Source organism: Vogesella oryzae, from assembly GCF_902829295.1.
Classification (GTDB): Bacteria; Pseudomonadota; Gammaproteobacteria; order Burkholderiales; family Chromobacteriaceae; genus Vogesella; species Vogesella oryzae.
In genome coordinates, this window is the sequence record NZ_CADEPL010000058.1 from 1 (window position 1) to 57,671 (window position 57,671).

The 57,671-nt window shown below is 55.8% G+C and carries 52 protein-coding genes (1 of these 52 running past the window's edge); 11 read left to right on the top strand and 41 right to left on the bottom strand.

All coding sequences use genetic code 11. The annotated features are described in order from the left end of the window. Nucleotides 1-477: TRAP transporter large permease subunit (locus HU218_RS16475; protein ID WP_174876033.1), on the top strand; the 477-nt coding region annotated here is incomplete at its 5' end. Between the two features lie 367 nt (nt 478-844). Here HU218_RS16475 and HU218_RS17105 read toward each other — a convergent pair. The 12 genes from HU218_RS17105 to HU218_RS16535 form a co-directional block, all read right to left on the bottom strand. Continuing rightward, nucleotides 845-2,161 carry a methyl-accepting chemotaxis protein gene (locus HU218_RS17105; protein ID WP_174876034.1) on the bottom strand — a complete coding sequence of 439 codons (1,317 nt, stop codon included), beginning with the start codon at nt 2,159-2,161 and terminating at the stop codon, nt 845-847. A gap of 633 nt (nt 2,162-2,794) precedes the next feature. Next, on the bottom strand, nt 2,795-3,178 hold the full coding sequence (locus tag HU218_RS16485) for a hypothetical protein (protein WP_174876035.1): 384 nt from the start codon (nt 3,176-3,178) through the stop codon (nt 2,795-2,797). A gap of 90 nt (nt 3,179-3,268) precedes the next feature. Beyond that, complete coding sequence (locus HU218_RS16490) at nt 3,269-3,565, bottom strand: hypothetical protein (protein ID WP_174876036.1); 297 nt, start codon at nt 3,563-3,565, stop codon at nt 3,269-3,271. Then, on the bottom strand, nt 3,562-3,825 hold the full coding sequence (locus HU218_RS16495) for a hypothetical protein (RefSeq protein WP_174876037.1): 264 nt from the start codon (nt 3,823-3,825) through the stop codon (nt 3,562-3,564). The genes HU218_RS16490 and HU218_RS16495 overlap by 4 nt, the downstream gene beginning before the upstream one ends. A gap of 131 nt (nt 3,826-3,956) precedes the next feature. Then, entirely contained in the window at nt 3,957-4,283 is a 327-nt protein-coding gene (locus HU218_RS16500; protein ID WP_174876038.1) for a hypothetical protein, read from the bottom strand. A gap of 79 nt (nt 4,284-4,362) precedes the next feature. Next, entirely contained in the window at nt 4,363-6,417 is a 2,055-nt protein-coding gene (locus tag HU218_RS16505; protein ID WP_174876039.1) for an ATP-binding protein, read from the bottom strand. Next, nucleotides 6,414-6,653: a hypothetical protein gene (locus HU218_RS16825; protein WP_217450861.1), complete on the bottom strand. Its 240-nt coding sequence runs from the start codon at nt 6,651-6,653 to the stop codon at nt 6,414-6,416. The genes HU218_RS16505 and HU218_RS16825 overlap by 4 nt, the downstream gene beginning before the upstream one ends. Nucleotides 6,654-6,876: 223 nt before the next feature. Beyond that, nucleotides 6,877-7,803 (bottom strand): hypothetical protein, encoded by a 927-nt coding sequence (locus tag HU218_RS16515; RefSeq protein WP_174876041.1) that lies wholly within the window; start codon nt 7,801-7,803, stop codon nt 6,877-6,879. Between the two features lie 840 nt (nt 7,804-8,643). Next, a complete protein-coding gene (locus HU218_RS16520; RefSeq protein WP_174876042.1) occupies nt 8,644-10,038 on the bottom strand; it encodes an ATP-binding protein in 1,395 nt (464 codons plus the stop codon). A 6-nt stretch (nt 10,039-10,044) separates the two neighbouring features. After that, the gene (locus tag HU218_RS16525) at nt 10,045-12,051 is read right to left on the bottom strand and encodes a hypothetical protein (protein WP_174876043.1); all 2,007 of its coding nucleotides are present in this window, start codon (nt 12,049-12,051) and stop codon (nt 10,045-10,047) included. Next, the gene (locus tag HU218_RS16530; RefSeq protein ID WP_174876044.1) at nt 12,048-13,013 is read right to left on the bottom strand and encodes a PDDEXK family nuclease; all 966 of its coding nucleotides are present in this window, start codon (nt 13,011-13,013) and stop codon (nt 12,048-12,050) included. Before HU218_RS16530 ends, HU218_RS16525 begins: the two co-directional genes overlap by 4 nt. A gap of 229 nt (nt 13,014-13,242) precedes the next feature. Beyond that, entirely contained in the window at nt 13,243-13,503 is a 261-nt protein-coding gene (locus HU218_RS16535) for a DNA-binding protein (RefSeq protein ID WP_174876045.1), read from the bottom strand. Between the two features lie 175 nt (nt 13,504-13,678). Between HU218_RS16535 and HU218_RS16540 the strand changes: the two genes are divergently transcribed. Genes HU218_RS16540 through HU218_RS16550 form a run of 3 tightly spaced genes read left to right on the top strand, consistent with a single transcriptional unit; the run spans nt 13,679 to nt 17,100 of the window. Beyond that, nucleotides 13,679-15,433, top strand: a complete 1,755-nt coding sequence (locus tag HU218_RS16540; protein ID WP_174876046.1) for a TnsD family Tn7-like transposition protein — start codon at nt 13,679-13,681, stop codon at nt 15,431-15,433. 41 nt (nt 15,434-15,474) lie between these two features. Further along, on the top strand, nt 15,475-15,834 hold the full coding sequence (locus HU218_RS16545) for a helix-turn-helix domain-containing protein (protein ID WP_217450862.1): 360 nt from the start codon (nt 15,475-15,477) through the stop codon (nt 15,832-15,834). 15 nt (nt 15,835-15,849) lie between these two features. After that, entirely contained in the window at nt 15,850-17,100 is a 1,251-nt protein-coding gene (locus HU218_RS16550; protein WP_174876047.1) for a TniQ family protein, read from the top strand. A 96-nt stretch (nt 17,101-17,196) separates the two neighbouring features. On the opposite strand, the gene HU218_RS16555 is transcribed toward HU218_RS16550, so the two are convergent. The 3 genes from HU218_RS16555 to HU218_RS16565 form a co-directional block, all read right to left on the bottom strand. After that, the gene (locus HU218_RS16555) at nt 17,197-17,982 is read right to left on the bottom strand and encodes a DNA/RNA non-specific endonuclease (protein WP_174876048.1); all 786 of its coding nucleotides are present in this window, start codon (nt 17,980-17,982) and stop codon (nt 17,197-17,199) included. A 139-nt stretch (nt 17,983-18,121) separates the two neighbouring features. Next, complete coding sequence (locus HU218_RS16560; protein ID WP_174876049.1) at nt 18,122-19,387, bottom strand: Y-family DNA polymerase; 1,266 nt, start codon at nt 19,385-19,387, stop codon at nt 18,122-18,124. Then, entirely contained in the window at nt 19,387-19,827 is a 441-nt protein-coding gene (locus HU218_RS16565; RefSeq protein WP_174876050.1) for a LexA family protein, read from the bottom strand. The genes HU218_RS16560 and HU218_RS16565 overlap by 1 nt, the downstream gene beginning before the upstream one ends. Nucleotides 19,828-19,854: 27 nt before the next feature. On the opposite strand from HU218_RS16565, the gene HU218_RS16570 reads away from it, so the two are divergent. The 3 genes from HU218_RS16570 to HU218_RS16580 all read left to right on the top strand — a co-directional run bounded on the left by HU218_RS16570 (nt 19,855) and on the right by HU218_RS16580 (nt 24,119). Next, nucleotides 19,855-20,553 carry an SOS response-associated peptidase gene (locus HU218_RS16570; protein WP_246211374.1) on the top strand — a complete coding sequence of 233 codons (699 nt, stop codon included), beginning with the start codon at nt 19,855-19,857 and terminating at the stop codon, nt 20,551-20,553. Nucleotides 20,554-20,817: 264 nt separating this feature from the next. Further along, entirely contained in the window at nt 20,818-21,537 is a 720-nt protein-coding gene (locus tag HU218_RS16575; protein WP_217450863.1) for a hypothetical protein, read from the top strand. A 431-nt stretch (nt 21,538-21,968) separates the two neighbouring features. Then, nucleotides 21,969-24,119, top strand: coding sequence for an AAA family ATPase (locus HU218_RS16580; RefSeq protein WP_174876052.1), 2,151 nt, complete (start codon nt 21,969-21,971; stop codon nt 24,117-24,119). Nucleotides 24,120-24,608: 489 nt separating this feature from the next. On the opposite strand, the gene HU218_RS16585 is transcribed toward HU218_RS16580, so the two are convergent. The 20 genes from HU218_RS16585 to mnmG all read right to left on the bottom strand — a co-directional run bounded on the left by HU218_RS16585 (nt 24,609) and on the right by mnmG (nt 45,166). Further along, nucleotides 24,609-25,217, bottom strand: a complete 609-nt coding sequence (locus tag HU218_RS16585; protein ID WP_174876053.1) for a hypothetical protein — start codon at nt 25,215-25,217, stop codon at nt 24,609-24,611. Nucleotides 25,218-25,289: 72 nt separating this feature from the next. Beyond that, nucleotides 25,290-26,033 (bottom strand): DUF4145 domain-containing protein, encoded by a 744-nt coding sequence (locus tag HU218_RS16590; protein ID WP_174876054.1) that lies wholly within the window; start codon nt 26,031-26,033, stop codon nt 25,290-25,292. Nucleotides 26,034-26,141: 108 nt separating this feature from the next. Further along, nucleotides 26,142-27,134, bottom strand: a complete 993-nt coding sequence (locus HU218_RS16595; RefSeq protein ID WP_174876055.1) for a hypothetical protein — start codon at nt 27,132-27,134, stop codon at nt 26,142-26,144. Nucleotides 27,135-27,572: 438 nt separating this feature from the next. Then, entirely contained in the window at nt 27,573-29,126 is a 1,554-nt protein-coding gene (locus tag HU218_RS16600) for a hypothetical protein (RefSeq protein ID WP_174876056.1), read from the bottom strand. Nucleotides 29,127-29,592: 466 nt separating this feature from the next. Further along, on the bottom strand, nt 29,593-31,422 hold the full coding sequence (gene glmS / locus HU218_RS16605) for a glutamine--fructose-6-phosphate transaminase (isomerizing) (protein ID WP_174876057.1): 1,830 nt from the start codon (nt 31,420-31,422) through the stop codon (nt 29,593-29,595). Between the two features lie 3 nt (nt 31,423-31,425). After that, nucleotides 31,426-32,214: a DeoR/GlpR family DNA-binding transcription regulator gene (locus tag HU218_RS16610; protein WP_174876058.1), complete on the bottom strand. Its 789-nt coding sequence runs from the start codon at nt 32,212-32,214 to the stop codon at nt 31,426-31,428. A 160-nt stretch (nt 32,215-32,374) separates the two neighbouring features. Next, complete coding sequence (gene glmU, locus HU218_RS16615; protein WP_174876059.1) at nt 32,375-33,736, bottom strand: bifunctional UDP-N-acetylglucosamine diphosphorylase/glucosamine-1-phosphate N-acetyltransferase GlmU; 1,362 nt, start codon at nt 33,734-33,736, stop codon at nt 32,375-32,377. Between the two features lie 117 nt (nt 33,737-33,853). Beyond that, nucleotides 33,854-34,276: a F0F1 ATP synthase subunit epsilon gene (locus tag HU218_RS16620; RefSeq protein ID WP_088966117.1), complete on the bottom strand. Its 423-nt coding sequence runs from the start codon at nt 34,274-34,276 to the stop codon at nt 33,854-33,856. 15 nt (nt 34,277-34,291) lie between these two features. Then, nucleotides 34,292-35,686 carry a F0F1 ATP synthase subunit beta gene (gene atpD, locus HU218_RS16625; protein ID WP_174876060.1) on the bottom strand — a complete coding sequence of 465 codons (1,395 nt, stop codon included), beginning with the start codon at nt 35,684-35,686 and terminating at the stop codon, nt 34,292-34,294. A gap of 41 nt (nt 35,687-35,727) precedes the next feature. Beyond that, nucleotides 35,728-36,594 (bottom strand): F0F1 ATP synthase subunit gamma, encoded by an 867-nt coding sequence (gene atpG, locus HU218_RS16630; RefSeq protein WP_174876061.1) that lies wholly within the window; start codon nt 36,592-36,594, stop codon nt 35,728-35,730. Nucleotides 36,595-36,637: 43 nt separating this feature from the next. Next, nucleotides 36,638-38,179 (bottom strand): F0F1 ATP synthase subunit alpha, encoded by a 1,542-nt coding sequence (gene atpA, locus HU218_RS16635; RefSeq protein ID WP_174876062.1) that lies wholly within the window; start codon nt 38,177-38,179, stop codon nt 36,638-36,640. 8 nt (nt 38,180-38,187) lie between these two features. Next, nucleotides 38,188-38,724: a F0F1 ATP synthase subunit delta gene (locus HU218_RS16640; protein ID WP_174876063.1), complete on the bottom strand. Its 537-nt coding sequence runs from the start codon at nt 38,722-38,724 to the stop codon at nt 38,188-38,190. Nucleotides 38,725-38,731: 7 nt separating this feature from the next. Next, nucleotides 38,732-39,202: a F0F1 ATP synthase subunit B gene (locus tag HU218_RS16645; RefSeq protein WP_174876064.1), complete on the bottom strand. Its 471-nt coding sequence runs from the start codon at nt 39,200-39,202 to the stop codon at nt 38,732-38,734. A gap of 50 nt (nt 39,203-39,252) precedes the next feature. After that, the gene (atpE, locus tag HU218_RS16650; protein WP_174876065.1) at nt 39,253-39,540 is read right to left on the bottom strand and encodes a F0F1 ATP synthase subunit C; all 288 of its coding nucleotides are present in this window, start codon (nt 39,538-39,540) and stop codon (nt 39,253-39,255) included. Between the two features lie 63 nt (nt 39,541-39,603). Next, nucleotides 39,604-40,413: a F0F1 ATP synthase subunit A gene (atpB, locus tag HU218_RS16655; protein WP_174876066.1), complete on the bottom strand. Its 810-nt coding sequence runs from the start codon at nt 40,411-40,413 to the stop codon at nt 39,604-39,606. Then, complete coding sequence (locus HU218_RS16660) at nt 40,403-40,840, bottom strand: ATP synthase subunit I (RefSeq protein WP_246211383.1); 438 nt, start codon at nt 40,838-40,840, stop codon at nt 40,403-40,405. Before HU218_RS16660 ends, atpB begins: the two co-directional genes overlap by 11 nt. A 38-nt stretch (nt 40,841-40,878) precedes the next feature. Then, on the bottom strand, nt 40,879-41,742 hold the full coding sequence (locus HU218_RS16665) for a ParB/RepB/Spo0J family partition protein (protein ID WP_174876068.1): 864 nt from the start codon (nt 41,740-41,742) through the stop codon (nt 40,879-40,881). A 3-nt stretch (nt 41,743-41,745) separates the two neighbouring features. After that, nucleotides 41,746-42,537 carry a ParA family protein gene (locus HU218_RS16670; RefSeq protein WP_174876069.1) on the bottom strand — a complete coding sequence of 264 codons (792 nt, stop codon included), beginning with the start codon at nt 42,535-42,537 and terminating at the stop codon, nt 41,746-41,748. Further along, nucleotides 42,534-43,160 carry a 16S rRNA (guanine(527)-N(7))-methyltransferase RsmG gene (gene rsmG, locus HU218_RS16675; protein ID WP_174876070.1) on the bottom strand — a complete coding sequence of 209 codons (627 nt, stop codon included), beginning with the start codon at nt 43,158-43,160 and terminating at the stop codon, nt 42,534-42,536. Before rsmG ends, HU218_RS16670 begins: the two co-directional genes overlap by 4 nt. 113 nt (nt 43,161-43,273) lie before the next feature. Next, on the bottom strand, nt 43,274-45,166 hold the full coding sequence (gene mnmG / locus HU218_RS16680; protein ID WP_174876071.1) for a tRNA uridine-5-carboxymethylaminomethyl(34) synthesis enzyme MnmG: 1,893 nt from the start codon (nt 45,164-45,166) through the stop codon (nt 43,274-43,276). Nucleotides 45,167-45,365: 199 nt separating this feature from the next. Between mnmG and HU218_RS16685 the strand changes: the two genes are divergently transcribed. From HU218_RS16685 to HU218_RS16695, 3 genes are all read left to right on the top strand, one after another. After that, complete coding sequence (locus HU218_RS16685) at nt 45,366-46,118, top strand: GNAT family N-acetyltransferase (RefSeq protein WP_174876072.1); 753 nt, start codon at nt 45,366-45,368, stop codon at nt 46,116-46,118. Nucleotides 46,119-46,204: 86 nt separating this feature from the next. After that, nucleotides 46,205-46,906 (top strand): tRNA (N6-threonylcarbamoyladenosine(37)-N6)-methyltransferase TrmO, encoded by a 702-nt coding sequence (tsaA, locus tag HU218_RS16690; protein WP_174876073.1) that lies wholly within the window; start codon nt 46,205-46,207, stop codon nt 46,904-46,906. Between the two features lie 65 nt (nt 46,907-46,971). Further along, nucleotides 46,972-47,856: a Tim44 domain-containing protein gene (locus HU218_RS16695; protein ID WP_174876074.1), complete on the top strand. Its 885-nt coding sequence runs from the start codon at nt 46,972-46,974 to the stop codon at nt 47,854-47,856. A gap of 172 nt (nt 47,857-48,028) precedes the next feature. On the opposite strand, the gene HU218_RS16700 is transcribed toward HU218_RS16695, so the two are convergent. Beyond that, on the bottom strand, nt 48,029-49,942 hold the full coding sequence (locus HU218_RS16700) for a bifunctional diguanylate cyclase/phosphodiesterase (protein WP_174876075.1): 1,914 nt from the start codon (nt 49,940-49,942) through the stop codon (nt 48,029-48,031). An 11-nt stretch (nt 49,943-49,953) separates the two neighbouring features. Beyond that, complete coding sequence (locus HU218_RS16705) at nt 49,954-50,616, bottom strand: transglutaminase-like cysteine peptidase (protein ID WP_174876076.1); 663 nt, start codon at nt 50,614-50,616, stop codon at nt 49,954-49,956. A 204-nt stretch (nt 50,617-50,820) separates the two neighbouring features. On the opposite strand from HU218_RS16705, the gene HU218_RS16710 reads away from it, so the two are divergent. Further along, complete coding sequence (locus HU218_RS16710; protein ID WP_217450864.1) at nt 50,821-52,689, top strand: TolC family outer membrane protein; 1,869 nt, start codon at nt 50,821-50,823, stop codon at nt 52,687-52,689. A 132-nt stretch (nt 52,690-52,821) separates the two neighbouring features. On the opposite strand, the gene HU218_RS16715 is transcribed toward HU218_RS16710, so the two are convergent. From HU218_RS16715 to HU218_RS16730, 4 genes are all read right to left on the bottom strand, one after another. After that, nucleotides 52,822-53,580, bottom strand: coding sequence for a TatD family hydrolase (locus HU218_RS16715; protein WP_174876077.1), 759 nt, complete (start codon nt 53,578-53,580; stop codon nt 52,822-52,824). A gap of 182 nt (nt 53,581-53,762) precedes the next feature. Then, nucleotides 53,763-55,022: a putative Na+/H+ antiporter gene (locus HU218_RS16720; RefSeq protein ID WP_246211384.1), complete on the bottom strand. Its 1,260-nt coding sequence runs from the start codon at nt 55,020-55,022 to the stop codon at nt 53,763-53,765. A gap of 143 nt (nt 55,023-55,165) precedes the next feature. Then, the gene (locus tag HU218_RS16725) at nt 55,166-56,677 is read right to left on the bottom strand and encodes a SulP family inorganic anion transporter (protein WP_246211390.1); all 1,512 of its coding nucleotides are present in this window, start codon (nt 56,675-56,677) and stop codon (nt 55,166-55,168) included. A gap of 397 nt (nt 56,678-57,074) precedes the next feature. Further along, nucleotides 57,075-57,671, bottom strand: partial view of a YbdK family carboxylate-amine ligase gene (locus HU218_RS16730; RefSeq protein ID WP_174876078.1) — the 3' portion only. It continues 534 nt past the right edge of the window; 597 of the gene's 1,131 nt are visible here — the last part of the coding sequence; its start codon lies beyond the right edge, outside the window — the gene reads right to left on this strand; it ends in the stop codon at nt 57,075-57,077.

Genomic DNA, 57,671 nt, shown 5'->3' on the forward strand with positions numbered 1-57,671 from the left:
GACTCGGCCAGCATGTCGGCGATGCTGCTGTACATCATCACCAACGCAGTGCTGTTCTCGTTCCTGATGACCAGCGAAGGCATTCCGCAGGCGATGGCCAGCTGGCTGATCGATGCCGGTCTCGGCCCAGTGTCCTTCCTGCTGGCAGTGAACGTGATCCTGCTGCTGGCCGGCAACGTGATGGAGCCGTCGTCGATCGTGCTGATCTTCGCGCCGATCCTGTTCCCGGTGGCGACCGCGCTGGGCATCGACCCGGTGCACTTCGGCATCCTGATCGTGGTGAACATGGAAGTCGGCATGTGCCACCCGCCGGTGGGGCTGAACCTGTACGTGGCCTCCGGCATCACCAAGATGGGCATTACCGAACTGACCGTAGCGGTCTGGCCGTGGCTGCTCACCATGCTGGCCTTCCTGGTACTGGTGACCTATGTACCGGCCATCTCGCTGTGGCTGCCCCGCACGCTGGGCATGATGTAAGCCTTCATGCTGGGCCTGAAAATAGTCATTACCACCCCGTGCCTGGCACGGGGTTTTTATTTATTAATTTCCGGACTGCCAGTAAATCAAGCTCGCATGCTTAAATCTGAATTGCCCACGCTACTCTTGATGCCTGCTGCCGTTATTCAACTCTGAAGCGGAAGCCGAGAGTCATGGCCGCGCGGTCCGCTAAGGCAGAGATAGGCTTATCAATACATTGCTCCCCGACAAGTAGGCACAAACGAAAAGAGACCCAGCAGGGCCTCTTTGATTTGTTCTACCGATCACAAGCAAACAATATTATGCTAATTAAATATTTTATTGTCGCATAACCAACTTAATTCGTTTCGATCTTCAGCCGCAGCAGTTAGCCGACCAAGTTTGAAAACTCGCTAATCGCCGCGACAACGGCAGATGCGCCGCTCTTAATTTGAGAGATGGTTTCGCCTGCCTCGTTGATCTTGTCGACGTTATTCTGAGCCTGGCTACGCAGTAACTCCATATTGTTCACCGCCATAGTGGTGTGATGCTGGATGTCACCGATCATGGTCGTAATCTCGGCGGTGGATTGGGCGGTGCGCTCGGCCAGCTTGCGGACTTCGTCGGCCACCACCGCAAAACCGCGGCCGGTTTCGCCGGCACGGGCGGCTTCAATGGCTGCATTCAACGCCAGCAGGTTAGTCTGGTCGGCAATGTCCTTGATGGTCTGTACGATACTCGAGATGTTCTTGGATTTTTCGCCAAGATGCGCGATATCGTGGCTGGCCGCATCCAGGTTGGCCGCCATATTTTGCATATGCCTTACCGTTTCGCTGATATTGCTCACGCCGGTGTCTGTCCAGCTCATGGTTTGTTGCGAAGAAGTGTAGGCAAAAGTTGCGGCATCACGCTCCTTCTGTACCAGTTCGATTTTGTGCGTGATATCCGAAGCAAACTTGATCACGCTACGCACCCGCCCCTTGTCGTCCATCACGGGGTTGTAGCTTGCCTCCAGCCAGACGGTTCTGCCATCACGGCTCTTGCGCAAAATAGTGCCAGCAAAAAATTCACCGCGCCGAAGCTTCTCCCACAGTTGCTCATACTCAACGCTATTGGCGTACTCCTCGTCGCAGAAAATACGGTGATGCTTACCTTTCAGGTCATTCAGGCCATAGCCCATGACTGTCAGGAAATTCTGGTTGGCCGTCATGATGCTGCCATCTGGGGCAAACTCGATAGTAGCCATGGAGCGGTCGATAGCCTGAAGCACGGCTTTATTGCGCATCGATTCAAGCACCCGCTCCGTGATATCGCTGGCAATCTTGAAAAAACCGGAAACTTTACCGTCCTGGTCTTTGATCGGTACGTAGTTGGCTTCCAGCCAGATGGTTCCCCCGCGGGCATTTAACCGCTCGACCCGCCCCTGGAAATACTCGCCACGCTCCAGCGTTGACCAGAATTGGCGATATTCGGCACTGGCCGCGTATTGCGCGTCGCAGAAAATGGTGTGCGGCTGTCCCTTTACTTCATCCAGCTCGCGATACCCCATTGCAGCCAAAAAATTGCTATTGGCATGAACGACCTTGTGATTCAGATCGAACTCAATCGCGGCAACCGCCTTATTGACTGCAGCGGCATAGCGCTTGAATGTAGCCAAATCTTCCTGCGTCTGGGTGAGTTCAGCTTTTAGTTTCTTATTAAACATGGAGAATCTCCGGAACAGGCTGAAGTAGTTGTTCTAGCATAGCGAGACCAATCTCAAACGAAAAGAGGCCCTAGCGGGCCTCTTTGTTTAGTACTACTGGCAAAAATTGATCATGCCATCGTCGTGACAGACTTCATTACCTCGTGACAGACTTTATTCCCTTAGATCAAGTGATCGGAGATAATAAAGTCTGTCACGACAACATAATGTAAGCCGCTGATTTATAACAATAAAATCAGCCGCCGCGTCAAAATTTTAAGTCTGTCATACCATCCAGTTTTCAAGGGGTTGCGAGCGCACTTGTTGCCATAGTCTGTCACAGCCAGCAATAGCAAGGGTTTCAGTGGGCTAATGGTGACCACCATCTTCACGCCCGTTGTTACGCTAAGATACCGTCTTGGGGAGGATTTATGGTCAGCGGATCGAGTGAGCTACTGAGAGTCATAACTCGCCAGGCGATCAAAAGGATAGTTGGGATGTTGCTGTTCCATTGCACTAAAGATGCCAGTACTGCGCTGAGTACCACGCGTAACGCGTTGATCCACTCTTGGGTAGCTATTCAATGCTCACACCCTATATTTGCTAAACCCCGCTTACACTGGGTTTGAGACATGCGGAACAGCTGAAAGGTTACTAAGCTGGCGTACGCCCGATGTTGGATACTTTTCGCCAAGTTTCCTCTGCTACTTCCGGAGAGGTACGAACAATGTCGGTTTGCTCACTGCGTACAGCGATGAAGAGATCCTTCTGTTCGCTTGCAGGTGGCATGTTCTCATAGAGGCTCGCGAGCTTGGAAATTAAGTAACAAGACTCGGCATCAAACATACCATTCCTGATGTTATCTGCGACCCTTACTGCTCGGTTGAGGTCTGACTTCAGCCATAAGCCGATATCGACTCCTTGGGGTGCAAAGTGTTCGACTTCATCAGAGGAGGTTCCAGCCGGTAAATTATCGAGATCGATGACTGCATTATTTACAGTGTCTTTTAACAGTACGCAAAAATAAGCCTTTGCCATATTTTCACCAGAAATGAAGTGTGCGACGGGAAAATACCTAGTCTCAAGTAAACCAGCAAGACAAGGTACCATTGGATATGGGCGCTCAATTTATGCTTTAACAGCCTTAATTGAGGAAAAAAATGACTCTGCGGCAGTCCAAACTACGGCCAATGCGCCGAGAACAATCGCAACCCGCTGATCTGCGAGCATTCCTAGCGTGGTATCGTCAGCGGTTAATGCGATAAATCCGAGGTGAAAGCCTACTACAGCACCAGTCCATGCTAAAAGGACAACCGCAACTTGGTTGAGTGCGGGGACCTTCTTGCATGCTAAGTAGCTGTACAAAAAGAACAGTGCGCCTGCTGCTGTACCAATATATAAGCCAATCAAGTTGGGGTTGTTCACTTCTTCGACCCCTTGTTAGAACTGCCGCCCAGAAGTGCACCGATGATGCCCCCGAGAAGTGCACCACCGACACCAGGAACAATCATGTTTCCAACGACGACACCGCCGACAGTAGCTGCAAGCACTTGGGCGTTTTTGTCGCCGGTAGTTTGTGACGTTTGCTTATTGGATGTAACTTGAGGTTGGATCAAAACTCGTTTACTAGGAGTTTTTTTTACCGGGCCCGATGTTACTTTCTTGGGGGACTGTCTCTTATTCATCTTGATCCGTATTGGAACTATTTCGGTGTGTTCTTTGGGCTTAACGTTTGACGTAGGAGGCAGCCATAGCAGCAAAGCCGCGAAGGGAACCCGCAAGTTCATCTTGTCGACTGCCACTCCCAACGGATTGGTTAGGCCAAGTCACTTTCGGATGCAGAAATAATATTTTCAATACCTGCATCGGTTAAAGCCTTTGAAAGCTTCTTTAGAAGCTCGTTGGCACTAGCTTGGTCATGCGCCCAATCATGAGGAAGTACGTTCGAGGTTGAAACTACGTTCGGTGCAATTATGTGCAAGGCAACTTTTTCATTACCATTGGATAGACAATGTTCGTACCCACCAGCGATTCCCAGCGGCATCAACTCCCAGCCCGGAACTTGGGAAAGACTATTCAGAAGGATCTCTTCCTCCTTCCCATAGATCAATACTGATCTCATTTGCATTTGGTTTTTATCCATTTTTAATCCCTTTGATGGTTTGTCTAACTGCCTCGCGATACGCGTGTCTAAATCCCGCTCACCATAATTATCTCATCACCTATGATGCCAAGGCGCGAATAACCTTGCCTTCCCATTGGATCAGCTTGTAATCGAGGCCAGCGGTCGCCTCCTTGAAAACCGACTCATTCTCATCGAATGACGCTGCAACTATGGACTGCAGGCCTGATTGCCCACTGAGAAGCTGCAGCAACGCATGCTGACTGATTGATCGCATTGAATGTTGACCAGGCTCGTCCATGAGCAAAAGTCCTGGGTGATGCCCCTCGAAGCCTCTCGTCGATGACGTTTGATAAAGCGCCAGTAGGTAACTCCAGATGAGGCGCACAAAGTCGCTAGCGCTCGAGTCTGCAGTGAGACTAGTCTGAACCTTTGTGCGAATCTCGCGCAGTTCCAGCTCCTCCAAAATCGGGGTCAGACTGTCAAGGCTGATACGGATGTCCTTGATGTCGGCACTCTCATACCCAAATGAACTAGCATTGCTTCTAAAGTTCTTCTCGAATAATGAGATTCTGGACAGGTCTGCTTGGCTGTAGACGTCTCTCGGCAGGGCTCGCCGATCAGCTTGGTTGGCCGCCAGTCGATCCGCGACCTCACCGAACGTCTCCATAAGAGCAGTTGCCTGAACGTTGAAGGCTTGCAGGTTAGATAACTCCAGCTCGATCTGAATTTGTCGACGAACAATGGCACGAGACTCTACCGCGCCGTTGCTCACGTCTCCTCGGAGAGAATTGCGGTAGTCATGGGTCTTAGCTAGACGGGCGGCCACTTCCGTCAGCGCGATTTCTGACTGATGAATTTCCTCAAGAGCCCCGTTGATCTGGTTCTGCAGCATCCTGCGCTGGCTGTCGAGGTACTCAATATTTGTATTCAGGTCCATCTGAGGGCCTGAAACGATCCCAAGTAGCAGGGTGTCGTCGACTTCCTGATGACAGGTGGGGCAATGATCCACGGCTACCGTCAACTCCATCTGGGCGCCAAGGTTGCGGAGTTTCAAGGCCGTCTTGTTGCGCTCGAGATCCTCGCTAGTTTCAGCAAGAAGTACACGTAGATCTTCAAGGGCCGCCTTCTGCAACGTCAGGTTCGTCGTGGCGCGCTCGTGCAGCACACTGAGGCGCTGCAGTTCGGATGATGCTGCCTCAAGTTCCTGAATAGCCTCGGCACCTGTGGCTTTGCCATAAGCTTCCGCCTTCTCTCCAAGTAAGGAGTGCTCTGCGCGCAGCAGGCTGACCTGATCCGCGAGCGACGTCTTCAAATTCCCGTCGGATTTCACTAGCAGTACTGTTGTTGGGTCGAAGGTTGAGGTCGGTGTAGTGGAGAGGCCCTCGATAACTATCCCGTTTGCTGTCGCCGCTTGCCGAAGAGTGTCATAGGCCTTCCGCCAGTCCGAGTCGATGAGCACAGCTTCAGCATCGAGCTTCGCGCGCTTAGCTTGACGTTCAAACACACTCAGCCCAAGCAGGAACTCGGTGACCCGGATACGGACGTCGCGAATTCCGAAGAACGGAGCGTTGGCGATGTAATCGGTCCAACCGCGCTTTTGCTCAACTGCGAGCGCCGCAAATATCGTTTGGAGGTACAGCTTGGCCATACCGCCGGAGGTCGTCGGAACCTGCGGCAGTTGGTATCCAATGAATCCCTCGAGAAACTGGAAGAACCCCTCCTGTTTCTGGGCGCTGCCAGGATCAAACAGGAAAGTTGGCTTTGGCGTTCCCAACTCGACACCGGCGGTCAAGTGGGCACCATCGAACACCTCCACCAGTTTGGGCTGACGAACAGAATCTCGAATTGCCCGCCGAAGCGTGACGCTCTGGGCTCTCGAGTTTTCGAGCTCGATGAAAACCTCAGAGGTGTCGACCATGATCTTGGTCTCGCCTTGAACGAAGAATTCCTTAACGGCATAGGGCAATACCTTCTCGCCCTTACCGCCGATGAGTTCCTCCATCCCAAGGCCATACATGAGGCAGTTAAATAGCGTGCTCTTGCCGCTGGAGTTGCTGCCGCGAATGACGGTCAAGCCACGGCTGAACTCGTACTGGAAGCCGAACTCCCCTTGGGACGTCTCAATCCTCAACTTGATGCCACGCAATTTCATGCTGACTCCCATCCCTTCGCCACTTGGTCGACCATAGCCTCAGTTATGTCCTTGCCAACATGTATCAGCAATTTGCGCTCTTTCGCGAAGGCATCCTGATCCCTCAGTACCTCGGCGATAAATGCCTTGCCCTTGCCAGACAGCTGGTACCCAGTCGAAGTTGGCTTTACCAAGTTCTCTGCAACAGCGAATCGAATAGCGATTGCAAGAGCAGGATCGAAGCCCCACGCGTTCATGTTCAGAACCTTGGACTTCGCTGCCTCCACTAACTTCTGGATGCGATCTGTCCGCTTCAGCGCCCAGTTAAAGAGATGGAGCCGTGGAAGGCTAGACTTCCCTCCGCGGGATGACATTTGCAGGACCAAGAGCAATTGCGTGATTTTATAGAGTGGCCTGTGCTCAACTAGAACCGGAGACGGGCGCCTTTCGAAAAGCAACCGGCGAGGCTCGCTAACTGCTTCAGCCATAGTCGACCTCACATACAGCAATCCACCTTGAGACCATCAGGCGGGCGATTTGTGATGCGCCGGTTTCGTCAATTGACGGCGCGAGCTCTCTAGCGATTCGTTCAGCGAGGCCATCCCGAATTTTCTCAGTTAACTCCTGAGGGGTGCCCTCCCAGGTTGAGCACGTCTCAACAACGTGCGCCTCGTACCCGTTAATGAGTCGCACAAGTCTTGAATGGACAGTGGGCGCCGTGTCGTTGATCCGCCTGAAGTGCGCATCGTGGTCAAGGAACTCCCGAAGTGTAGCTTGGTACAAACGCGCCACCCGCTCTTCCAACTTTCCCATCGGCACGCGGTTCTCGAGTCGAGCCCTCGTCTTGCGCATGACATTCTGCTGGTAGGTATCTGCACTACTCCCCAACACCGGTAAAGTTGTCGGCAGACCTCCAAAATCGAGAGCCTTGCCCACTGCAAGCTGCATTTCCTGAATCTCGGCAGCGTAGTGATCAGCGTCATGAACCAGGACTTGAAAATCCGTGTCAAGGATTGACAGGTTCCACCCTCGAACCTCCGCTTCTTTCGCCTGAGCATGCTTAACTAGGTCGTTGTGGGCAATAGTTGGAGTTACCAAGTACCAGCGACGTAGCTTTGTACTGCCCAAAATCTTCTTAAGATCAGCTTCATTGGTTTGAAGCTTCTTCAGATCAGTCGTAATCTTGTCGCGCTGCTTCTCGTATAGCTCCTTGGCCGGGTAGAGCTTGTCAGGACAGTAGCATTGGAATCCACAGCCAGTGGTCTTCGTGAACCCTTCCAGGCCGTAGTCACCTGGCGTGGCTGGGATGTGCGTATATCCGTCGACTGTGAACTTCCGCTTGAAAACCAGCTGACAGAGTTGCTCCCAGCTGTTGCCGTCGAAAGGGCCGTAAGAAGTTTGAAACACGGAGATGTCCTCGCTAGCGCCTACCGGTCATCCCTAGTGGTAACGACAGCGCTCGATATGTTCAGCCGAAGCGGTATGAGCATCGCTCGGCGAACACAAATGCTAGTGATCAAACCAATGCCCAAAAAAACTTCCTTATTGCCTGCTGTACCGATGCTATGCAGCTTGGCGCCTAGTGTTTAGGCTGACAGCATTATTTAATATGGATTGTTGCTTGTAAAGGTATAGCCATCCTGCGAGAGACGTAGTCTCCAGATTTGGCAGAACACCAGGTCAGCGTATATGACATAACCTTCTGGATTGCCTGACACGGTCTGACGCATCGGCCAATGCGAGGTATAGCAGGCAATTCTCCGGCCCCGAAACCAGAAGTGCGAAGATGTTTTCCAGAGTCGACTGTGCGAATCCGTTAGATCGGTTCTGCCCTTCAAAACGATTAGCTGCAGCATGGCATGTAGCCACCTGTACAACGTAAACACTTGCCACATGCCGTCATTGGAGGCCTGTAGGCATGTCACCGATGGGCACTACAGTTGCCGACTCAAGCTTTGACGCACAGCAGACCAAGCGCCATTCATTGCCCCGATCAACGGAGCAAAATACAACCGGGGTGCCTCGCTTGCCGCCTTCCAGAATTCATGAAAAAACATACGCATGATTGCTCCTTTAAGTATGGAATCATCGTCTACCACACTCTTTAACCGGCCTGTGTGGCCCACCGCATTACTTTGCCAATGTTGGGAACAGACTTGGATCACCTCTTTTCAAACTATATCCTGCTGCCCACCACGCCCACTTCAAATGGTCATCACTATTGAAGAACCTACTTTGTGACTCCTTTCAGTCTTCATGGCCATAGTATTTCCGTCCGCCTTCCTGTAGGGCTTCAAGAGTCAGCGGCGGCGACTTTTTACGCTTTTCCCCAGACGGTTTTCGCCCGCTCCCTTTGGCCCCTTTCACTGTCCCGCCTGCAGCAACGTAAGAACGTTTTTCTGCTGGAGTAAGAGCAGCAGCAGTTGCTTGATCAGTAATCCTCTCGACATACCGCCCTTTCTGCTCCTCCAACCTGATCTGCGTTTCTTCTACATCCATTTCAAATGGAAAAATAAGGTCTTTGCGTTTACTGGGGCGTCCCAACTGGATACTGATCAGTTCTTCGACATCAACACGGTGCTCGCAGTATTCGCCAGAACAATAGGCCCATTCGATATCGTGCATAGTGGCCGTGTACCGGCTCTGCTGGCGGGCATGCCGGTAGGCAATCCGGAAAAGGTCCAGCAGCTTTCTTCGTAACCCGAAGGTATAGCAATGAAGAGGTTCGGCGTCATTTCTCGGGTCAAAAGCCAGCGCGCCACCTGAAACCACTAAGCATTCCTCCAGATACGCCTTCCACGCCCGAAAATCTTCAGGAGCAGCAAGCATCTCTGGCAACAAAGGAATATGCCGCGAGAGCAAACGATCTCTATCTTGCTGCCCCCTCTGTTTCAAGCGATGCACCATGTCATAGTTGGACGCAAAAACCAGAGGCGGCCCAAGGAACGTCATCCCCATTAATGTCGCAGTCGCTGCAGTATTAGCCGCCGTACTTTGAGTAAGAAACTGAAGCTCATCAAGAATTACTGCGGCGATGCCATCACGAGTTGCCAATCGCTGCGCCAAAGAGAGTGCACTCGTGACTGAACTCACTTTTTTGGGCTGCGGCAGTGCTACTTGGTCAACGCCTACGATGCCCCCTTCTTCCAGGGTGAATACCTCACAGCTATCAATAAATGCCTTTAAGATTTGAGCATCACGACAACCGCGATTGACTTTGTAATAATATAAAGTCCGAATTGGAAGCATGTGACCGCCGCCAGCATCAATCTGGCCAGCCTCGACAAACAAATGGCTTATGGCTCTCAGCAGAGCACTTTTCCCAACTCCAGCAGGGCCGGTAAGGCAAATCGCTGGCAATGGCTCGACTATAGGATTATAAAGTCGGCGCTTGAATGCCTTCTCATCCGAATATACTCGATTGGAAAATACACTCGCTTCGGCGAGAATTCTCCTGATTGCTCTTAGATTTCTCGGTGTAAGAAGAAAAATTTCATTGAGCGTACTCCACAATAGATTTTCAGCCTCATATGTAGGATACGCACCTAAGTTTCGCAGCGGTGACGGAGTGAATCGAGTACGGGCCTCGATCACTTCGTCACTTAGCTCCATAAACCTTGTTGCCCATGGAGTCATTGCCATACAAACCTACCTAGGCATCATGGTTTTTTTACTTATGCCTGCTGCAGCCTTACGACCGTGTGAACGGTTCTTTTTACCCACTCTCCAACGGCCAGCAGTTGGTTCTTTGCCGGTAGCGATTACACATGCCTTTCTGTAATTCATCGTCACTGCCACATTAAAATCTGCCTGAATGGACTTCACCTGCTTAAGCGCAGATTTTTCGGATTTTAAATCTTCCAAACTAACATACAATTGACGATCATCATCACGAATCGGCAAAAGCGCCTGAACTTCGACTAACCGGTTATCAACCTCTATCCAGGCGAATCTCACGCAAAGATTCATGGCATAGCCACTGACCTTTAGCGTCTGACCTTTTGGTATTCGGTCCCGGAAACCTAGTTCACACAACTCGGCAGAGTCAAATCGACGATGTTCCAGCTTGATAAAGTCTCGGGTAACCGTGAATTTGACTGGCGTAAGAAATGCCCGAATGGCCTCTTCTACACTAATCTCATTACCACTGGTTCTGGCTCGCCGATCTAAATAGGCCCATATTGCTGTTGGATTAGGTGCGACCCCAGACCGTATCATATCTGGCGTCATACGCTCGCTCGCATCGCTACTCCAGTTATCCTTGATGGTACGGAGTATCTCTCGCTTTGCAACTTCAACAGGATTGAGAGCACTTTGATAGGTAATAGGAGCACCTTCCCTGTGCATAGTTCTGGGATGTGATGACTCAACGGTAGCTTTACTTTTCGGTTGAAATGACCCGACCATCTCAATAAATGGAATCTGGTCTTCCCTTACTACCAAGTCGTCACTTGCTCCTGGCCCCCGGTCGAAAATCGGCTGAGCAGGCAAACCTCGGCAAGGCCATTCCTCATCGCTAATCTCCACGCCAAATAGCCGACCAAAGTATGACTTTGGTACCGCCGCACAAAAAAGCCCCATTTTATACGCGGATAGAACTTCTGCTCCCGGCGCAAAACCGACGCCAACTCGACAGTTAGTTGCTTGATCCGTAAACGTTACTCGGCAAAAACGGTCGCCAAACGGTTGTCCATCGAAGTCCACCAGCTGCTCATCCAGATAATCGCCATCCGCCTCTACCTTTTCGAAAATGTTGGTGACACCCTCGCTAAAACGCCCTACATCCGGCGTCATTTTATTACGTACGAGAGCTGCCCCATATCGGGTCTCTCGCAACATATCCGGCCTAAATAATTTTCTAACCCAATAGCGGAACTGATTAATAGTCGGATATGGTTTACCATCCGGCGAAACAATACGCAAACTTGTCCCTTTACCTTGTACCGTACACCCAAACTCAGTTTCCAAAGTCCGGCTATAAACGTCTCTTTCCGTCTTGCCAAGGCCGGCGTGCCTGGTATAGCCATCCCCAATTTTCTTTGCTACGACTTTATCAATTTTACACTTGCCGCGACGAACCGCCCGAGCAGGGCGCCCTGATGAATAATTTTTGCCAAGTCGTGGGGTTCGATCATAATTTCCTATTCGGCAATAGCTTGGATAAAGAGCAGCAAGATTCCTACCAAATACCAAATAACATGAAAACCAGAAGCGGACCCGGGTAGCATGCTGAGCGGGAGCATTATTTCGCACCCAGTCAGCAATATATTTAACCGGATCAGGAGATGCAAAGACTTCCTTTTCCCTTGCAACCAACGGTTGAATAATGCATCTTCTCTCTTCAGCTCGCTCAAGATTAGAGCGCTTCGCCCCAGTTCTTTCAATCTCGAACGTGTGTATATTCAAGCCATTAATGCGATCAAGCCAGGCTGGCATTTCATCTCGCGACGTCAATATCTGACCATTAAGCAACCCTTGCTCAAAGTCCTCCCGTTGAAAAAAATGATAATCTGCTCGTCGCGTATCTTTCGCAGTAACAAACTCAACACAGATAACCCTGTCTTCCAGTGAAGAATTATCGAGCAGGTACAGTGTTTGCTCATTGGAAATCGAGCCTAATCCTTCTGGAAATTCAAGTCGAGTACCAACGTTCATTTTCCGCTCCTTGAAAAATATTGTGCATATTTGACATGCCACTCCTCTTTCGCAGATTGCAAAGGAGTATCAAACATGACCGAGCGGAATAAATTAATCTGCAACTGGCGATGCCAAACAGCCTGATAAAAAACGATCAGGCAGTCTTGCCGCGAGCAGTCAAATCGGAGCATGAGCTTTTCAAGTAGATCGAGGGGTGAGTAGTTAGTATCAATGATCTTGCAGTAGCAGCTAATCATCGCGTTCTGAGAGGCCAAATTTAGCTTGGTTGGTCGAGACAGCCATGCCGCACACATTCTGAGATTGGCCACGAGCACCTCATCGAAGGTGACGCCAGTGACCCGGTGTGTCGGGATTCCCGCCTGGGCATAGCACTCCGATTCGATACGTAATCGCGCCTCCGCCTTTTGTTGGCTTGCCAAGCTTTTCCTTCGAACGGGTCTCCGATTCTGCCTTTCGAGGAAGCCAGAATTATTCAGCTTGATCGTCCAGTTCACCGCATACAAGCCATCTTCATCGCGAAGAATGAGCAACAAGTCCCCAGTAAGCGGCACCGGTATGCGGGAGCACCGATCGTCACTTAAAAATGAGGGATGGAATGCAAGCAAGCCGCACTGTTCGGCAATTGCTAACGTACCAGGAAGCCCCTCAATGCGACGACCACGCATTTCGGGATAAAGTGCGAGTGGATTGATATCGGGCAACGGCGGTAGGCAGCGTTGTTCCAAAATATCCCTGTTTCGAGGGTGTGCTGCTGCCACAAAAGCGGCTGCAGTTTCCGGTGCACTCAAGGTATGGATCACGCGGCCATACCGTGGGAAGTAGAGACGAGCACAACGCCCAAGAGACGGCGCCTCGCCTTTGACCGCTTGAATGGCCGGTTGATACTCTGCACCGATGCGCGGCACACCTTGGCGCGTTTTGTAGCGGTCGACAAAGATCTTCAAACGATTACTTGCCATGATTTTCCCTTTCACAGGCAAAACTGATCCCGACCACCGCTCAGGCTGAGCCGGTGGATTCCGGTAATTGCTGCAAAAAGGGGAAAGCGAGCCGACAACGGGCCTTGACAACGAGCACGTTGTGGTTAAGGATGAATGTAGATTCCTACACAAAGTAATCTACTAGCACATCCCAAAGGACCGTTTGCTCCTGCCAGAGCCGCGGTCCTTGTGCTTTTCCCCTACTCGACTACTCCCCAGTCATTGGGACCTCCTTTTCTTCAGTCGATTCCTGCGTTATCCGTTTGATCAGACCATCGCTCACACTGGGATCCTTCAGGCCTAGAGCCACTGCAATCCTGTGAGCTTCCCCTCTTGCTCCCCTTACACGTCCCCGCAAAACGCTGTAGACCAGATCAGTCTTGAAGCCATTCTGCTTAGCCCAGTCCGCGATGGTCAGACCGCTTGCAAGGAAGGCCGAGCGGACCTCTTCTGCGGTGTAGATTTTCATTACTGCGTTTTCCCTCCATTTCGCTCCAAATCGGCCTCATAGAGCCGTTTTCTCTCCAAAATTTCCTACTTCACTATGGTCTACACTGCAGTCATTAGCAAGAATGATTTAAAAATACTTTCAGATTAAAAAGCATATGCTTACACGTAGGCATACGCCGGGTGTATCGAAAACCATGCTTAACAACGTATCTGACCTCGAAACCCCACAGCGCCGGCTTCCTGGCTGGTTGCCTGATGAGAGCCTTTTCAGCTGGGCTAGCCGGTTTCACTGGCTATCGGGGAATGTACAAAGTGTAAGAACGAACCGAATACTGTTTGGCCATGCTCGATCAGGGAGCGCTCATGACCTGCCGGGTGGTCTTGACCATTTTGTCGAGCGCTCAGGCGGAGAGCTGGGGGATGTCGAGACGATCCTGCAATGGCACACCATCGCTCCTGTACTGCTAGCTTTTCAGCCACCAGAAAAAATTGAGCGCGCCATCAACCAGATGCGTACCTCAAGTCCCGGTATGCTGAAATTTCTGCTCGGTCTCGTCACTGCACAATTCCGGGCAAACTTTCCACTCAAGGCATGCCCTGAATGCATGGCACACGATTACGAAGAACATCAGGTTGCTTATTGGCATCGTGCCCATCAACTCCCAGGCGTCTGGCTCTGCCCCGTGCATGGATCTGTACTGCTAGAGGCACAGCGCAAAGCTAATGGAGTGGGGCGCTTTGAGTGGGTTCTCCCTGCATCAGCAGAGTTAGGCCCCCCAAAGAGCGAAGACGGACATTCGATCATGTTTACTGCGAGCGCAGCCTTGGCTCGCCTGGCAAGAAGTGCGGTATCTCTCGCGGAAAATCCACTGCGCCAGCCTCTAGCAGCTGAGGCCGTAGTACATAGTCATACAACGTCGTTAATAGAGGCAGGATACGTAACCCGGACAGGAAAACCCCGTATCAGCTTGGCGGTATCTAGCTATCTGGAGCACTGCGCCAAACTACGCGAGATTCCTGAGTTCGTTTCACTACCAGCTACCCCACTTGAAGCAGAGAGCCACCTTCGCCGGCTACTTTCCATTCCACGGTTCGTGCGGCACCCTTTGCATCAGATGGTCATGATCAGCTGGCTCTATCCCTCTCACGAAGCCTTTCTCCAGTCGTGCGCTTCTGCGCAAATGTCACCACCAGCTCAGCCAGTATTAAAAGGGCATAAAGAGTTGAAGAGCTCCACCGTGTCAGCCGCTGTACTGGACAGTTACGCCAGAGGTGAAATTTCGGCACGCAAGGCATCCACCTTGTTTGGCATTGACATCAAAACCTTCATGGCATGTGCAGCAAGCCATGGCATGACCAGCACTCGTCGCCCCAAAAAGCTGAAAGCCGATCTCTATCAACAGTTAGTGCTTGATCTCGAGTCTGGGATGGACAAGAGCATTGCAGCAGAAAGAGCAGGAATTTCCCCCCACACGGTCACAACCGTTTTGCGAACAGTCCCAGGCTTACAATCGCTCTGGCACTCAAAGAGACAAGAGGCTGCAAAAACTCAAGCGAGACAAAGCTGGCTTAACGCCCGCCAAGAAGCTCCGGAGCTCAACAACAAAGCACTTCGCCTTTTACAGCCAGCTGTCTTTGCCTGGTTGTACCGCAACGATCGCGAGTGGCTCCAGACCCATGCGGGCCCAAGGCAACCGGGAATCCCAAAGGTCAGGGTCCGGTGGGACCAGCGTGACATCGAACTTGCGCATCTCGTGGAACAAGCTGCACTGGAAATTGCTCAGGCCTTTCCGCACAAACGCACCACACTGCAGGACCTTTATAAAAAGCTGCCACTTTTGCGTATGCGGCTTGGCGCCCTTGCGAGGCTGCCCCTCACCTTGCAAGTGATCGAACGAGTCACGAAGAAACTACCCCAAACCTCGCCCCCTCTCTTTCCAGAGAAGTAGCCCAAACCTAGATCTTGCCTTAATGCATTTATGTGAATTTTATGCATAATGAAGGCATGACTTCTGACACCCCAAAGCAACTAGCTCTCGCCCTTGCCCCTCAGTTCAAGTCAGCTGGATTGACTCAAGATGAAATAGCCTATGCGATTGGAGCAAGCCAATCACAGGTTAGCCGGGTGTTATCTGGTCATATCAAACACCGTACCAAGCTGTTTGAGAAATTATGCATTTATGCAAAAAATCAATTGCCGCACATCGAAAAGCCCGATGTGCGGGCAAACAGTGAGCTGATGTCGGCTTTAGCTGAGGTATGGGATGGCACCGAAGACCATGCGCAGGCATTGGCACAGGTAATACGTAGCCTGGCGCAACTCCACCCTGTACCAACCAAGTTGCCATAGCAAGGAGGGTTACTCATGGTCATGGTTGTCGAGCCACTGCCTGATGAGCTTGGGAAGGCCCATGCCGGCCGGATTGCCTACCTCAATGCGCTTCCTGGATTAGGAAAACTTCTACACCGCACCTTGGGTCCTGCGAAGGAGCATCTGAAGCGAAATGAATTCCGGCAACAGTTTCACTACCTCGCCACACGATTAGCCATAGAGCCAGAACGGTATTTGGCACAGCACTCCATGCTCCCCTTTCTTTATGCCTACTCGGGCCGAAAGAATACTGGACAGATGTATATGCCCCTTATCCGGAAATGGCTTAAACAAGCCGATAGTCCCATTCTTCAATACGTTCGCTCCTGCCCCCACTGCATTCAAGAGCAGGAAGCGAACATGGGCCTAAGCTGGTGGATACGGAAGCACCAGCTTCCTGGCGTCGACGTTTGCCTGGAACACAAGGTGCCACTCATCCAAGTAGAGAATCAGGACGCACTCTTACGCACCCCCGGCTTTTTCCTAGCTAACTCACTTTTCTCGACTAAGTCGGCCCCTGCTTGGGATCATCCGACAGTATCCCGCTACCACGAATTTGCATCCTGGCTCCTGTCTCAACCATCGCGGCTTCACCCAGAGAAACTCGAGCGTTGTATCAAGACCCAATGTGGTGGACTAGACATCGCGATGGACATCAAGAAGCACGTTCAACACTCCTCGCTTAGCCTATACGTCAGATCTGCATTCCCCGTTGACTGGCTGACAACGCACTATCCCGTTCTTATTGGTGAAAACTATCAAGGACGTGAAGTGGGGATCGATGCAGCCTTCAGGGGACAGGGAGCAACGGGACAAGTGATTGCAATGATTTTGGCTTCGTTATTTGAAAGCCCAACCCACTTGCTTTCAAAAATCGAAGAGAGCCCGGTGCATCTCCCCCGTTTAAGCTCCCGGCGCCTCCCATCGATTGCACGTGCCCAGCTCCGATCACAGGAAGCATTCGTCCAGGTCTATATTCAGGCCAATGGTCAGGCAAATCGCATTGCTGCTCTGCTCAACTGCCAAAACGAAGTCATCTATCGAAGGCTTACACAGTACGGGCTACCGGCAATGAGACGCTCGAAATCGCAGCATAGGGCACAAATCTTAAAACGGTTAAAAGACGCGACTCCGGTCGAGCTTCAGGAATGGGGGAAGGCTATGCAGGCGCATTGGCAACAATATGGCAAAGGGAATTTCCAGCTGAATCTCTCCATTTATGCCTCACTGCTTGGAGTCATTTAACAGCGAGTTGGGCTACCGGCTACGCTGAACAAGAGTAGTTTGTTCGCTTGCCTTTGTTACCCTGCCAGCGTTGCTGAGACGTACCTGACCACGAAGTCACTGCAGGCTCGGGAGATAGTGAATACCGGTACGCTGGACAAGCTCAGCGTAGCTTAACCGTTCCGGCTTGCGGACATTAGCATTGGCCGTCCAGTACACCCATGACTTACCGGCCTCTGGATCAAAAACCAGCTTGTACAACGCATCCGGCACGCGGACATTGCCTGCGTAATGCGGCGGTGTTTGCGGGTCGTAGTACGGTCCGGTAATCACAAACACATCACCGCTGGCCCGTTTCACGTACTTGCGGGTTGCTGCCTCCACCGCGCGCGCCCACACGCCACGGTTATTCTCAGGCGCCTGCGGCACCATATTGGCCAGACTAAAGCTCTGGGCCATGGCTTCAGGGGTGGTGCGCTGAGCGGCAGCCGCCATGTGCCCCCGGTCATAACCACTACCGCGGTAGTCATCCAATCGCCCCCGTTCGGCGCTCGGGAGCCGCGCTTCTTCATAAAAGTGATCGGTCCGTTTTTCATCTGATGCATCGTTCAGGCTGGCCGCAGACAGTTTCTCCGCCGCGAAGACCGGACTGCGGGTGCTACGACTGTGCAGGACAGCAAAGTCTGCATAGCATAGCTCCCGAACACCTTCACCCTGGACCGCACTCGGAATCTGTGGCGGTTGCTGCTGGTAAAACAACCCACGGCAATCACGGAACTGGGTCGCTACCATGCCATCTGCAGCCGGCGTTGTTTGCGCAATGGTGGTGGCTGGGCTCTGGTGTTGACTGACGGCGTAGGCGAGTGCAAAAACCAGCGGGAGGACAGCAAACAGCTTTTTCATGAAGAACCAGACAGAAGCAATTCAAAACGGAACGGCATTGTACGAGAAAGGCAACCGGCCAAACCAAAGGGATTGGCCTGTCTGCATATGTCCAGTACCACTGGCAGCCAGACAAGCAGAACTGACATCATCGGGAGAGTTATCCTGCCGTGATTAGTTCATCCCAGTGTGTCGTCCAGCGCGAAGAGCGTTGTTCCTGTCGCATTGCCCAGCCCCGCTGTAGACCCTCGCTGGCTAACCGGATCGTTCCCCTGCCGTACTCGGCATTGACCCGATCCATTACTGCCATCACTTTGGCACGTCGCGAATCTGGTAACGGTGCAAACAAGTCGCGCTGCTCCAGACCCTGCGGCCCGATCTCCGTGAGGATGACCCCTGCCTTCTTGTAACTGTACCCGTCGCGATAGATGGCACGTAGCCCGGCTAGGGCTGCGCGGGAAATGACGGTACTGTCTGCCGAGGGATGAATCAGCGGGACAACGACCCAGCCGGTGTACTGTGTATCCCGCTCCCGAAACGGGTTGGTGCGGATGCTCACACCCACCATGCGGGCTTCACTGTGTTGTTGCCGTAACTTCTCTGCGGCGCGGCAAGCGTGGTGGCTGATGGCACTAGCCAGTGTATCGACGTCCCCGACCAATTCCGCAAAGCTGCGGCTGGCAATAATCTGCTGCTTGTTGGGCGCCACGTCTTCCAGCGCCAGGCAGCTGATACCGTTGAGCTCTGCGACGGTACGCTCCACCACCACGTTGAAGCGCCGCTTGATGTCGCGGGGATCGGCCCGCTGTAGATCCAGGGCGGTATGGATCCCCATTGTCCCCAGCTTTTCTGCGATACGTCGCCCTATTCCCCAGACATCACCGACCTCGATACGGGCCATGAGTTTGTCTTGCCACTCAGGGGTTAGCCAGTCCCAACTGAACACGCCTTCAGCCTTGGGAAACTTCTTGCCGACATGGTTGGCAAGCTTGGCGAGGGTTTTGGTGGCGCCAATGCCAACACAGGTCGGAATACCCACCCGTTGCAGCACATCGGCCCGCAGTCGTGTCGCGTAGTCTTTAAGGTTCGGGATGCCATCCAGCGTGATGAAGGATTCATCGACGCTATAGACCTCCTGCTCGATACCCCACTCACCAATCACCTGCATCATGCGCCGGGACATATCGCCATACAGTGCATAGTTGCTGGAGAACACCGCGACACCATGGCGCTTGCACAGCTCCCGAATCTCGAAGTACGGCACAAAGCCCTTGATGCCCAGGGCTTTGGCTTCCGCTGAACGAGCAACGACGCAGCCATCGTTATTGCTGAGGACGACAATCGGACGACAAATCAGGTCAGGTCGGAAGGCACGCTCGCAGCTGGCGTAGAAGCTGTTGCCGTCCACCAGGGCAAATAACGGCATTAGCGACTCGCTTGCTTGAACTGCTTCACACAGCCGGTCACCACACCCCACACCTGCAGCTCCTGGCCATCGTGCAATTCGATGGCGTTATAGGCCTTATTCTCGGGAATCAGGGCGATACGGGTGCCGCGCTTGTGAAGCCGCTTCACGGTAAAGTCTCCGTCCACAATCGCCAGCACGATGTCGCCATGTGCCGGCGTAAGGCCACGATCCACCACCAGGATGTCGCCGCTGGCAATGCCGGCGCCAAGCATGGAGTCTCCAGTCACCCGTACCATGAAGGTCGCAGGCGGATCAGCAATCAACAGTGCATTCAGGTCCAGCACCGACTCAAGATAGTCATCGGCCGGCGATGGAAACCCTGCCGGGACGCGCGAAGTAAACACGGGAATCGCCAGCTTGGGCGGACTGGCATCGGGACAGAAAAAGGCGGTAATCATGCTGGGCTCCTGCAGTTACATTTGATTATGTACGAATTCAAATGCAACACCAAGAATCCTGTGACAACTTATACTGGCCGCATGTGCATCAACTTCACTCCACCCACGCGGCAACAACTCGAAGATCACTTCAAGGTGTCAGCGGCTGAATTCGAGTGGAAAGCGGAGACGTGGCAGGACTATCTGGCCCCCGCCATCATCGATACGGGTGACGGCCCGTTTGCCTTCATGGCGAGCTATGGTTTTGTGCCGAAAGGTCACCTGCCAGCAGGCAAACGCCTGACCACGATGAACGCCAGGGCGGAAACCATCGGCCAACTGCCAACCTACAAGCGAGCGTGGCAGCAGTCACAGCTGTGCCTGATTCCGATGCAGGCGTTCTATGAACCGTGCTACGAAACGGGGAAGGCCGTGCGGACACGTATTGGGCTTGTGTCAGGCGAACCATTTGCAGTTGCCGGGATGTGGCGGGGTTGGCAGGAACATGATGGCTCCACGAGTTACAGCTTCACCCAGATCACCATCAATGCGGATCAGCACCCGCTGATGCAGCGGATGCACAAGCCGGATGACGAGAAGCGTAGCCTGGTCATCATCCCACCCGACCAGTACGACGCCTGGTTGAACTGCAAGAACCCAGAACAGGCCCGAAGTTGGATGGTGAATTACCCGGCGGAATTAATGACGGCATCCCCGGCTCCGCTTCCGCCAAGAAGTCGCACTTAACTACGGCTTCTCGGCCAAAGCTGTCTTCCTCCCCATCAGCTCTGAGTGTCTGTTCAGGGCAACATACCGGGCATTTTCCTTGCACCGTAGCCGAAGGGCGGCTTTCTGACTTGGGGAACGCTCACTTTCGCCCCATTGCAGTCAATGGCCGGGACGATTGGCGCGCGCGAATGATTTACATGCCGATCGACTATGCTGAGTGTGTATACGGATTAGCAACTGACAACTAAGATGCACGAGCATGAACATCCGTCTGTAATGCGAATGACAACTCTCAGCCCCGAAACCCGCGATATGCTTCACGCATTGACTTGGTACATGACGGCACGGAAGACCGCGCTGCGTGCAGCCTTGTCGTTTCGCACGCCACTCACCGAGATCGCGCTCACAGATATGCGCGTGCAGTACGGCACCTATTTCCAGAACCTGTTGTCGGCAACTGAGCTAATGCGCGAACCGACGCCGCTGCCGCCAAAATCCTTCGAGACTGAGTTGTATGCGCGGTTCGTCTTCCCTGGGTTTCAGGATGGCAAGTCGAACTATGAATACATTAAGTACCTGAGGAACGCCATCATCCATCGCGGATACGACATTACATCCGCCGCACACGTGAACGGTGATTTCCTGATGCCCGTCGCGGAACCAAGCTTCCAAAACAATGCGACGAACCCAGCAAATATCAAGACGTTCCACGCCTTCGACAAATACGTATTGAACATCATCACGAAGTGTGAATCGGTGATCGGTGGCGTGATCTTTGACACATTGAACAACGCAGGAGTCTTCCAAGCGACCGTTGATCCGCAAGCCGCTATTGCGGAAATTCGCACCGCGGTTCAGAACTCGCACGTGATGCCGGAATGGGCCAAAGCGATGTCGGCAGCTTCGGAACTCAAACCCGAGTGGTTCATCGATATAAACAATTCAATGAAGGACAGGCTGCGCGAAGCTCTTGCGCCGTGCGACGCATTGAATCCGGCATAAAGAGTCAATAACGAGCGACCGCAAGTGGCTGGAAGTGCTCATTGTGGTGTTCACCAATAAAGCTGCCGTTCGGTATTATCGTAACAATCTGAACGTCGGCTTTGTGGAATTTCCATTGAAATGGGGCAATCGGCCAAGAGTGGAAGTCGGGTAAATTACTTCAAAGCAGCCGTAGGCAAGAGATGCTCATAGGGTGGCAGTCGAGAGTACGGCCGGTACAATCCATATGTCATTGCACTTACCAAATATAGCCGCCATCTATTCACGCAACCATTTTTAGTGACTACTAGATGTCTCTATTGGTGAACCTTACAGGTTGATGCCACCACAAAAAATATGGTGCCACTGCAGCTTAAACAGAATTAATGCCATCTACTTTAAGTTATACGCCTTAGCGTAAGGAGTTGAGATAAGTGATCACCGAAATACGCATGGATAAAGTCGCCAGCTACAAGCACACGACGAGCCTTGTTACCGACAAAAAGATCAATTTGATCTACGGCCTAAACGGCGCGGGAAAATCAACAATATCTAATTTTCTTTACTCACCTGATGATCCAGAATTCAGCTCTTGCAGTAAGACACTAACCCAAGCTACACCAGTTTTAGTCTACAACCAAAAATTCATAAGAGATAATTTTTTTGTCACTGACAACTTAAAAGGAATTTTCAGCCTCTCAAAAAACAACACAGAAGCTGAACAAAGAATTGCAGTAGAAACGAAAAAGCAAACGCAACTAGAGCAGACGCTTCAGTGCAAATACAACGAAAAAGAACAAACAAACCAGACATTAATCACTCAGAAACAGCAAGCTACAGAAGAAGTCTGGAGTATCAAAAAAACATACACAGGTGGAGATCGAGTCCTTGAGTACTGTCTAAAAGGTCTAATGGGGAAAAAAGAAACACTGTTTGAGCATTTGATAAATATTACAAAACCAGCCCTCGAGCCGACAAGAAACATACAAGCAATACGAAATGATGTGGATGCACTCAAAGGTGATGAGGCAAACTCTCAGGATCTATTGTCGGATATTAAATTCGAAGCGCATGATATCGAGTCTGATAAACTTTTCAGCACGTCTATACTTGGCAATGCTGACAGTGAGGTTGCGGCACTGATTGAGCAGATAGGAAATGCAGATTGGGTCAAACAAGGTATTGAATTCCTAACTAATGGTGTTGGTGAGACTGGGACACAATGTCCATTCTGCCAAGAGGCGACTATCACCCAAAAATTCGTTGAAAGCGTTAGATCGTATTTCGATGAAAACTATCAGGTGCAACTGGATGCGTTAACTACAATGCAGGAGAAGTACCAATTTGCTATTGAGTCTTTGCCTGGGGTTGCTGCATTTACAGATCACCCATTCGCACAAGAGCATAAGAGCTCACTTTTGAGTAAGTACCATTTACTCGTCACGACCATGCAATCCAATTCCGGAAAAATAGGTGAAAAAATTAAAAGTCCAAAGGTTATTGTAACTTTGGCCGACACATCCAGTTTGGCAGAAGATTTTAATTCAGAAATTGCAGCCATCAACAAGATAACAAATGAATACAATCAAAAATTGCAAAACCGCGAAGAATCACTGGAGAATCTAAAAGAAGAGTTTTGGCTGCTGATGCGGTGGCAATACGACCAAACAGTATCTCGGTTTGAAAAAGATCAGCAAGCTGCAAATCAGAAGCTTAAGGCCTTGAATGCTGAAATAGACAAAACAGACGCCGATCTTGCAAGAATTAAGGAACAGATAGCAGAGATACAGAAGCAAACGGTGAACATTGACGAAGCGGTAGATTCAATCAATGCAGGCCTTGTAGATTTAGGCATAGCCGATTTCATTGTAAAAAAACACTCAGACAGTCTCTATCGGGTAGTGCGTACAGGAGCGAATAATGACGCTTTTCACTCTCTCAGTGAAGGCGAGAAGATGATAATCAGTTTTTTGTATTTTTGCGAGCTTTGCAAAGGCAAATCAAGTATTGACGACACCCACACTCAGCGCATCGTAGTGATTGATGATCCAATTTCTAGTTTGTCACACGTTTTCGTCTTTAACGTGGGGAGATTGATTCGTATGCTGTTCTTTAAAGATGATCGATTCTGCCAAGTGATTGTATTGACTCACAGCCTATATTTTTTTTACGAGCTGACCGAAACCAATCACGACCGTAGAAAGGAAACTCAAAAACTTTTCAGGTTAATAAAGCGCCCCTCTGGCAGCGAAATTCAAGAAATGAAGTACGAGGAGATACAGAATGACTACCAAGCATATTGGTCGGTCATCAACGACAACAACCAACCTCCAGCGCTTATCGCGAATTGCATGCGAAACATCATCGAGTATTTTTTCAATTTCGTACGTAAGAAAGACCTAAGCAATGTCTTTCAAATGCCTGAACTTCAAGATGCAAAATTCCAAGCATTTTGCCGATACATAAATAGGGAGTCCCACTCCCTTGGGCAAAACATTATTGACATGAAAGAATTTGACTACAAGACATTCAAAGATGGGTTGAGATTGATCTTCGAAAAAGCTGGATATCCAGACCATTACAAAGCCATGTCAAAGTGTTAGCGGTACGACGCCCCCCTGCTACTGAAAACGGGGGGACGTCGGGTATTCATGGCGCTCGGCCACATAGTTCTGCAGTCGAGCGGTTCTGCACGAAAGCCGCGCAGGCCGCACATTTCCACGTTCCTGACAGTCTGCTTTTCAATGCTGACTAGTTCCACTTTGGATCGGGAGCTGCCCTAGACAGCAATGGAAAGCGGACATCCGAGGCTAACCTGGCACCAGGGCAGCTGACAGCCCGATACCGGCCTCTCCATCCGATCTAGCTGAACGCCAGCTTTGGCCGACCTGCGGCCAGCCCCCTGGGTAAGTAGCCGCTCGTCGGCCTAAGCGGCCGTTGGCTGAAGTTTTAGCCAATGACTGCCACCAACCCAAAGCAGTCGGTGCCTTCATGAAAAAGCGGACATTAACGCAGAGCTAACCTGCGCTGCGAGACTTTATCGCGCAGCGTCCAGCGACCGAAGGAAGCGAGGTTGAGGGCCGTGTTAAAAATCATTTTTCAAGCTTGCCTTTGCAAAGGCGGACAAACTCTTCGTACTTTGGGACAAACAACGACGATTTTTCGTTGAGAACCTTAGCATCTTCGATAACTGATGCTGGTCTGGGTTGTCCCGTGGCCCTTTGTTGATCGGAGAAAACAGAGATCAGATCCCCGCTCCTGAGCGGTACTGTACGGCCGGCAATTTCTTTGGCTAGTTCTGATGCCAGCGAATAGATGGCTTTCTTTTTTGCTTCCAATTCATCGTCAAGAAACTCTTTATCCACACTGTCCCACGTCTCCACAAATGAATATAGCGGAGCCACATTGGACTTTGAGAACGAGCCTCCGAAGTCATGCTCTTTGAAAAATCTGGTGGTCTGATTTGGCGGGAGCAAACCTGTAAATGCACGAAAAAGCTCTTTGTCATGCATAGATGCGCTTTTTTCAGGGGCGACAAATCGGGTGCGTAGAGGGTCTTTCGCGAGTACGACACCCAACGCCGCAAGAAAAGCTAAAGCTGGTTCAAAGTCGGGTTGGTTGGCAAAGTAGCCTTTGAGAAACCAGGCCTCAGTTCCGACTAGAGCAGCCAAAGTAAAAAAGTCTTCGATAAATTTGCGCATGTGTCAGGTTGATTTCTAACGTTCGAGCCAACCCCGACCGCGGATGCAAGGTTGGGGGGCGGGGGGTTAGGCCTACTTTTTGCGGCGGTCGATTGCACGGTGTAGTTCTGCGGCCTTCTCAGGCAGCTCGTACAGCTGATCGAGTACGTGCTCCACGATCTCGATTGCGAGCTTCAGTTCGTCCGAGGATGGTCGAGCTAGCTCATGAACCGCCGAGTTTCCTAGGTAACGATGCTCATGCAGCGTCTGTGCGCTGGACTGAGTCAGCAGACCTTTCTCCTGGAGGCCAGCTATGCGACCTTCCAAATTGTCGCGTCGAACGACTTGCGTGCCGCCACCTTTTGCTGGTAGCTCGACCGGTCCGTCAGCTATGCCCTGCTGGGCACAAACGCCCTCTACTAAGGCTCGAAGCCCGGCGGCGCAAAGCGTTGGACTATCGTTATTGAAGCAGTCGATCAGTTCGGTGTAAATGCGACGCAGATTTGAAGGGACGTTGTGGTATGGCCGCGGGTTGATCGCATCCTTGTTTCTCAGCGGATAGACTCGCTCAGTGGTTCCGTCATCGTCGAAGTCTTGAGCCTCGGAGAACCAGCTTTGATGACGAAACGACACGGTCTCGCACCCTTGGCACTCGATGACCTGATATCGATCACTCCAATCGACGCTCCAACCTTCGCGCTCGTTGCTTTCCGATCCGGTCTTATCGAGAGAAACGGTTACCAAGTGGCGAGTGGAGCGCTTGCACTCGATGCAGTGGACCGAGACTATCTTGCCCTTGGTGCCGTTCTCAGTGGCCTTCTTTTCAGTTATCAACATGACTCTCCCAAATGGCTTCCACTAGGCCTAACGTTTGAAATCACCGGACGCTGCGCGGCTTTATCACGCAGCGTCCGGTGGGTTGATGGGTTGGGCGTCGCTGCGCCATTAGTAGTCGTGATTTGGATCGAATCTATAGTGCTTCGCTATGTAGCTGTATGCCCGATTGATTGCCTCAGTCAGGTCGGTCATTGTTGTCTCTAACTGCTTATCGAAAAGACCGAGGTTTATATCTCCTGCATGGACAAGAGCATTTCTTTGTTCGACAAGCGCCTCTATTGAGTCGTATAGAGGCACTCGGCGACGCCGGTATGGTTTGCGTAAGGGGGCTGCTAAGTCCAACTTTGGATCAAGTAGCTTGAATGTCTCGGCAATTGCACTTGGGCGTTGGAACGAAAAGAACTCGGCTACAGAGCGCTCAACCTGAACAGAACCTATTGCCAGCTTTTCTAGGTCTGCATGGCTTAGCTTCGCGCGTTTTAATGCTGTCTCCCGTTGCTTCGAGTAGCGAAGACATACCGAAAAAGTGGCCCGGAAAAATTCTTCCCAGACCGCGATCATGTATGGGACGAGCAAATTGTTTGAAAGCAGCCTGGGGTTCATCTCGTCAATGAAACCGAACCCTGTCGAGGAATCGCGAGCTATAGGACCCTCAAGCTTGCGATTCATAAGGTAGAACTTGGCTCTACCGAAATTATTGTGAAACCTCCACCTGGCCAAGTAGCAACCCGACGAGATGGGAGACGGTGGGGGTTCATCAGGACGCCAGTATCTATTGCGGCCTGCATCTGTTTCGAAGTGGCCGCCAAACAAATCCCGCAGGAGCTTTAATGTCCTATTTTGGTGGGTTAAATCCCAATAGCTGCGAGAAGCGGTTGATCGGGTCGTTACCTCTACCGGGCCTTTGGGAGTTTTGTAGATGTCTAGCTCAACTCCCGACCAGGATCGGTAGTCTGTTTCGTCGTACCAAAAAAAACCCGCGACACGATTTGGTACTTTCAGGCCGTCGCTCGCTTGTTTGTAGCCCAGTAGATCGATGATCTCCCTGACCTGGGTAACCGTAGTTGAATGCTGAAGGACGGAAGTGGAGGTGTAACTCATGTGCCAAGAACTCTAGACGCCCAGCCTTAAAATATAACGACCCTCGGTCAGTCATAACACTATTAATTAAGCGTCGGATTATACCCTGCAAACCCGCGCCAATCCTTGATCTTGCCAGAGCTGCATCCGTACAATAACAGCCCAGACATCATAGGGCAGGATTGCCTACAGGAGCCGGGGCAGTCCATATAATTGAGGATTGTGCAAAGGGCAGGCTGACTGCTCAGAAGCTGGAATCGAATGTCTGCATCTAGATGCCATAACCCACCGTCCGCAATTGGCCGATAGCAGTCATGCTAGCACAACAGCATGGTGACCGGTATGGCCGAACTGCCGTCGACTTGGCTGATGCACAGTAAGTTGGTCAGCCTAAGCAGACGTTCAGGTCCTAGGAATTAATGGTCGTAATGGCTCCTAATCCAGACTTTAATGCCGCATTCAGCGGCTTGTCCGTTGCAGTGCTTTGTTAGGCGAACGAAAATAAGACTGATTTCCTAAAAGCCATTTTGGATCAACTGTTCGCCCAACGAGTTTTTCAATAAATCTAGACTCAGTCCTTGCGTTCAAAAACGACAGGCCGCGTTTAATTTCAATGCCGTCGATATAGACATACATATTTTCGTAAAGATAATCACACCCCATCAAACACACAGGCATTACAATATATGGGTCTAAGCGCTCCGCATCATTGCAGTCTGATCTCGGCTTTTTGTGTGCAGTGACTAATGATTTTATGCTGAACTCTTGCCCACAGATAGCGCAGTTTTCATGTGTTTTATCCTTAAATAGCCACTCTTGTAATATGTGCTGCTCTTTTCTTGCTGTCTGCTCTCTTGTTTCATCTGTCCCAGCATCGAGAAGAGCCCTTAATCTGCGAAGATAGAATTCATACGTATCTATACGTGTGCCATTATTCAACGCTGCATTCCGCGGGCCAATTAGACTGTACACATAATGCCTTCGACCTTTTGTCTTATCTACATATACCAATGGAGAAAAATTTGTCGTTTTTACTATATGAGGTCTTCCGTAACCTTTTTGCGATAAATATTTGTCAAGCATGGGAAATGACGCGCTGTCGACGGAGTCAAAAAATGATATTAAGTCTTCTTCGATTTCATTGAGCTTTGTCGTTTCACCTATGAACTTCAGCCCAGAGTCAGAATTAACCATGTAGACAGAACTTCTTAAATATTCATCGATAATTTCTTTAGGTGGATATGGATATTTATTGCTCCTGCAGTCAAGGGCATTTCTATAAGATTCTGCTAGTCTAGAAGGGTCGCAACTCTCAATAAAGCCAAAAATTTTTTCGCTGTAGTTGATAATGGTGTTTGCTCTATTCTCAAAAATATACCAGTAATCATCGCCAACAACTCTAACCCAAGACGTAGGCGAGTTTGCAATTAGCAATGAAACAAGCGTATAGTGCTGGCCAAGCTCTTCTTTTATATAACTTAAATTCGCAATGCCGCAGCGACCAGGGAGGTCCTTTGCTTTTTTGATCAATACTCCAATTTCCTTGGCATTGGAATGTCTAATCAAAAATATGTTCTTGCTGGTTGCAATAGAGTTTCTCGTGGCTCTATTTAAATCTGGAGTGTAAAATTCGAATCCACAATCAAGGCTCATGTCATCAATTAGATTAAATATACCCTTTAGGTGACTTTCCTTGTTGATTAGCCCGGAGCTACAAGCATATTCTTCCAGCTCTGAGATCAGCCAATATTCTCTGGACTGTAAAATTTGAACAAAATCGTTTAGCGAAGGAATGGAGTCTTTGCTGACATTATCTCGGAATTTGGCATTTAGTAACTGCCTAATTCTTTCTCGGGTGCCTACATCAAATCGGTTTGCGGTTTCTTCTAATGTAGGCCAAGGCGATTCATTTAGGCCATAGTAGAATTTAATAATTTCAATATCTCTAGCCTTGTTGGCACCATCCTTGATACTGCGTTCTAGGTGTTCTATCAATTCACTTTCAATGCCCATCTGCACTCCTTGGTCGGGGAATCATTTTACGTTAAGCATACGTCATAAATGATGTGTTAAAACACGTCACTGCGACGACGAATACAGAACATCATGTGAATTGTATGAAATTTGTAACATCTTCTTCGTTGTTAGTCACCCTACAAACAGGGGAAATGTGTCACTTGGAAGTGGAGCCCACGGCTCTCCAGATAGCTCGAAGAGAGCTATGGTTTGCTACCGCTTAAGGTTGGAAACAGACTGCCTAGCTTGGGACCGAAAACGTCCGCTTAGGCCGACAAGCAGCCCCATCGATCCTTGCTATTGCGCACCGTCAAGCCCGGTAATCTCAAATGAAAAGAGGCCCTAGCGGGCCTCTTTATTTAGCACTACGGGCAAAATCGATCATGCCACTGTCGTGACAGACTTCATTACCTCGTGACAGACTTTATTCTCTTAGATCACAAGTCACCACTGCGGCCAACCTTTATTCCACGGTCACCGACTTGGCTAGGTTGCGTGGCTTGTCCACGTCGGTACCACGCGCCAGTGCCACGTGGTAGGCCAGCAATTGCACCGGGATGGAGTGCACGATGGGGCTGAGGATGCCGACGTGGCGCGGGGTGCGGATCACGTGTACACCGTCGGATTCGCTGAAGTGGCTGTCAGCATCGGCAAATACAAACAGCTCGCCGCCACGGGCGCGCACTTCCTGCATATTGGACTTCACTTTTTCCAGCAACACGTCGTTGGGGGCGATCACCACCACCGGCATGTTCTCGTCCACCAGCGCCAGCGGGCCATGCTTCAGTTCGCCGGCCGGGTAGGCTTCGGCGTGAATGTAGGAAATTTCCTTCAGCTTCAGCGCGCCTTCCAGGGCGATCGGGTAATGCAAACCGCGGCCGAGGAACAGCGCGTCGTTCTTGGCGGCGAACTGCTGCGACCAGGCAGTGATCTGCGGCTCCAGATTCAACGCGTGCTGCACGCTGCCCGGCAGGTGACGCAGCTCGGCCAGATACTGGGTTTCCTGCTCGGCGGTCACACGACCGCGGACCTTGCCCAGCGTTACTGCCAGCGCGAACAGGCTGACCAGCTGGGTGGTGAAGGCCTTGGTGGAGGCGACGCCAATTTCGGCACCGGCGCGGGTGTAGAACACCAGGTCGGAGGCGCGCGGAATCGCCGATTCGTGCACGTTGCAGATCGACAACGCGTGCTGGTGGCCCAGCGACTTGGCGTATTTCAGCGCTTCCATGGTGTCCAGCGTTTCGCCGGACTGCGAAATGGTCACTACCAGATGCTGGGGATCGGCAAAGGCGTCGCGGTAGCGGTATTCGCTGGCGATCTCGACATCGCACACCACGCCGGCGATGCTTTCGATCCAGTACTTGGCAGTCAGGCCAGCGTAATAGCTGGTGCCGCAGGCAAGGATCTTCACGCCGGTCAGTGTCGGCAGCACGTTGGCCGCAGCGGCGCCGAACAGCTCCGGTACAAAACCGTCATCGAGCACCACTTCGATGGTGTCGGACAGCGCCTTCGGCTGCTCGTGGATTTCCTTTTGCATGAAGTGGCTGTACGGGCCCAGCTCCAGCGACGCCAGCGACACGTCGGACACGTGCACCTTACGCTCCACTGGCTGGTCGTCCTTGTCGATCAGCTTCACGCCATCACGGGTTAGGTGGCCGATGTCGCCCTCTTCCAGGAACAGCACACGGCGGGTGGCGGACAGGATGGCGGAGACGTCGGAGGCGATGAAGTTCTCGCCTTCGCCCAGGCCGATCAGCAGCGGGCAGCCCATGCGTGCGCAGACCAGCTCGTCCGGACGGTCCAGCGCGATGACACCGATGGCATAGGCACCGGTCAGTTCGCGGGTGGCCTTGTGCACGGCGCGGAACAGGTCTTTTTCCTGCAGGTAGTACTGGTGCACCAGGTGGGCAATCACCTCGGTGTCGGTCTGCGATTCGAACACGTAGCCGGCGGCTTTCAGCTCGGCGCGCTTCTGTTCGTGGTTTTCGATGATGCCGTTGTGCACCACGGCGATCAGGCCGTGCGACACATGTGGGTGGGCGTTGTATTCGGTCACACCGCCATGAGTGGCCCAGCGGGTGTGGCCGATGCCAAGCTGGCCCTGCACGTTGTCGGCTTGGGCGGCAGCTTCCATTTCGGCGACGCGGCCAACCCGGCGCACGCGGGTGATCTGGCTACCGGCGTGCACGGCGATGCCGGACGAGTCGTAGCCACGGTATTCCAGGCGCTTGAGGCCCTCGACCAGTACGGAAACGATATTACGGTTGGCGATGGCGCCGACGATGCCGCACATGCGTTATCTCCTTGCAGAATCAGTTGGTGTCGGGGCGCAGATCAGCGTTACCCCCTTGGCTTGAATACTGTCCCGGGCTTCCGCCGACAGTGCGTCGTCGGTGACCAGGGTTTGAATACGTTCCCATGGCAGTTCCAGATTGGGAATGCGCCGTCCGATCTTGTCGGACTCCACCATCACCACCACTTCACGCGCCACTTCGGCCATCACCCGCGACAGCCCCACCAGCTCGTTGAAAGTGGTAGTGCCACGTGCCAGGTCGATACCATCGGCGCCGATGAACAACTGGTCGAAGTCGTAAGAGCGTAGCACCTGCTCGGCCACCTGCCCCTGGAACGATTCGGAATGCGGGTCCCAGGTGCCGCCGGTCATCAGCAGCGTAGGTTCGTTTTCCAGTTCGCGCAGCGCGCCGGCCACGTTCAGCGAATTGGTCATCACGATCAGGCCACGTTTATGACCTAGCAGCGGAATCATGGCGCTGGTGGTGGTACCGCTATCGATGATGATGCGATTGTGGTCGCGAATGCGTTCTGCCGCCGCACGGGCGATGGCGAGCTTTCGTTGCGAAACCTTGACCGGATCACCGGCATTGACCATTTCAGCCGGCAGCGACACCGCACCGCCATAGCGACGCAGCAGCAGACCACCGGTTTCCAGTAGCGCCAGATCCTTGCGGATGGTCACTTCGGAGGTAGTAAAGCTGCGCGTCAGCTCTTCGACGCTGACTTCGCCGCGCTCCTGCACCATGGCCACGATGGCATGGCGGCGTTGCTGAGTATTTCGCTTGGTCATGCAATGTTTCGTTTCGAAAGTTTTGCGAAATATAACAGCGAAACATGCCGCATGCAAGTGGTCGAATTACGATTCTGCGGCCAACCTTTGCTCTACTTTGTAAGCAAGAAAAAACCGCCCGGCTAGGCGCTAGGGCGGTTTTTCGCGACAGAAGCAGTAGTCAGCTTTTCTTCTGCGGACGCTGCCAGCCTGGAATAGTCAGCTGCTTGGCACGGGCCACCGTCAGCTGTTCGGCCGGCGCGGTGCGGGTGATCACCGAACCGGCACCGATGGTGGCGCCATCTTCCAGTGTTACCGGAGCAACCAGCATGCTGCCGGAGCCGACAAACACGCCATTGCCGATGGTGGTCCGGAACTTGTTCACGCCATCGTAGTTGCAGGTGACAGTGCCGGCACCCACGTTTACCTTGCTGCCGATGTCGGCATCGCCGATATAGGTCAGATGATTCACCTTGGAACCGCTGCCGATGGTGCTCTTCTTCACTTCCACGAAGTTACCGATATGCACGTGGTCGGCCAGTTTGGCGCCCGGACGCAAACGCGCATACGGTCCCAGTTGGCAGCCGGCACCGACTTCGGCCTCTTCCAGATGCGAGTACGGCGCGATGCGGGTACCGGCAGCCACGGTGACATTTTTCAGCACACAGTAGGCACCGATCTGCACGCCGGCACCCAGCTTGACGTGGCCTTCGAACACACAGCCGACATCGATGCTGACATCTTCGCTGTGCTCAAGTTGGCCGCGGATATCGATGCGCGCCGGGTCGGCCAGCGTCACGCCGGCAGTCAGCAGCGCACGCGCCTGGTTCAGTTGCAGCTGTCGCTCCAGCTCGGCCAGTTGCAGCTTGTTGTTCACGCCGGCAGCTTCCCAGCTGGCGGCCACAGTCACACCCGGCACCGCGATACCGTCGCGCACTGCCAGCGCGATCACGTCGGTGAGGTAGTACTCGCCCTGCGCGTTACCGTTGCGCAGCTCGGACAACCAGCCTTCCAGTCGCGCGTTCGGCAGCACCAGCATGCCAGTGTTGATCTCGCGGATCGCTTTCTGCTCCGCGTTGCAATCCTTGTCTTCCACGATGGCTACGATGTCGCCAGCATTGCGCACGATACGGCCGTAGCCGCTGGCATCGGCCAGTACGTCGGTCAGCAGCGACATGCCGCCATTAGCTGCGGCCAACAGCTGCTGCAGCGTGGCCAGGGTGGTGAGCGGCACATCGCCGTACAGCACCAGGGTGTGGCCATTCTTGGGCAGGTGCGGCAATGCCATCTTCAGCGCATGGCCGGTGCCCAGCTGTTCGGCCTGCAATGCCCATTCCACGTCCACATCCTGAATGGTGGCGCGCACCTGCTCGCCGCCGTGGCCGTATACCACCACGATCTTGGCCGGCTGCAGCTGGCGGGCGGTCGCGATAACCCGTGCCAGCATGGGTTGGCCGCCAATCGGGTGCAGCACCTTGGGCAGTGCCGAATACATGCGCTTGCCTTTACCGGCAGCAAGAATGACTACGCTGAGGGATTCCATGAATGCGTCCGCGACAATTCGATGTAGATAGCCCGCCATTATGCGGGGCTTTGCAGAAATGAAAAAGGCTGCCACTTGCGTGGCAGCCTGCGACTATACACCAACGCTTTCGCGTTATCAGTGCACGCGCTTGCGGAGGTATTCCAGCGCCTTGAGTTGGGCGATGGCCGCTGCCAGGGCAGCATGGGCCTTCGCCGTATCCAGGTCGTCGGTAGCGTGCTTGAGGGACTCCTCGGCAGCACGTTTGGCCTCGTTGGCGCGAGCTTCGTCGAGATCCTCACCGCGGATCGCCGTATCGGCCAGAACGGTAATGTGGGTAGGCTGTACTTCCAGCAGACCGCCGGAAACAGCCACCAACACTTCGTCCTTGCTGCCCGGTACTGTCAAACGCAGTACGCCGGGCTTGATACGGGTCAGAAGCGGCACGTGACGTGGGTAAACACCGATTTCGCCTTCCAGCGCCGGCGCAACCAGAAACTCGGCTTCGCCGGAGTAGATCTGCTGCTCGGAGCTGACCACTTCCACATGCATCTTGGCCATGAGCCGTCTCCTTGATTACAGGGTCTTGGCTTTTTCCGCAGCTTCGTCGATACCGCCAACCATGTAGAACGCTTGTTCCGGCAGGTGGTCGTATTCGCCGCTGAGAATCGCCTTGAAGCCCTTGATCGTTTCCTTCAGCGGAACGTACTTGCCCGGGGAACCGGTAAATACTTCAGCTACGTGGAACGGCTGCGACAGGAAGCGCTGGATCTTACGCGCACGGTATACGGTGAGCTTGTCTTCTTCAGACAGTTCATCCATACCCAGAATCGCGATGATGTCACGCAGTTCCTTGTACTTCTGCAGGGTGGACTGTACGCCACGGGCAACGGAGTAATGCTCCTCGCCCACAACCAGCGGGTCCAGCTGACGGGAAGTGGAGTCCAGCGGGTCAACGGCCGGGTAAATACCCAGCGACGCGATGTCACGGGACAGAACCACGGTCGCATCCAGGTGGGCGAAGGTGGTAGCCGGAGACGGGTCGGTCAAGTCATCGGCAGGTACGTATACGGCCTGGATGGAGGTAATGGAACCATCCTTGGTCGAGGTAATACGTTCCTGCAGACGGCCCATTTCTTCCGCCAGAGTCGGCTGGTAGCCCACTGCGGACGGCATACGACCCAGCAGTGCCGAAACTTCGGTACCGGCCAGGGTATAACGGTAGATGTTGTCCACGAAGAACAGAACGTCACGGCCCTTGCCGTTGGCGTCTTTTTCGTCACGGAAGTGCTCAGCCATGGTCAGACCGGTCAGCGCTACACGCAGACGGTTACCCGGCGGCTCGTTCATCTGGCCGTACACCATTGCCACTTTATCAAGGACGTTGGAGTCCTTCATTTCGTGGTAGAAGTCGTTACCTTCACGGGTACGCTCACCAACACCAGCGAATACGGACAGACCGGAGTGTGCCTTCGCGATGTTGTTGATGAGTTCCATCATGTTAACGGTCTTGCCCACACCGGCACCACCGAACAGACCTACCTTACCGCCTTTGGCAAACGGGCACAGCAGGTCAATAACCTTGATGCCGGTTTCCAGAAGTTCGGTTGCGGAGGACAGTTCGTCGAACTTCGGCGCTGCCTGGTGAATTGCGCGGGTATGTTCGGAAGCTACCGGGCCGGCTTCATCAACCGGCGTACCCAGTACGTCCATGATACGACCCAGAGTGGCGGCGCCAACCGGTACCGAAATCGGTGCACCGGTGTTGTTGACTGCCATGCCACGCTTCAGGCCGTCCGAGCTGCCCATAGCAATGGTACGCACAACGCCGTCGCCCAGCTGTTGCTGGACCTCAAGCGTCAGGTCTGCGTCAACCAGCTTCAGGGCATCATAAACCTTTGGCATGGCATCGCGCGGAAACTCCACGTCGACGACCGGGCCAATGATTTGTACGATTTTGCCTTGGCTCATTATCGGTTCCTAACTCAATAAACTTTTACAGTCTGCGACGGTTATACCGCTGCGGCGCCAGCCACGATTTCCGACAGCTCTTTGGTAATTGCTGCCTGACGCGACTTGTTATAAACCAGACGCAGTTGCTTGATCGCGTTACCGGCGTTGTCCGTTGCTGCCTTCATGGCCACCATACGGGCAGCCTGTTCGGAAGCCATGTTCTCGGCGACTGCCTGATACACGACGGATTCCAGGTAACGCTTGACCAGAAACTCCATGACGTCGGTGGCACTCGGCTCGTACACGTAATCCCAAGCGTGGGAGTGTTCGACAACCATGTGTTCCTCGGTCAGCGGCAGCAACTGTTCCAGCGCCGGCTCCTGCTTCATCGTATTAATGAAGCTGGAGTACACGAGATAAACCGCATCCAGTTCGCCTTCAGCGTACTGTTTCAACAGCACCGTAAGCGGGCCAATCAGTTTGTCCATCTTGGGCACATCGCCCAGATGCACTGCGCTTGCCACAACGTTCAATTTGGCGCGCTGGCTGGCGGCCAGGCCTTTTTGGCCCAGGGCGCACACCTGCACATCGACACCTTGTGTCTGCAGCTCGGTAACCTTGGCATAGAAGCGTTTGATGATGTTGGCGTTAAGGCCACCACACAAACCCTTGTCCGAAGTTACAACGATAATGCCGGCACGCTTGATTTCGCTGCGACGGGCAAGCAGTGGGTGCTCCAGATCCGTATTGGCCGAAGCCAGGTGCGCCATGACAGCACGCACCTTCTCGGCGTAAGGACGGGCAGCGCGCATACGCTCTTGCGTTTTGCGCATCTTGGAGGTCGACACCATTTGCATAGCGCGGGTGATCTTCTGCGTGTTCTGCACGCTTCGGATCTTGGTGAGAATCTCTTTACCGACTGCCATATCCTGAACCTTTCTTTAACTCGAGGTATCCGAAAGACTCAGCTTAGAAGCTGTAGCCAGCCTTGAACGATTCGATCGCCTTGGCCAGTACTTTTTCATTGTCGGCAGACAGGTCACCAGACGCATCGGTCGCGCTCAGCACGTCGGCGTGGTTAGCACGCACGTAGGCCAAGAACGCAGCTTCGAATGCCAGGGCACTCTTAACCGGAACGTCTTCGTAGTAACCCTTGTTCACCGCCCACAGCGTCAGCGCCATTTCGGCGGTCGACAGGGTGGAGAACTGTTTCTGCTTCATCAGCTCGGTAACCACTTCACCGTGTTGCAGCTGCTTGCGGGTTGCTTCGTCCAGATCGGAAGCAAACTGCGAGAAGGCTGCCAGTTCACGGTACTGGGCCAGAGCCAGACGAATACCACCGCCCAGCTTCTTGATAACCTTGGTCTGAGCCGCACCACCCACGCGCGATACCGAGATACCGGCGTTAATGGCCGGACGGATACCTGCGTTGAACAGATCGGTTTCCAGGAAGATCTGACCGTCGGTAATGGAAATTACGTTGGTCGGAACGAATGCGGAAACGTCACCAGCCTGGGTTTCAATGATCGGCAGCGCGGTCAGGGAACCGGTCTTGCCTTTCACGGCGCCAGCAGTCAGCTTTTCTACTTCGTCCTCGTTGATGCGGGAAGCGCGTTCCAGCAGGCGGGAGTGCAGATAGAAAACGTCGCCCGGGTAAGCTTCGCGGCCCGGCGGGCGGCGCAGCAGCAGGGAGATCTGACGGTAGGCTACAGCCTGCTTGGACAGGTCATCGTATACGATCAGCGCGTCTTCACCGTTGTCACGGAAGAATTCGCCCATCGCGCAACCGGAGTACGGTGCGATGAACTGCAGAGCAGCGGCTTCGGAAGCGGTAGCAGCAACAACGATGGTGTGACCCATGGCGCCGTGCTCTTCCAGCTTGCGTACCACGTTGGCGATGGAAGACGCTTTCTGACCTACGGCAACGTAGATACAAATAACGCCAGTGCCTTTCTGGTTAACGATCGCGTCCAGTGCAACGGCGGTCTTACCAGTCTGGCGGTCACCAATGATCAGTTCGCGCTGACCGCGGCCAACCGGAACCATGGAGTCGATAGACTTCAGGCCGGTCTGCATCGGCTGCGATACGGACTGACGGGCAATAACGCCCGGAGCAATCTTCTCGATCGGGGAAGTCTTGGTCGCGTTGATCGGGCCTTTGCCATCGATCGGCTGACCCAGCGCGTTTACCACGCGGCCAACCAGTTCACGACCTACCGGCACTTCCAGAATGCGGCCGGTACACTTCACTTCCTGACCTTCGGAAATGTGCTCGTACTCGCCCAGGATCACGGCACCTACGGAGTCGCGCTCCAGGTTCATGGCCAGGCCGAAGGTGTTGCCCGCAAACTCGAGCATTTCACCCTGCATGACGTCTGCCAGACCATGGATACGAACGATGCCGTCGGTCACGGAGATCACGGTACCTTTGGTACGGGACTCTACGCCTTCGGACAGGTTCTGAATCTTGGCCTTGATCAGATCACTGATTTCAGAGGGGTTCAACTGCATGATCTCTCCTAATTCTTGAGGCTTGCGGCCATTGCCTGCAGTTTGCCGCTGACGGATGCATCGATCACGTCGTCACCAATCAGGATTCGTACGCCACCGATCAGTTCCGGTACTTCACGCACGACAATGCGTACGGATTTGGCGTATTTCTGACTGAGATTTGCGGTCAGTTCGGCTTGCTGGGCATCGGTCAGGGCAAAAGCGGTTTCGACGGTAGCGTCGATTACACCTTCAGCCTGTGCTTTCAGCACTTCAAACTGGGCGGCAATTTCCGGCAACAGCGTCAGACGGCGGTTTTCGATGAGGGCCACCACGAAGTTACGTACTTCGTCAGTCGCCTTATCACCCAGCACGTCAAACAACAGCGCCTCAATCTCTTGCGCGGTATGTTTCGGGTTGGTGACGACTTGCGTCACGTCCGGGTTCGCCACCATGGCAGCCAGCCACGCGAGAGCTTCCGACCACTTGCTCTGGGTCTGCTGCTCGGTGGCGAGGCTGTATACCGCTTCGGCGTAGGGCCTTGCTACGGTAATGAGTTCTGCCATGAGTTAATTAAAACTCCGCTTTGATGGAGGCCAACAGATCCGCGTGCTTGGCAGCATCGATCTCTTTGCGCAGGATTTTTTCTGCGCCGGCTACGGCCAGACCAGCAACCTGCTCGCGCAGGGCTTCCTTGGCACGCAACACTTCCTGATCGATCTGAGCCTTGGCGTCCGCCACGAGTTTCGCACCTTCGGTACGAGCCACGTCTTTGGCTTCTTCCACGATCTGGCTGGCACGCTTTTCAGCAGCGATAACGAGCTCGGTAGCCTTTTGCTTGGCTTGGCGAAGTTCGTCAGCGACGCGCTTTTCAGCAGCTTCCAGATCTTGTTTGCCGCGTTCTGCAGCGGCCAAGCCATCAGCGATTCGCTTGGCACGCTCTTCCATCATGTTGGTAAGCGGAGGCCAAACAAACTTCATGGTGAACCATACCAGGATGGCGAAAGTGATCGCCTGGCCCAGTAGTGTTACGTTGAATTCCACGCTTGTTTTCCTCCAGTGTGGTTACGACAACAACCGTTTCCGCTTAAAAATTAAGCGCCAGCTTTCAGTGCAGCTACAGCAGCGGTCAGGAACGGGTTGTTGAAGGTGTACAGCATTGCAACACCCACACCGATCATGGAAATGGCGTCCAGCAGACCAGCGATAATGAACAGCTTGGTTTGCAGAACCGGGATCAGTTCCGGCTGGCGAGCGGAGGACTCCAGGAACTTGCCACCCAGGATGGCGAAGCCCAGAGCGGTACCGATAGCGCCGAGGCCGATGATCAGGGCTGCAGCCAGTGCGGTCATGGACTGGATCTGAGAAACGAGAGCTTCCATTTAAATCTCCTAAAGACTAATGCAAGGATGGTTTGAGAAAAGGTACTAAAAAAACACAAAAAATCAGTGATGCTCGACTGCCAGACTCAGGTACACGATGGTCAGCATCATGAACACGAAAGCCTGCAGGGTAATAACCAGAATGTGGAAGATGGCCCACGGCGCACCCAGCGCCCACTGCACACCCCACGGCAGCAGTGCGATCAGGATGAAGATCAGTTCGCCGGAGTACATGTTACCGAACAAACGAAGCGCCAGAGAGATCGGCTTGGCGGCCAGTTCAACCAGCTGGAACGCGAAGTTAACCGGCGCCAGGATGATGATCATCGGCAGGCTTTCGGCATGGAACGGCGCGGTGAACAGCTCCTTGATCCAGCCACCCAGGCCCTTGGCCGAGATGGAGAAGCCGATGATGCACAGCATCACGGACAGCGACATGGCAAAAGTAGCGTTAACGTCGGCAGACGGCACCACGCGGAAGTAGACATGGTGCGGGTCGTGGCCGAGAGCGGCACCAACGTTACCGGCGATCCACGGCAGCAAATCCACCGGCAGCATGTCCATGGCGTTCATCAGGAACACCCAGCAGAAGATAGTCAGTGCCAGCGGAGCAATAACCTTGCTCTTGGCATGGAAAATTTCTTTTACCTGGGTATCGACCATCTCGACGATGGACTCTACAAACAGTTGCAGACGGCCCGGGTTTTCCAGTTTAGCGTTACGGGCAACCTTGGCAAAAATGCCGACAAACAGGAAGCCCAGCAGCAGGGAAATGGAAAAGGTATCGACGTGCAGACTCCAGAAACCGCCCTCGTGCGAGGAGTTCCAGAACGTCAAGTGGTGCTGAATATACTCAGTTGCGTTACTTGCCATTGCGTTGGTCTCGATTATTGCTCAAAAGCCCGAACCAGTAGCCGGATGTTGCGGCGATATAGCCTGCAAACAGTCCCGCTACGGATAAATCCTTGAAAAATGCGAACGTGCCCGCAAATAACAGAACAGTGGCAACAAACTTCACTGCCTCCGCCTGATAGTGCGCCCGCATCAATTCCGGCGGCGCTGCACGCTGCACCTTGCCGGCGATCCGCACATAAAGCAGGGCGGGCAAGATAGCACACAGCCCGCCAATCAGCACAGACATCGGAACACTGGGCACTGCGCCGGCGATGAGCACACTCACCAGCATGGCCAGAAGGGTTAGTCTGACCTGCGCGCGCAGCACGCGCTTGGCGTCCGGATTAATCATGTCTGAATCTGAAAAAATCGAGCGATTATAGGCTTGAGGTGACGAGAGCGTCAACTTTGCCTCCCGTCATCTGGATAAATGTAACCAAGTTGTCAGCAGCTTGATTTTGCTTGAAGTTTTTCAAGTAGTCCGTCAAGTTCATCCAGGCTTGCATAGTCGATAATCAGCTTGCCGCCCCCCTTGCCGGAATGGCGAAACGATACCGACATTCCCAGACGGTCAGACAACAACTCCGCCAAGCGATCGATATCCGGATCGCGACGCGCTGCAGTCTCTGCCTTGCGGCCAACCTTCTCGCCCCCCGGCGCCGACTGAACCCGTTGTTCGACCTCGCGCACGGTAAGCCCATCCGCCACGATTTCTTGCGCCAACGCCACCTGCTCGATCACCGGCAACGGCAGCAGCGCCCGGGCATGCCCCATCTCCAGCTGGCCCTGATGCAGCATATCCTGCAGTGGCTGCGGCAGTGCCAGCAGGCGCAGCAGGTTACTGACCGCGCTACGCGATCGCCCCAGTGCCACGGCCGCTGCCTCATGGGTAAGATCAAACTCGGCAATCAGCCGCTGGATACCACGCGCCTCTTCAATCGGATCCAGATCCGCGCGCTGGATATTCTCGATCAGCGCCATGGCCAGCGCCGCCTCGTCCGCCACACTGCGCACCACCGCCGGGATCTCCTGCAAGCCGGCCATTTTGCTGGCGCGCCAGCGACGCTCGCCGGCAATCAACTCATAGTCGCCCAGCCCCACCTCGCGCACCACCACCGGCTGTATCACGCCCTGCGATTTGATCGATGCGGCCAACTCCTGCAGCGCTTCGTCTGCCATGAAACTGCGCGGCTGGTATTTGCCGGGGCGGATGCGATCCAGCGGCAGCGAGGTCAGGCGATCGTCCGCCGCCTCGACCGTGGAGAGAAGCGCGTCCAGGCCGCGCCCGAGTCCTTTCAGTTTGGCCATGATTTATTGCTCGGTAGATTCGGTTTGCGGCTCCAGGCGGGCGATGAGTTCGCCAGCCAGGGCCAGATAGGCTTGCGAGCCGCGGGCGGTACGATCGTAGACGATGCCGGGCAAGCCATGACTTGGCGCCTCGGCAAGACGGATATTGCGCGGCACCACGGTCTCGAACACCTTGTCGCCAAAATGGCGCGCCAATTGCTCGGACACCTGTTGCGACAGATTGCTGCGCGCATCGAACATGGTGCGCAACAGGCCCATGATTTCGATACGCGGATTGACGGCGGCGCGCACCTTGCGCAGGGTGCCCACCAGATCGGTCAGCCCTTCCAGCGCGTAGTATTCGCACACCATGGGGATCAGCACGCCCTGCGCCGCCACCAGGCCGTTAAGGGTCAGCAGGTTCAGCGACGGCGGGCTGTCGATCAGCACGTAATCGTATTGCTCGGCCACCAGTTCCAGCGCGTTCTTCAGCCGCGCCTCGCGCGCCAGCTCCTGCACCAGCTGCACTTCGGCGGCGGACAGGTCGCGGTTGGCCGGCAATACATCGTAGCCGCCTTCCTTGGCCGGACGACGCACTTCCTCGATGCTGTTTTCTGCCAGCAGCACGTGGTACACCGACAACGGCAGATCGCTCTTGTCGATACCGCTGCCCATGGTGGCATTGCCTTGCGGGTCGAGGTCGACGATCAGCACGCGCCGCCCCTGCTCCGCTAGACCGGTCGCCAGATTGACCACCGTGGTGGTTTTGCCTACCCCACCTTTCTGGTTGGCAACGGCGATGATACGGGCTGTCATTTTGCTACCACGCGTACCAGATGGCGCTCGGCATCCAGCCCCGGCACCTGCAACGGACGGACTTCCGATACCGCAAAGCCTTCCGGCAGCTGGGCGATTTCCTCGTACGGGTACACCCCCTTCATCGCTACGAACTGGCCATCTGCGGCCAACAGGTGGCGCGACAATTTGACGAAATCGCCCAGCTCGGCAAAGGCGCGACTGGTGATACGGTCGAATTTCTGCTCCGGCTGATACGCCTCGACGCGACCGGTAATCACCTCCACGTTCGGCAGTTTCAGCTCGATGGCCGCCTGGCGCAGGAAGGTGGTTTTCTTGTGGTTGGCATCCAGCAGCACCACATGCAGATCCGGACGGGCGATGGCAGCCGGAATGCCAGGCATGCCGCCACCGGAACCAACGTCCAGCAGCCGGGTACCACCATCCAGTTGCGGCACCAGCGTCAGGCTGTCCAGCAAGTGGTAGCTGACCATGCGCTCTTCCTCGCGAATGGCGGTGAGGTTGTAGGTCTGGTTCCACTTGGCCAGCAGGCCCAGATAACCTTCCAGCAAGTTGATCTGCTGTTCGCTCAGTTCCAGGCCGATGGCGGCCAACCCTGTCGTGATGTCTGCGCGGTGCGTCATGTCGTTTGCAATGAATGTCGGAATTCGTGGATCGCCCGATTGTAGCGGGTATCAAAAACAAATGCGCCCCGAAGTCGGCACTCCGGAGCGCACTGCAGCATTTTTTTTGCCGCTCAGCTGGCGCTACGGGCGTCGGCAAATCCGCGCTTGAGGTGCACCAGCAACAAAGCCACCGCCGCCGGGGTGATGCCCTGAATGCGCGAAGCCTGTCCCAGCGTTTCCGGACGGTGCTGGTTGAGCTTTTGCGACACTTCCTTCGACAACCCTTTTACCAGGCTGTAGTCGATGTCTGCCGGCAGCTTGACGTCATCCAGCTGCTCGCGGCGCGACACTTCCTCGTTCTGGCGGTCGATATAGCCCTGGTACTTGATCTGGATCTCGACCTGCTCGGCCACCACCTCGTCGGCGACCCCCTCCCCCGCCAGCGACAGTGTCATCAGCTCGCGGTAGGCCACATTGGGGCGACGCAACAGGTCGGCCAGCGAATACTCGCGTGTCAGCTTCTGGCCGACAACGCGCTCGTCCTCGCCCGGCTGGATCTTGGCCGGATGCACCCAGATGCTGCCCAGGCGCTGCTTTTCCGCCTCGACGGCATCGCGCTTGCGGCAGAAGGCATCCCACTGCGCATCGCCGACCAGGCCCAGCTTGCGGCCAACCTCGGTCAGACGCAGGTCGGCATTGTCCTCGCGCAACTGCAGGCGGAACTCGGCACGACTGGTAAACATGCGGTACGGCTCGGACACACCCATGGTGGACAGGTCATCCACCAGTACGCCGAGGTAGGCCTCGTCGCGACGCGGACACCAGCCGTCCTGCTCGCGTGCGTACAGGCCGGCATTCAGGCCCGCCAGCAAACCTTGCGCCGCGGCCTCCTCGTAACCGGTGGTGCCATTGATCTGGCCAGCGAAGAACAGGCCCTGGATCGACTTGGTTTCCAGCGTCGATTTCAGCCCGCGCGGATCAAAGTAGTCGTACTCGATGGCATAGCCCGGACGCAGGATATGCGCGTTTTCCAGACCACGGATCGAGCGCACTGCGGCCAACTGGATATCGAACGGTAGACTGGTAGAGATACCGTTGGGGTAGAACTCGTTGGTGGTCAGACCTTCCGGCTCCAGGAACACCTGATGGCTGTCCTTGTCGGCGAAGCGGTTGATCTTGTCCTCGATCGACGGGCAGTAACGCGGGCCGACGCCCTCGATCACGCCGGTAAACATCGGGCTGCGGTCGAAACCGCTGCGGATGATGTCGTGAGTCTGCTGATTGGTATGCGCGATCCAGCACGGCAACTGCTGCGGGTGCATGGCACGGTTGCCACGGTAAGAGAACACCGGCTCCGGCGTGTCCCCCGGCTGCACTTCCAGCACCGAGAAATCGATGCTGCGGCCATCGATACGCGGAGGGGTGCCGGTCTTGAGGCGGCCCACCGGCAGGCTCAGCTCGCGCAGGCGTGCGCCCAGCGTGGAGGCGGCTTCGTCACCAGCGCGGCCGCCGGTGTAGTTCTCCATACCGACGTGAATCTTGCCGGACAGGAAAGTGCCGGCGGTCAACACCACGGTCTTGGCGCGGAAGGTAATGCCGATGGCGGTTATGGCGCCGGCGACACGATCACCTTCGATCAGCAGATCATCCACCGGCTGCTGGAACAGCGTCAGATTGGGCTGGTTTTCCAGCATGTCGCGGATCGCCGCCTTGTACAGGATGCGGTCGGCCTGGGCGCGGGTAGCGCGCACTGCCGGGCCCTTGGAGGCATTGAGGGTACGGAACTGGATACCGCCGATATCGGTAGCCAGTGCCATGGCGCCGCCGAGCGCATCCACCTCCTTCACCAGATGACCCTTGCCGATACCGCCGATGGACGGGTTGCACGACATCTGGCCCAGGGTTTCGATGTTGTGCGTCAGCAGCAGGGTGCTGCAGCCCATGCGCGCAGCTGCCAGCGCGGCTTCGGTGCCGGCGTGACCGCCGCCCACCACAATCACGTCAAAGGTCGTCGGGTAGATCATAAAGTGTGTAAGGCAAAGACCGGGAAAAACGGAACCGGGTATTGTACGCCAAAACAGGATTATTGTAAGTCATTGATTTTCATCACCCTGTTTGTCACAGGGACTTCACCGCCATGTCACACCGCAGTCATGGCAACGACACGGCGCTGTCAACATCGCGCTCTAGCATGATCTGGCGACTTCATTACGGGAAAGCCACATGCAACATCTTCGCGAACAGCAGGTTCCGGCTGCGGCCGGCAAACTCGGCGTCCGCCTCGCCCGCAGCGACAAGGACATCCGCCGTGCGCAGAAGCTGCGCTATCAGGTATTTGCCGGTGAAATGGGCGCGCAGTTGGTTTCCGCCGCCGACGGCATCGACCGCGACGACTACGATGCCCACTGCGACCACCTGATCGTGGAAGACAACAGCACCGGCAAGGTAGTGGGCACCTATCGCATGCTGCCGCCATCGCGCGCCCATGCCGTCCCCTGCCTGTACTCGGAGCACGAGTTCGAGCTGAGCCGGCTGGCCGGCATCCGCCAGCACATCATCGAGGTTGGCCGCTCCTGCGTGCACAAGGATTACCGCCGCGGCGCGGTGATCGCCATGCTGTGGGCCGGTCTGGCCGACTATGTCCGCCAGCAGGGCGGGCAATACCTGGCCGGCTGCGCCAGCGTCAGTCTGGCCGATGGTGGCCATCAGGCGGTAAGCCTGTACCGGCAACTGGAAGGCAAACACCTGGCACCGCCGGAATGGCGCGTGACGCCGCACCTGGCGCTGCCGCTGGACAAGATCATCGACGATGCCGCACCGGCGCCGATGCCGCCACTGGTCAAAGGCTATCTGCGCGCCGGCGCCTGGGTATGCGGCGAGCCGGCGTGGGACCCGGATTTCAACTGCGCCGACTTCTTCATGCTGCTGCCGATGAGCCGGCTGGACCTGCGCCACCAGAAACACTTCGCCGCCTGAGCCGGCAGGTAACAACGTTGGCCGCAGGCTGACCAGGCTGCGGCCAACGTGCGTTGCCGCCACGGCGCATCGGCTACAATCGCGCCATGCGCTTCGAACTCGACACCATCGGCGTGATCCACTCGCCGTATCAGGAAAAATTCGGCATTCCGCGCCAGCCGGCGCTGGCCCCCTCTGCCCCGGTAAGCCTGGAACTGCTGCCACCGTATAACCAGCCGGATTGCGTGCGCGGGCTGGAGGCGTTCTCGCACGTCTGGCTGACCTTCGTGTTCCACGAAACCGCGGCCCGTGGCTGGCAGCCGCTGGTCCGCCCACCACGGCTGGGCGGTAACGCCAAGGTCGGCGTGTTCGCCAGCCGTGCCACCCATCGCCCCAATGCACTGGGGTTGTCGCTGGTGGAGCTCAAAGGCATCGACACCAGCAACGGCGTGGCGCTGCAACTGGCCGGCGCCGACCTGCTCGATGGCACACCGGTGCTGGACATCAAGCCCTATATTCCGTTCGTGGAAGCCAAGCCGCAGGCGAGCGGCGGCTTTGTCGACGGCCCGCCGCCGCAACTGGCGGTGCAATGGAGCGAGCGCGCCCGCGCCGATCTTGCCACCTGGCCGGACACCCCGGCATGGCTGCCGGCGCTGATCGACGAAGTGCTGGCGCAAGACCCGCGCCCGGCCTATCAGAACGACCCCGCCCGGGTATACGGCATCCGGCTAGCGCACTGCGATGTACGCTTCTGCATCACCGGCAGCGACGTGCGGGTGCTTGAAATCGTCACACCTGCCCAGAACTAATTACGGCCCGGCATTGTCCGAGCGGTTGCCTGCCTTCGCAGGCAACACACACTGGAGAACAACACATGAATTCCCGAGTGAAGACGACCGTATTGGCCATCTCCCTCATTACCCTGCTGGCCAGCCCGTTTGCCGACGCCGCCCGACTGGGCAAAGGCCGCAGCACCGGCATGCAACGCACGGCACCGACGCAAAGCTATCAGCAGTCGATTCCGCCGCGGGCACCGGCACAAGCCGCCCCCGCCCAGCAACAGCGCGGCTCCGGCATTGGTGGCATGGTTGCTGCCGGTGCCGCCGGCGCCGCTGCGGGCTACCTGCTCGGCAATGCCATGAATGACGGCAAGGCCGGCACTGGCGAACAAGGCGGCTTCCCTTGGCTGTACGTGATTGGCGGCGCACTGGCCGGCCTCGCCCTGCTGTCGCTGTTCCGCCGCCGTGCGGCCAACAGCCAGCCGCGCCCGCTGCCGCAAACACAGCAGCCGATGCACTATCAGCCGGCAGGCGCCAATGGTATTCCGCCGATCGGTTCCGGCAGCCCGCAATTTGGCGGCAGCGGCCTGACGCCTCCACCGTCCAGCCTGCAGCGGCTGCCGGATGGCACCGAGGTGCCGCACTTCCTGCGCCAGGCCAAGGCCACCTTCCTGCACCTGCAGAATCTGAACTCGGCCGATAGTCTGGAAGAAGTACGCAAATACCTGACGCCGGACCTGTTCCAGGCACTGCAGGAAGACATTGCGGCCAACACTGAACCGGCCGACTTCCCGCAGCTGGACTGCCAGGTGGTGGAAAGCACCGAGGAAAGCGGCCGCATGATCTGCAGCGTGCGCTTCCACGGCATGGTCAGCGAGAGCGTCGGCGCCGCGGCCGTACCGTTCAGCGAAACCTGGCACTATCTGAAGGATGGCAACAGCAACGGCAAGTGGCTGGTAGCCGGCATCCAGCAGAACTAAGCCATACACGGCAGACGAACAAGGCGCCCGCGGGCGCCTTGTTCGTTTGCCGCCGCCCTACCAGCAACAGCGGGCCGCCAGCAGCGCCAAGGTTGGCCGCATGTGCCTGCCACTCGGTTCGACGGCAAAAAGGGCTGCCATTGGCAGCCCTTGTCCTGATCCGCTGGCGAGCTTACTTCACGCCGGGACCGGTCACGCCATCGAAGCCCAGTGCGAACAGCGTGCTGGCTTCCTGCTCGGTTTTCACCCCTTCGGCCACCACGCCCAGACCAATATTGTGGGCAATATTGCACACCCCCTTGAGGAAGGTCTGGTTGCCCTGATGCTGCTCGATCTGCGGCACAAAACTGCCATCCACTTTCAGGTAGTCGATACCCAGATCATGCAGTTGGCCGATCAGGCTGAACTGGCGACCGAAGTGCTCCACGCCAATCTTGCACGGCAGTTCCTCCAGCGCCAGGCACAAGGCGCGGAAGCGCTCGAAGCGCGGCACCACCCCGGCTTCGGCCATCTCCAGCCACAGCCGGCTGGCTGCCTGGCGCTGGTTACGCACCAGCGCTGCCAGTTGGGCGATGAAGCCGTCGTCGTCCAGCGATTCTGCCGCCAGGTTCACCCCCAGCCCCGGACAGGCCGGGTCTGCGGCCAACTGAGTCAGCGCCATGCCCACCGCCGCCAGATCCAGCGCTGCCACGCGGCGGGTACGGATCGCCATCGGCAGGAACTGGCTGGCGGGCAGCCAGTCGTCGCCCTGTTTCAAGCGCAGCGGCGCTTCCTCATGCAGCAAACCACCATGCGCATTGCGTACCGCAAACCGCACCAGCTTGAACTCGCTGGCGGCCACCGCCTGATCCAGCAAGTGCCCCCAGCGTTCGGCAGTCAGCGCCAGCGGCTTGTCGACATTGCCGCCGGCAATTTCCACCCGCGTGCCGCCATTGGCTTCTGCCAGCGCCAGCGCCGCATCCAGTCGCGACATCACGTCGCGGATGGAATCGCCTTGCCGCAGCTCGGTCACCGCCATCGACAACACCACGGCCTCGCCGGCGAAACTGCTCAGCAAGGCCATCAATTCGTCGTGCAGCTGGGCAACCTTGTCGGCATCGAAATGGCTTTGCTGCGCCAGCAGGGTGAAATCGGCACCGTTCATGCGCGCCGCCAGACTGTCGTCACCGAAGCGCTGCCGGTCCAGCAATACCCGGCCAAACTGCGCCAGCATCTCGTCGGTCAGCGGCCGCCCCAGATGCGCATTCAGCTCGGCCAATGCGCCGATACGCATCAGCACCAGCACCTCCTGCGCCACATCCGGTTCGCCCAGCGTTGCCCCCAAGCGGCCCATGAAGTAATCGCGATTGGCCAGTGCCGTTACCTTGTCGAAATTGAGCTGCCGGCGCATCTCCTCCAGCCGGTTGGCTTCTTCCTCGAACATCGCCTTGACGCGGGTCACCATGGCATTCATGGCCTGTGCCAGCCGCCCCATCTCGGGACCATCCGGCTCCGGAATGGTGACAAAACGGCGCTGGGTAATGGCCTTGGCCTGATCCACCACCGCCAGCAGCTGGCGGCGGATGGTGCCGACGCCGATCGAGCCGATCAGCCCCACCACGATGCCGGCGATAGCCACCCAGAACGATACGGTCAGCGCTCCCTGCCACAGCGAGACATAGGCATAACCGGCCTCGCTCTCAACCTCGACAAAACCAGCCTGCATCCAGCCGCTGCTCACCATCGCCCGGGCCGGCGCAGTGGTCAGCGGGAAAATCTGGCGGAACCACTGCGGCGCGCCACCGAAGCCGGCTGCATTGAGACGCTGTACCGTGGCTTTGCCCTCCGGGTCGCGCCAGGTAATGCTGCGGAAGTGGCCCTGGTCGAACGCGGCATTGATCAGCGTCTCGCCCATCGCCCTGTCCGCGTGGTTCTGCGTGATCAGCAGCGCCAGCGAATTGGCCGCATCCGCGCTCTGCGCCGCCAGCTGTTGCTCCAGATAGTTGCGCGCGTTGTAAAGGTTGGCCGCAAGGCTACCGGCCGCCGCCAGCACCACCGCCGCCACCACCAGAAACCACAGCTGCTGAATCAGGGAAACGCGTTTCATCCTAGCCGCTCTCAATTGATAAAGCCTTCGGCTTTCATTTTGTCTATCAACTGCCGCCAGCGGGTAAGCCGGTCGACACTGGCATTGGGCGCACTGCCCCCGCCTACCCAGATACCATCACCATTGAAACTGAACACCGGTTGCAAGTCGCTGCGCTGCGACGCCGGCATGATGCTGCTGATCAGACTGTCCAGCACCAGCGGTTCCGCGGTCGGCTCCGCATAGTAGGCCAGCACCATATGCGCCTGGGTGATGGTGCTGGCCGGGCCGCCGATGCGGGCCTTGACGTAAATCATGCGCAGCTTCTGCTGCGCCACGCCCAATTCGCGCAAGGTGAAGTACTTGGCAAAAGCATAGTCTTCACAATCGCCGGCTCCCCTGCTCATCGATTCCAGCGGTGTGGCCCAGTAATCCACCTGCTTCCACAATTCGATGTCTTCCATGTAGTGCAGCCGCTGGTTGAAGAACTGGTTCACCTCGCGCACCTTCACTTCGTCGCTTTCCCTGCCCAGGCGCAGCACCAGCTGCTGCCAGTCGCGGTAAATACGCAACACCTGCGGACCGTACAGTTGCTGCGCCCGTTCCGGCGTAACGCTGGCCGTACCAAGGCCGGCAAACAGCAACAACGCGCCACAAAGCCATAGCGATAGCCATAATCGCCAACCGCCTTGCATGAAAGGCCGGGCAAATCTCGCGAAAGCTTCTATACCACCCATACAGGTCACGGCCTACGTGGAAAACACTGCCCCTCAATCTACAGCGTTTTATCTTTTACTTGACACTGCCATAAGCAGTTCCGAAAATTCCTATACTATAGCTGGTATTTAAAATACTTCGAATCAAACGGTTTACAATCTCTAGGTTTAGGTGAGGCTATCATGAACTTCCGTCGTAAACACCTCAGTGGTTATACGCTTCTGGCATTGATTGCCATGACTACTCCCGCACTGTCGCATGCCATCGAGCTGAAAGATGCCGTCATGCAGACCGTCAAAGACAACCCGGAAATCGGGATGAAGTGGTACACCTTCCGCGCCAGCGCCGAAGAAAAGGGCATTGCCCGCGCGGACTTCTTCCCGACTGTTGACCTGAGCTACACCGTCGGTCATGAGAATCTGAAAGATCCGCAAAGCAAAAACGTTGCGACCGAGAGCAGCTTCACCCGCCATGGCTATGCCGCGACACTGAACCAGAACCTGTTCACCGGCTTCCAGACCATCAATCAGCTCAAACAGCTGGACTACACTGCCCGGGCCCGCTATTTCGAGTACCTCGCTGCCGCTGAATCGCAGAGCCTTGAATCGGTACGCGCGTTCATCGATGTAGTGCGTTATAGCAAGCTGGTAGAAATCGCCGAAGAAAATTATGCCGTTCACAAAGGCATTTACGAGCAGATTCTGCAGCGGGTATCGCAAGGGGTTGGCCGCCGCGTCGACCTGGAACAGATCAATGGTCGCCTGAGCCTGGCGGAATCCAACCTGATCAACGAGATGTCCAACCTGCACGACGTGAAGGCCCGCTACGCCCGCATCATGGGTGAAGAGCCGCCGGCCGAGCTGACGCTGCCGGCGCTGGACCTGAATCTGGTACCCAGCAATGCCGACCTGATGCCGCTGGCGGACAAGAGCAACCCGAGCCTGCTGGCCGCGCGCTCGTTCTACCGCGCCTCCGAACATGACATCAATGTCCGCAAGGGCGCGTTCTCGCCGAAAGTGGATCTGCGCGCAACGCACGTCAATACCGAGAACTATCAGGCTACCGACAACAACTATCGCGATACCGCGGTCGAGCTGGTGGTCAGCATGAACCTGTTCCGCGGCGGTGCCGACCGTGCCCGCCTGCTGGCGGCAACCGAGCGCAAGGGTGAAGCCGAAGCGATGGGCATCAAGGCCTGTCGCGACATGCGCCAGCAAGTCAGCATCGCCCACAACGACGTGCTGAAGATTACCAGCCAGCTGGATGCCCTGCGCCAGCACGCCCTCTCCACCGAGAAAGCCCGCGACGCCTACCGCAGCCAGTTCGACATCGGCCAACGTACCCTGCTTGACTTGCTGGACAGCGAAAACGAACTGTTCGATGCCCGTCGTGAACAGATCAACGGCGAATTGAACCAGCAACTGGCCATCTACCGGGTACTGGGTGAATCCGGCCGCCTGCTGGAAGCTCTGCAGATCCAGCCGCAGGACAGCTCGCTCAGCCGCGCCGACGACCTGACCTACCCAACCTGCCCGACCGATTACACCGCACCGATGGCCTTCGACAAGGACAAGGTCGCTGCCCGCAACATGACGGCACCGATCGTGGCCAAGACCACACCGGCCCCGATCGTGCGTGACGTAACCGTGCGCGTGCAGGTGCAGTTCGATCTGGACTCCGCCAAGCTGCGCCCGGAAAGCATCCCGGCCCTTGATCAGCTGGTCACCACCCTGAACATGCCGGAGCTGGCCAACAAAACCTTCCGTGTAGAAGGCCATACCGATACCACCGGTGGTTTCAACCACAACCTGGATCTGTCCAAGCGCCGCGCCCAAGCGGTACGCGACTACCTGCAGAGCAAGGGCATTGCCGCCAGCCGTCTAAGCAGCGAAGGCTATGGCAGCACCCGCCTGTTGCCGAACCTGGCACCGACCGACCCGACCCATCGTCGCGTAGTGGTGGTGATTCAGGACAATTCGGCCCCGGCTGCGCCACTGCCGGTGAAAAAACCGGTGAAACGGTTGAAAAAGCCGGCAGCACCGACAAACTAAGCAACAAGGCAATAGCAAAATGGCCGGTCACTGACCGGCCATTTTTTTGTCCTGCTGCCTGCCGTAACCCGCCGGCAAGCCAAGGCACTGCGTCATCTCGCCGACCTCACCTCCTGCCTGGCTTGCGCCTGACTACAGACGGTCAAACGTCCGCCGGGCATTGGCCGAGGTCGCCGCCGCCAGTTCCGCCAGCGGCATCGCACGCAAACCGGCCAGCACCGCAGCAATGCGTGGCAGATTGTCCGGCCGGTTCGGCTGCCCCTGCGCCCACTCCGGCGGGATATCCGGCCCATCGGTTTCCAGCACGATGGCGGACAGCGGCAGGTTGGCCGCCAGGCGGCGGATACGCTGCGAACCCTGATAAGTCATCGCTCCGCCAAAGCCGAGGCAAAAACCCAGCTCGATAAAGGCCTGTGCCTGTTGTTCGCTACCGTTGAAGGCATGCGCCACCCCGCCGCGCACCCGTACCTGCCGCAGACATTTCAACACCTGATCCACCGCCCGGCGGACATGCAGGATCACCGGCAGGTCGAAATGCCGCGCCAGCTTGAGCTGGGCAAGCAGCAGCTGCTGTTGCCGCGCCGGGTCCAGCCCGGGAACAAACAGGTCCAGCCCGCACTCGCCCACCGCCACCGCCTGCTCGCGCGCCAGATAATCAGCCAGCAGTTCCAGGTGTTCATCCTGATGCTGTGCCAGATACATCGGATGCAATCCGTAGGCCGCCGCAACGCCAAACTGCTGCCGCATGGCGCGCACCGCCTCGAAGTTGGCCGCAGCCACCGCGGGGACAATCGCCTGCTCTACGCCGGCAGCGCGCGCATCCTGCCACAGCGCGTCCCGCCCGGTATCAAACTCGCCGGCATCCAGATGAAGATGGGTATCGATAAACATGGCACGCAAAATATCGGGGAATCAGGGCATGACGCGCGGCAGGACCGGGCCCGCCGGCATCTTGCTCCAGCATAGGTCATCGCACTGGCGGCAGCGATGAGCGCCGGCTGGCTTGGCGCCGCGATCGCGGCAGCCGGCACACTGCGGCCAACCAGTAACGCTCACCGGTTGGCCGCATCGGGTTACAGCAGGCGGAACGCCAGAATCGCCACCACGGTCGGCGGCACGGCAGCCAGCAGCAGGCCCAGCGGATGGACCGCCTCATCCTCGAAGTGGCCACGCAAGATGGCGATACCGGCCGGATTGGGTGCGTTGGCGATAATGGTCAGGCCGCCACCGGTCACCGCCCCGGTCACCAGCGCATATTTGAACGCATCCGACAGGCCGTCCACCAGCGAGCCGAGATAGGTCAGTGCCGCGTTATCGGTAATCGCGGTCAGCAAGGTGGTGCCGAAAAAGACCGCATCACTGCTCATCGACAGCAGCACCGGCTGCAGCCACCACTGCTGCTGCCCGCCCAGCACCACCAGGCCGGCCAGGAAGAAGGCAACCAGCAGCCCCTCGCGCAGGATCAGCCGGTCCTGGTAATGCTGGTAGGCATGCGCCACGCCCAGGAAGAACAGGAACAGCCCCATGAACACCGAAGGATGGTGGGCGAATACCACCACCGCCACCAGGAACAGCAGGTGCAGCACAATCATCGCCGCCGGCACCTTGCCGTGTGCGGCTTCGCCTTTGCCGAAAGCCAGTTGCGCCAGTTCGCGCCGGAACAGCCAGGTAGCACACAGCGCATTGACGCCGACCGCCAGCGCCGCCTTCCAGCCGATAGTGGTCATCATGTGCATCATGTCCCAGTGCCACTTGCCAGCCACCATCAATACCGGCGGCGCGGCAAAGGAGGTCAGCGTGCCGCCGATGGAAATATTGACGAACAGCACCCCCAGCGTGACGTAGCGCAGGCGCGTCGACAGCCCGCGGGCAAAGTAGCGGTCACGCAGGATCAGCGCGGCCAGCGTCATCGCCGCCGGCTCGGTGATAAACGAACCGAGCAGCGGCACCAGCGACAGCGTGGTGAGATAGAACGCCAACGCACCGGGCAGCGGCAGCAGCCGGGCCACGCCGCGCACGCCCAGCTGCGCGAACTGCAGGATGGGGCGGGTGCCGGCAATCACCATAATGGCAAACACGAACATCGGCTCGGTAAAGTTGCGCGAATCCAGGTAGGCAATGGCCGCGCCCTGCCCTTCGACCGCGAACATGAACAGGATCAGGATCATGGCCCAGAAGCCGAAAACCACCTCGACCTCGCCCAGCAGGTGCCACAAACCGGCATGAGTGGGGCGCGCGTGCGCCAGATGCTCGAAAAACTTGGTCGAGAACGTATGCAGAATGGCGATGGCAAACAGCACGGCGCCAGTCATCTGGATGATGCTTGGTGTCACAGACTCTCCTCTATGTTGTGTTTTGCCCGACAGTGCAACCGCCGGTCAGTGCCCGCCATCCGTGGCGACGGGCTTGTCGCTAGCGTTCGATTGTATTGCCTTGCCGGCATGTCGCGCATCCGCACACCACGGCGGCCGGCGAACTAGCCGAGCTTGTTGTCGGCAATCCGGTAGTGCGGATCTTCGAATTCGTCCACTTCCACCATGCCCTTGGCCTTGTCCAGCAACTCCAGACAATCCGGGCTGAGGTGACGCAAATGCAGCGTCTTGCCCAGCTGCTGGTAGCGCAGCGCCAGAGTATCAATTGCCTCGATCGCCGAATGATCCATGACCCGGGCGCGGCGGAATTCGATCACCACGTGCGGTGGATCGTTCCTGGGGGTGAACAGTTCGCTGAAGTTGGCCACCGAGGCAAAAAACAGGCTGCCTTCCAGCTCGTAGATTTTCCAGTCGTGACCATCGCTGCGGGTGCGGACGGTAATCTGCCGCGCATGCTGCCAGGCAAAGACCAGCGCGGCGAACACCACGCCGCACAGCACGGCAATCGCCAGATCGGTAAACACCGTGATCAGCGTCACCCCCACCACGATGATGGCGTCCTGACGCGGAATCTTGCGCAGCGCCTGCAGGCTGCTCCAGGCAAAGGTCTTTTGCGACACCACAAACATCAGGCCGACCAGTGCGGCCAACGGGATCATCTCGATCCAGCGAGACAGGAACAGGATGAACCCCAGCAGCAGCAGCGCGGCCACCACGCCGGACAGGCGGTGACGGGCACCGTTGTTGATGTTGATCATGCTCTGGCCGATCATCGCACAGCCCCCCATGGTGGCGAAGAAACCGGCCACCACGTTGGCCGCACCCTGTGCCAGTGACTCGCGGTTCGGCTGGCCACGGCTATCGGTAATCTCGTCCACCAGCGTGAGGGTCAGCAGCGACTCGATCAGGCCGATGGTCGCCAGAATCAGCGAATACGGCACGATGATGTACAGCGTTTCCAGCGTCAGCGGTATTTGCGGGATATGGAACTGCGGCAGGCCGCCGGCGATGGAGCCCATGTCGCCAACCGTCTTGGTGTCGATCCCCAGGCCCGCCACCAGCGCCGCCACGATCAGGATGGCGGCCAGTGCGGACGGGATGACCGTGGTGACTCTGGGCAGCAGGTAGATGATCGCCATGGTCAGCGCGATCAGCCCGCCCATCACCAGCAGCTGCTGGCCGTTCATCCAGTGGCCGGCCAGTTTGAAATGCCCGAACTGGGCGAGGAAGATCACGATCGCCAGTCCGTTCACAAACCCCAGCATCACCGAATACGGCACCATGCGGATGAACTTTCCAAGCTTCAGGGCACCAAACAGCAGCTGGAAGACGCCCATCAACACCACACTGGTAAACAGGTACTCGACGCCATGCTGCTGCACCAGCGAGACCATCACCACGGCAAGTGCGCCGGTGGCACCGGAAATCATGCCGGGGCGGCCGCCGAATAACGCGGTAATCAGGCAGATGAAGAATGCCGCATACAGGCCGGTGAGCGGGCTGACGTGGGCAATCAGGGCAAAGGCGATTGCCTCCGGCACCAGCGCCAGGGCAACGGTCATACCGCTCAGCACATCGGTCTTGATGGCAAGGCGGCTCAGTCGGTTCTGCAACAAAAATGTCTCCGGGGGCAGGCGCGACAGCCTTCATCGCGCCGTGAATCAGCGCGTCGCACCCAGGTTGTCAAAACTGTGCATGGGTAGCGCCGATAGCGGAAACAAGCCACAGAAAACGTGAGCGTCTACAACAGACAGAGTCGATAGATTTGGCAAAAACGATATTTTGCTACAAAATTAATTGTCTGTCTGCAGTAAGCATTGGTATAAACATCAATAAAACAAGTCACTAGGATGGGTACTGTCAGAGGGTAACGCGGCCTGGTCCGCCACCCGTACTCCATAGCAAAGCGCTTGTACGAATTGCAGGCAAGAACGAGAGAGCATTAAGGGGGGCATCCGCCCCCCTGTTTTTTTTGCCTGCCGCCTACTGCCGCTAGCGGCCTCCAGCCTTACCTCACAGCGGTTCGCCGCCGTGACGGAAGCGCTGCAGCGCTGCATCCACCATGCTCTGCACACTGCCGCGGGCGTCATAAACATCGCGCAAGCCGGTGGCATCATTGCCGCGGTACACAATACGCTCGATGTGCTCCAGTGCCGCCTCGCATCCGAGCTCCGCGGCACTTTGCCGCAGCCGGCGCAGCGTCGTCAGGATGTCTTCCCGCAGCGATATCTGCTCGTAACTCTTGGGATGGACCACACTGCCATCCAGCCCGAAACGGCAGGCCTGGAACCGGTTGTAGTTGTAGACCAGGTAGTCATCCTCTGCCGGCATCGGCTCCTCCCCCTGCAGCAGCATGTGGCACAAGGCCTGTAAATAGCAGGCGATGGCCGCGGCACGTTCTACTGTCAGCGGGGTGTCACACACGCGCAGCTCGATGGTGCCGTACTCGGGTTTTGGGCGGATATCCCAGTAGAAATCCTTCATGCTCTTGACCACGCCGGTACGTTCCATGCGGGCAAAGAAACTGTCCCCGAACGCTTCCCAGTCAAGAATGAACGGTGCCCGGCCACTAAGCGGAAAGGCGAATACCGAATTGAGCCGCGCCGAATC

Bases quoted from the DNA above. Each gene is read 5' to 3' on its own strand.
- HU218_RS17105 (WP_174876034.1), bottom strand. From the start codon at position 2,161: ATGTTTAATAAGAAACTAAAAGCTGAACTCACCCAGACGCAGGAAGAT.
- HU218_RS16485 (WP_174876035.1), bottom strand. From the start codon at position 3,178: ATGGCAAAGGCTTATTTTTGCGTACTGTTAAAAGACACTGTAAATAAT.
- HU218_RS16495 (WP_174876037.1), bottom strand. From the start codon at position 3,825: ATGAATAAGAGACAGTCCCCCAAGAAAGTAACATCGGGCCCGGTAAAA.
- HU218_RS16500 (WP_174876038.1), bottom strand. From the start codon at position 4,283: ATGGATAAAAACCAAATGCAAATGAGATCAGTATTGATCTATGGGAAG.
- HU218_RS16505 (WP_174876039.1), bottom strand. From the start codon at position 6,417: ATGAAATTGCGTGGCATCAAGTTGAGGATTGAGACGTCCCAAGGGGAG.
- HU218_RS16825 (WP_217450861.1), bottom strand. From the start codon at position 6,653: ATGAACGCGTGGGGCTTCGATCCTGCTCTTGCAATCGCTATTCGATTC.
- HU218_RS16520 (WP_174876042.1), bottom strand. From the start codon at position 10,038: ATGGCAATGACTCCATGGGCAACAAGGTTTATGGAGCTAAGTGACGAA.
- HU218_RS16525 (WP_174876043.1), bottom strand. From the start codon at position 12,051: ATGAACGTTGGTACTCGACTTGAATTTCCAGAAGGATTAGGCTCGATT.
- HU218_RS16530 (WP_174876044.1), bottom strand. From the start codon at position 13,013: ATGGCAAGTAATCGTTTGAAGATCTTTGTCGACCGCTACAAAACGCGC.
- HU218_RS16535 (WP_174876045.1), bottom strand. From the start codon at position 13,503: ATGAAAATCTACACCGCAGAAGAGGTCCGCTCGGCCTTCCTTGCAAGC.
- HU218_RS16540 (WP_174876046.1), top strand. From the start codon at position 13,679: ATGCTTAACAACGTATCTGACCTCGAAACCCCACAGCGCCGGCTTCCT.
- HU218_RS16545 (WP_217450862.1), top strand. From the start codon at position 15,475: ATGCATAATGAAGGCATGACTTCTGACACCCCAAAGCAACTAGCTCTC.
- HU218_RS16550 (WP_174876047.1), top strand. From the start codon at position 15,850: ATGGTCATGGTTGTCGAGCCACTGCCTGATGAGCTTGGGAAGGCCCAT.
- HU218_RS16555 (WP_174876048.1), bottom strand. From the start codon at position 17,982: ATGAAAAAGCTGTTTGCTGTCCTCCCGCTGGTTTTTGCACTCGCCTAC.
- HU218_RS16560 (WP_174876049.1), bottom strand. From the start codon at position 19,387: ATGCCGTTATTTGCCCTGGTGGACGGCAACAGCTTCTACGCCAGCTGC.
- HU218_RS16565 (WP_174876050.1), bottom strand. From the start codon at position 19,827: ATGATTACCGCCTTTTTCTGTCCCGATGCCAGTCCGCCCAAGCTGGCG.
- HU218_RS16570 (WP_246211374.1), top strand. From the start codon at position 19,855: ATGTACGAATTCAAATGCAACACCAAGAATCCTGTGACAACTTATACT.
- HU218_RS16575 (WP_217450863.1), top strand. From the start codon at position 20,818: ATGACAACTCTCAGCCCCGAAACCCGCGATATGCTTCACGCATTGACT.
- HU218_RS16580 (WP_174876052.1), top strand. From the start codon at position 21,969: ATGGATAAAGTCGCCAGCTACAAGCACACGACGAGCCTTGTTACCGAC.
- HU218_RS16585 (WP_174876053.1), bottom strand. From the start codon at position 25,217: ATGCGCAAATTTATCGAAGACTTTTTTACTTTGGCTGCTCTAGTCGGA.
- HU218_RS16590 (WP_174876054.1), bottom strand. From the start codon at position 26,033: ATGTTGATAACTGAAAAGAAGGCCACTGAGAACGGCACCAAGGGCAAG.
- HU218_RS16595 (WP_174876055.1), bottom strand. From the start codon at position 27,134: ATGAGTTACACCTCCACTTCCGTCCTTCAGCATTCAACTACGGTTACC.
- HU218_RS16600 (WP_174876056.1), bottom strand. From the start codon at position 29,126: ATGGGCATTGAAAGTGAATTGATAGAACACCTAGAACGCAGTATCAAG.
- glmS (WP_174876057.1), bottom strand. From the start codon at position 31,422: ATGTGCGGCATCGTCGGCGCCATCGCCAACCGTAATATCGTTTCCGTA.
- HU218_RS16610 (WP_174876058.1), bottom strand. From the start codon at position 32,214: ATGACCAAGCGAAATACTCAGCAACGCCGCCATGCCATCGTGGCCATG.
- glmU (WP_174876059.1), bottom strand. From the start codon at position 33,736: ATGGAATCCCTCAGCGTAGTCATTCTTGCTGCCGGTAAAGGCAAGCGC.
- HU218_RS16620 (WP_088966117.1), bottom strand. From the start codon at position 34,276: ATGGCCAAGATGCATGTGGAAGTGGTCAGCTCCGAGCAGCAGATCTAC.
- atpD (WP_174876060.1), bottom strand. From the start codon at position 35,686: ATGAGCCAAGGCAAAATCGTACAAATCATTGGCCCGGTCGTCGACGTG.
- atpG (WP_174876061.1), bottom strand. From the start codon at position 36,594: ATGGCAGTCGGTAAAGAGATTCTCACCAAGATCCGAAGCGTGCAGAAC.
- atpA (WP_174876062.1), bottom strand. From the start codon at position 38,179: ATGCAGTTGAACCCCTCTGAAATCAGTGATCTGATCAAGGCCAAGATT.
- HU218_RS16640 (WP_174876063.1), bottom strand. From the start codon at position 38,724: ATGGCAGAACTCATTACCGTAGCAAGGCCCTACGCCGAAGCGGTATAC.
- atpE (WP_174876065.1), bottom strand. From the start codon at position 39,540: ATGGAAGCTCTCGTTTCTCAGATCCAGTCCATGACCGCACTGGCTGCA.
- atpB (WP_174876066.1), bottom strand. From the start codon at position 40,413: ATGGCAAGTAACGCAACTGAGTATATTCAGCACCACTTGACGTTCTGG.
- HU218_RS16665 (WP_174876068.1), bottom strand. From the start codon at position 41,742: ATGGCCAAACTGAAAGGACTCGGGCGCGGCCTGGACGCGCTTCTCTCC.
- HU218_RS16670 (WP_174876069.1), bottom strand. From the start codon at position 42,537: ATGACAGCCCGTATCATCGCCGTTGCCAACCAGAAAGGTGGGGTAGGC.
- rsmG (WP_174876070.1), bottom strand. From the start codon at position 43,160: ATGACGCACCGCGCAGACATCACGACAGGGTTGGCCGCCATCGGCCTG.
- mnmG (WP_174876071.1), bottom strand. From the start codon at position 45,166: ATGATCTACCCGACGACCTTTGACGTGATTGTGGTGGGCGGCGGTCAC.
- HU218_RS16685 (WP_174876072.1), top strand. From the start codon at position 45,366: ATGCAACATCTTCGCGAACAGCAGGTTCCGGCTGCGGCCGGCAAACTC.
- tsaA (WP_174876073.1), top strand. From the start codon at position 46,205: ATGCGCTTCGAACTCGACACCATCGGCGTGATCCACTCGCCGTATCAG.
- HU218_RS16695 (WP_174876074.1), top strand. From the start codon at position 46,972: ATGAATTCCCGAGTGAAGACGACCGTATTGGCCATCTCCCTCATTACC.
- HU218_RS16700 (WP_174876075.1), bottom strand. From the start codon at position 49,942: ATGAAACGCGTTTCCCTGATTCAGCAGCTGTGGTTTCTGGTGGTGGCG.
- HU218_RS16705 (WP_174876076.1), bottom strand. From the start codon at position 50,616: ATGCAAGGCGGTTGGCGATTATGGCTATCGCTATGGCTTTGTGGCGCG.
- HU218_RS16710 (WP_217450864.1), top strand. From the start codon at position 50,821: ATGAACTTCCGTCGTAAACACCTCAGTGGTTATACGCTTCTGGCATTG.
- HU218_RS16715 (WP_174876077.1), bottom strand. From the start codon at position 53,580: ATGTTTATCGATACCCATCTTCATCTGGATGCCGGCGAGTTTGATACC.